The organism is Microbacterium jepli (genome assembly GCF_047237905.1).
Lineage (GTDB): Bacteria > Actinomycetota > Actinomycetes > Actinomycetales > Microbacteriaceae > Microbacterium.
The window spans coordinates 1-44,728 of the sequence record NZ_JBDFLW010000002.1 but is presented as its reverse complement, the minus strand read 5'-3'; the positions used below and the strand labels follow the sequence as shown (position 1 = coordinate 44,728).

The following is a 44,728-nucleotide window of genomic DNA, read 5'->3' as shown; positions in this document are numbered from 1 at the left end:
CACGTGAAGATGGCCGTTTCTATGTCAACTTGGCCCGCACTTGGCCATTCGGCCAAGTGCGGTGGATGGATTTGGCATCGACGTGATCGGGCGGCTCATCTCCGTCGACCCGGTCTGGCGTGGGGTCGCGGTCAGAGTGGGCTGTTCACATCCAACACGCGAGAATATTTCTGCACATGGATCGCGCGATTGTCGGAGGCGCTGACTAAGATGGGAGTCATGGCAGAGTTTGCTTCTGATCGCCGGACCGGCCGGGTGATGCTCGGCACGGTCCGAGTTGCGCGTGGGTGGACGCAGGGTGCGTTGTCCGAAGCCACGGGGATCTCGCAAGCGGTGCTGTCGAAGGCGGAATCCGGGCTGGTGGAGTTGGATCCCGACCGCCTGGAGAAGCTGAGCGGTGTGCTGCGTGTTCCACCGGTGCTGCTGACGGTCCCGGTGGATGAGGGAGCGGCGCCGTATGTGTTCCATCGCAAGCGCTCCACGTTGCCCCTGTCGGTGGCGAACCGGTTGCGGGCAGAACTGGAATTGCTGCACTTGCAAGTGACGGGGCTCGTCGCGGGAGACACGCCGGTGCGGCTTGTGCGGCACCCGCTTCCGCCCGATGGCTTCGATACTCCGGAGGAGATCGCGCAGGAGGTGCGTGCGTCGATCGGTATCGCGTCCGGTCCGCTGGAAGACCTCGTGCGCTCGCTGGAGGATGCCGGGGTTGTGGTGGTGAAGCGATCGTTGGGGTCGGAGCGGATCGATGCGATGGTGAGCTGGCCGGAAGGACAGCGACCAGTGGTGCTGCTGGGAGATCACATTCCGCCGGATCGGCAGCGGTTCTCGCTGGCGCATGAGCTTGCGCACGCGGTGATGCATCAGGTGCCGTCGGAGACGCAGGAGTCTGAGGCGGATCGGTTCGCGGCGGAGTTCTTGATGCCGGCGCAGGATGTGCGCATGGATCTGGCGGCGGCACCGGTGACGATCCCGGGCTTGGCACGGTTGAAGTCGAAGTGGCGGGTGTCGATCGCGGCGCTGCTGCGGCGTGCGGTGGATCTGGATGTGATCAGCGAGGGCCGTTACCGGCAGTTGAACATCGAGCTCTCCCGCGCCGGATATCGGAGCGTAGAGCCGGTAGCGATCGCCGAGGAACATCCTGGTCTGATCGACCGGGTGGTGCAGCAGCGGCTGAATGAGGGTGAGAGCGTCGCAGAGCTCGCGCGCGACGCGTTCCTGGTTCAGGACGAGTTCGAAGACCTTTACGTGAGGAGCGCAGCATGACCGATCGGGCCAACATCGAGGTGGTCGACAGCTCTCTGGTTTCGCGGACGACGCGTGAGTCGCTCGCCGGTGCCACGCTGGTCGAGCGCACTTTGGGCGGGCGAGTGTTCACGATGGCTGGCGGTGAGACGATGCAGACCGCCCCGCACGTGAACATGGAACACGGCGGCATGGTGTTGTCGGGGCCGACGGCTCTTCAGACCGCCTGGCGCCGGCGGGCGCGGCATCAGGATTTGGTTTTCCTTATCGAGCCGACTTCGGTGCTCGCTCCGGCGACGGCCGAGCGCCCGTTGATTATCGATGAACCGGTGGATGCGCTCATCGCGCCCACGGTGGAGGAGACTCTCCAGGCGCAGCGCGATGCAGGCGCGGCGGTCGCGGTGATCCCAGCGGGGTTTGTGGACGTCGCAGACCCGGGGGCGCTTAAGGCGGTCCTCGCGGCTGCGGACAATATCGACCGCGACGACGTGATCCTCCCGTTGGCCGTCCATCAGAAGTGGTCGACGCCGGATCACATCTCGCAGTTGATCGCGGTCGCCGCGCGGAGCCGTCATCCGGTGGCGTTGGCGCTGGGAGCGAAGGCGGGTGATCCTCTGAATCTCAAGGGGGCGCCGGAGTCGTATCGCCGGTTCTTCGGCGAGGTGAAGGGTGCGGTGCCGTGGCGGGCGGACTTCGCTGGCATCGATGCGTTCGCGTCCGGCGCTCGCGCGGCCGTGATCGGGCAGATCCCGAGCCTGCGGCGCCTGCCGGTGCCGGGCAGCCGACCGTACTCGAGTCGCCCTGGTGATCGCACGCCGCACGTGCTGATGCCGGAGCTGATGCGATTCGCCCGGTCCAGCGAGATGCACCTGAAGTGGTTCGCCAGTGCGACTCCGTGGCCGTGCCCGTGTCGCCACTGTGAGGGACGCGCGGTGGACTCGTTCACCGGCTCCGATGAGGATCGGCTCCGGGCTCACCTGCACAATCTGGCCGCGCTGGACGAGATCGCAGGTATCGTCACCTCGATGGGGACCTCTCAAGTGGCACGGTGGTGGAATCAGCGTCTGGCGGAGGCTGAAGCGGAGCATGTTCGGCTCGCCCAGCACACGGGTGTCATGATCTCGATGCCGCCGACACTTGCCCGGTGGCGGTCGCTGAGCTGAGCGCCTGGCCGTAGATGCGCTCAGCGAACAGCCAGGAGGCGCCAGTGAACCGGGCGGGCTGGAAGGGCGCCGACGCGGCGACGGTCCGCTCGCCGTTGGCGTCGGCCACCGTAACGCCGACACCGTAGAAGGTTGCTTCGAGCAACAATATCTCGTCGAGCCGTCCAGAGGGGACGACGAGTCGACGACGCCCGTAGGGGGCGAATGTCGTCGCCAACTGCAGGGTGCTGCGACGGAACGGGCCGAACACCGATATCAGCCGCACCGTCACGGGAGGCTCCGCTCTTCGGATGAGAGTGGACTGGCTGCGGGCGACGGCGCGCTCTTCGGCGAACCCGCAGCGGACGGCTCGCCGAGCCAGGCGCCGCTCGTACGCATCGAGGCCCGCGAGGGCGGTGGGCTGATCGACGGGGAGCGTCAGCAGGAACCGCAGAGTGTCCAGGTCTTGTACAGACCCCGCCGCGTTTGTGGCGCGGCGGCGCTGGATCTCCGGGAGGTGAAGCTCGAGGTCGACGTGGACGCGATGGGCACCGGTTTGCCAACTCACCCCGGACGTCCCGGCGACGGTCGTGGAGGGGCTAGCTGTCATAGGGGCCTCCGATGCCCAGGGTGTCAGTCACCTCGGACGTGAGTTGAGATGCCGCCTGCCATACGAGATGGTCGCGACGCTGGTAGGCGAGGGTGCGTTCTCCCTCGAGATGGCCCACGACCTCGATGAGGCCGGCGCGTTTGAGTCGTGCGAGCATGCCGTGCACGATGCTCCCGGCCAGGCCCGTGGCCCGTTCGATGGCGGGAGCGTTGAACGTTGCGTCCGGTGCCTGCGAGATCTGCCACATCACGGAAAGCATGTGCTCGCTGCCGAAGACCGCCTTCGACAGCTCGGCCGCGCGGGCAAGGGTTGGCACCTACCCAGTCTAGATCAAATTCAAGATTCATGAAACATGGAGAACGCACCAGTGTGTGCTCTGGACGCCGCACCTTGCGAATTCGGCAGCGGTGGCACGTGGTGGCGCGACGCACGTCGAACACGTCGCTCACCGGTCGGTCGCGACCGAGCTGTGGGTCGATCCGGGGCGCCGTGGGTTAGCTGGCGGCTCGATGCTGCGGGATCTCGGGCGCAGCTTCGGCGTACTCGCGGGCGGCGCGCATGTAGGGGTTGTCGCGGACCTGGTACAGCGTGGTCTTCTCCCCGGGCACACGGCCCAGGTACTCGATGAAATGCCTGGACTTCAGCCTCTTGATGAGCGGGTGGATGATCCCGCCGGGCAGTCCGGTGGCGTCGATGATCTGCTTCGGGGAGAACGGTTCATCGCCGTGCCGGGTGATCTCGACCAGCACGGTGTGCATGTAGCTGTTCCCGAAGAGCGCTTTGGAGTCTTCGGGGGCAATCGGGTGGATCGCCGTCATGCTCCGAGTGTCTCATATGCGTCGGACGCCGCCGACTGGTCGGCGGAGGTTTGTTGTGTATCTGACAGGCGCAACATCGCGCTTGGTAGTGAATGTGACATTTACTAGTGATTAGCTGTTTAGTGATTTAGTACAAAGCTGCTCACTTCTTTCTGTGGCGTCGGTGAGTTCCGCTGCGCGGTCGCGGGGCAACAGCATGTGTTCATGCGCACGCACCGCTGTCAGGTTCCGACCGGGGACACGGGCGATGGTGAGCTGCGGGCCGGGGAGCCGGGTCGGGGATGATCGCGGTGGCGTCGACGATCCGGATCCGTATGATGCAGGATCACGTCGACGTCGTTTCGCTGCCGGATGCCCGGTTGGGGGTGTTCGCGGCGGCGGTGCCGTGGCGTGAGTTCCGCTGGTACCGCAAGCAGCGTCACTTCTCCGGCTCGTACTGGTCCGCGACGATGCAGGCGCCCGTGGGGTACGAGTCGCGGCTGGAGTACGCGAACCTGCTGCTGTGCGACTTCGACCCGCGAGTGGACTGGATCCTGTCCCAGCCGTTCCTGATGGAGGGCGACGATCACGGCACGACCCGCAGGCACATCCCGGACTATCTGATCTCGCACACAGACCGGTTGGTGTGCGTTGTCGATGTGAAGCCGGCGGCGAAGCTGCAGGTCCCGGCGGTGCGGGACTCGCTGGACTGGACGCGGCGGGAGGTCGAGGCGCATGGCTGGGAGTACCGGGTGTGCTCCGAGCCCGATCCGGTGCTGCTGGCGAATGTGCAGTTCCTCGCCGGGTACCGGCGCAGCTTCCAGTTCGATCCCGGGCAGGTCGATGCCGCGGCGACCGTGCTGGGAGCCGCTGTGACGTTCGGGGAAGCGGTGCGTGCCGTGACTCCGATCGCGGGAGAGCAGCGGTTCGCCCGTTCCCTCGTGCTGCACCTGCTGTGGACACAGCGTTTGCGCACGGACCTGTCCCACCTGTTGAGCACGACGAGCGTATTGGAGCTGACATGAGCGCACGAGACGACCTTCGACCTGGCACTCCCTCCCTGCTCTTCGAGGAGGCTGGCCCGGAGCGGTCGACGAGATCGGAGCGCGACCGCGAGGCCGACACGGCGCGAGCATGCGAGGCGCTGGGCATCCCCGTGGCCCTGCCGGTGCCCCCGCAGTCACCGAGAGCGGACAAGGAAGCGGCAGCCCAGCTGCTGCGCGCCGTTGAGGAGTACCTGCGGCAAGTGCTCGGTACGCGCGTCGTGCAGCCACCGGCGCGGCATCTTCGCGTGACGGCGGAGAGCGGCTCATCCCTCCGTGACACGGCCTGAGTCCCGGCACCCGATCCCCGACTACTCACTTTGAGAGGAAGCATGATGATGGATAGCTGGATGCTGCGACCTGGGATGGACTTCGTCTACGACGGGGAGGCGTGCACGGTCGCGGAGATCGCTGACGGGGCGGTGATCATCCGCGACCGCACGGGCCGGCACCGCCGACTCCGGATGGTCGACGTGCTGCGCCCCGCCGCCGAGGGCGGCAAGGCCCACATCCCTGGCCACACGCGGGAAAGGGATGCTACTCCGCTGGGGGTGCTGTGGGCGGACGCTACCGACTCCGCGAAGGCACGCACCATGGAGCGCGCCGACCACGTCCGCGAGGTGCTCACCGGATACAAGTCCGGCACTCCGCAGATCCCGCGGGAGGGTGAGCCGCGCCTGGAATACCACCCGCAGCACAGTCTGCGACAGCGGACTGCGGCGAAGGCGACCGAACTCGGGAAGGGCGAACGGACCGTGCGCCGCTGGGTGGCGCAGTACCGGGAGTCCGGGGAGGCGGGCCTGATGGACTACCGGTCCTCCCAAGCCGGAAACGCGCTGACCGGGTTCGACCCGCGGTGGATCGCTACCGCGCAGACGGTCCTGGATGAGCAGACCCCCGAAGCGAAGGTCTCCAAGAAGATCATCATCGACCGGATCAATGCACGCACCGAGCGCGTCCACGGCCCGGGGACAGTGAAGCGCCCCTCGCGCGCGAGCGCGTACAACGCGCTGGCTGAGCTGGATCGAGGCCGGGCCACATTCACCGGCCCCACCAAACGCAAACGGTCGACCGCGAACCGACCCTCCGCACCCTACGGGCGGTTGTCGGCGGTCCGGCCGGGCGAGTACGTGCTGATGGACACCACGCCGCTGAACGTGTTCGCCGTCGCCCCGGTGACCGGGAAATGGGTGTCAGCGGATCTCACGATCGCGATGGACCTGTACTCGCGGTGCATCCTCGGACTGCGGCTCACGCCGGGTTCGACGAAATCGATCGACGTCGCCGGCGTGCTGATGGAGGCGCTGCAACCGTTTGATACGCCCACGGATTGGGGCACGTCCGCTCGCTGGCCGTACCACGGTCTGCCCGACACGCTGCTGGTAGACCCGACCCGTACGAAGGTGTCCCGGTTCACCCGCGCCGGCATCCTGCCGGAGACGCTGGTCGTCGACCACGGCGCCGCCTACCTGTCGGAGCATCTCACCAGCGGGTGCGCCCGGTTGGGGATCTCGATCCAACCCGCCCGGATCTACCAGCCCACCGACAAGAGCCCCGTGGAACGATTCTTCCGCACCCTCGACGACCTGCTGCAAGAGCTGCCCGGCTACAAGGGCGCGGACGTCGCCGGACGCGGCGAGGACCCCGAAGCAGAGGCCGTCTACACGGTGCCGCAGCTGGAGCAGATCATCCGGGAATGGGTAGCCACCGTCTACCACCTTCGTCCCCACAGTTCGTTGGAGGATCCAAACCTGCCCGGGGTAAAGCTCAGCCCCGCGCAACGATACGAACAGGGCCTGGCTGTCGCGGGACAGCTGCGTCTGCCCACCGACCGGAACGTGCTGCTGGAGCTGCTGCCGGTGGTGAAGCGGCAGTTCAACCACTACGGGGTGGAGATCCACAAACTCCGCTACACCGGCGAGTCGGTCGCGAAGTACCGCAACCGGGCCCGGTCGATCCACCGCGACAAGGGTACGGAGTGGCCATTCTTCGTCAACCCCGACGACCTCACCAGAATCTACTTCCACGACCCCGAGGACCACACCTGGCACACCCTCGAATGGGAGCACAAGGGCAGCTTCGACACCCCGTTCAGCCTGGACGCGTTGGAGTACGCGAAGAAGATCGCAATCCGGCAGGGTCGCCCCTCCCAGGTTGACGACGTCGCCGCGCAGCTGCTGGAGGACTGGGGCGCCGGCCGTGGTCTGACGCCATCGGAGCGGCGGATGAGCGCCCGGATGGCCGCACAGCTGAACGACAAGGAACCGGACCCGGACGGGGTGTGGTCGCTACGCACCGTGCAACGGATGCTCGACGCGGAACTGACCGCCTCGTCTGATCTCGGAACCGAGCTCACCGGCTCCGTCCGCGACCCGCGCCGACGCGTCGACACGCCCGAGACCGGTGATGATGACGACGAGGACGACATCGACGAGCCCACCATCCGCGGCGATTACCACTTCGAACCGATGGAGATGCTCCGATGACCAGCCCGACGAGCGCCCCGCAGCAGCCGCCCCGCCAACGGAGCCTCTCCACCTACGAGGGCTGGACAGACTTCGCCGAACGGCCTCCCCGCGCTCGCCCTGAGGAGCTCTCGCGCGCCCAGCTGGAGTCGTTGCCTGCTCGCGATCGCGTCGTCTACGACTTGGAGCGGCGGGTGTGGCACGCGAACATCCTGCTGCGCACACGGCAGGTAGAGGACATCGAACTGCAGCTGGCGGACATCCTCGACTCCAACCTGCAGGACTCCGACCGGGTGAAGTCAGCCGCAGCGATCGACGCCCCGCCGGCGCTCGGGAAGTCGACCGTGGTGAACAACTTCGGCCGCGTGTTCCACCAGCAGCGGATCGCGGAGGCCGGGGGATGGCTGGACGCGGACAGGGACGTGCGGCACCTGCCGGTGTGTCATGTGACGCTGACGGGGCGGCTGACGATCAAGGGCCTGCACATGATGATCCTCGGCTTCTACGCCCACCCCGCCACCGCCGGCATCCTGCACCGCTCCATGGCCGGCCGGGACCTGGCCCGGGCGGCGGCGGAGTGCATCGAACGGCATGACACCCGGCTGGTGATCGTTGACGACCTGCACTTCTTGAACATGCGCACCCGCGACGGGGTCGAAGTCGCCAACCAGCTGAAGTGGCTCGCAAACGAATACAACGCGACGTTCTTGTTCGCCGGCGTCGCCCTCCGCGCCCGCGGCCTGGTGGGTGAAGGGGAGACCGGCCGGGAGGCGGCGATGGCGCAGACCTTCCGCCGATGGACCGTCCTCGGGCTCAGCCCCTTCACGCTTACCCACAAGAGGGGCAGGGAGGAGTGGGACCGGCTGCTATTCGGCGTCGAACAAGCTCTCGTCCTCACCGGTGCTCGCCCCGGGATGCTGGTCGACCTGTCCCGGTACCTGTTCGCCCGCACCACCGGCAACATCGGATCCCTCATGGACCTGATCCGTCGCGGCGCGTCCCGCGCGATCCGCACAGGGCGGGAGGTCATCGATCGGGAACTGCTCGACGACATCCGCATCGATGAGGGCGCGGAGACGGAGCGCCGCGAGCTTGAGGCGAAGCTGGATCAGCAGCTGCGAAACCACCAGGCACGCCGCCGCAAGAACCAGGACGGCGAGGCGGCCGCCGCATGACCACGACGTCGACGATTTCCTATGAGGTGCGGGTGCTGCCGTTTCGGGTGCGGCCGCTGCCTGATGAGCCGTTCGACTCTTGGCTGGAGAAGATGGCGGCCACCTATGGGGCGACGATGAACGAGATGGCCTGCGCGCTCGGCCTCATCGAGCAGCAGGAGGGTGTGGCGGTGTCGGCGACCGCGTGGATGGCGGACAGTTGGGCCACCGCGCTGACTGATGAGCAGGCGTCGCGGCTCGAGGCGTCGACGGGCATTCCGGCGGATCAGTTCCAGGAGATGACGAGAATGCGGTTCGCGCACCATGCGATCCGGTACACCCGGCGGGGGCGGATCAGTTCGCAATGCCCGGCGGCGGGGACCGCGGGACGCTACTGCCCGGAGTGCCTGGTCGATTCGGGTGGCCGGTGGCGGATGTCGTGGCAGTTCCCGTTCGGGTTCGCCTGTTTTCGCCACCGCCGCCTGCTCGTGGACCGGTGCCCCGTGTGTGATCGTCCTGCCCGGTACCGTGCCCACCCGCTCGCGCTTGTTCCCGTTCCTGGCCGGTGCCACAATCCCGTCCAAGGGCCGGGACGGGGCCCGCAAGCGAACCGGTGTCGGGCCGACCTCACGGCCGACCCGACCCGCACTCCAGTGTCGCGGGCGGTCCTGGATGCGCAGCGGGCGTTGATGCGGATCGTTTCCACCGGCGGGGCAGGGTTCGGGATCTATGCGGAGGCGCCGCAGCCGGCGGTCGCGGTGCTGGAAGACACTCGGTTGCTGTCCCGTACCGCCCGGCACGCGATTGCCGCCGGCGATCGCCTCGACATCAGTCCGCTTGGTGAGGAGCTCGTGGCGCTGTTTAGGGCGAGCGAGGATTGGACGACGGCAGTACGGGCACGACCGGATTCTGCCGTCGGGGCCGCCGTCGGCACCACCCTCGCCGTCACCGCACTGGCGAAGCCGGGCAGTGTCGCCGCGCTGCTGCAGGGGCGGCTGGCTCAGAGTTCGTCGTACACGGCGCACACGCCGCAACTGCAGACCCTGATCGCGGCCGCGCTGGGGCGTCGTCGCCGGCCGACGGTGTTCCTGCAGTCCGCACCACCGTCAGGGGTCAGCCCGGTCGAACGAGCGCGAAAGGTACCGGCACAGTTGTGGGGCGAGTGGATCACCCGGTACGCGCCGCAACGGGTCGGCAGTGAGGTGGTGGCGTCGGCGTTGGCGGCGGCGGTGGTGTTCACGGGCACGAGGCTCACACACTCCGCCGCTCTTGCATTGCTCGATCCGCAGGCGCCGGCCCGCCAGGTGACCCATGTGATGCGTGACCTCGGTCGCAGCTCTCATGACGTGGGCACCCTGCACGCGATCCTCCGGCTGGCCGCGTTCCTCGATACGCATGACGTGCCCGTTGACTACGCCCGACGTCGCGCCCTCGACTACAGCGGGATCCTCCTCGAATCCCAGTGGCAGGAGGTGTGCCGGGTGGCGGGGGTATTGGCTGGGGGTGGACGACGATGGCGTTTGGCCCGGGCGCTCCTGCACCGGACACTGTCGGGGAATCCGATCCATTCGATCCCGCCGGAGTGGGATCAGGCAGGGGTGACCGCGCCGGCCGTCGCCCGCTTCGCCGATGGACTGCCGTCAGCGGTGCGGACGGGACTCGACCAGCTCGCCGCGGACTTCCTTCTCGTCAACGGCATCGATGAGCCCGTCACATGGACACCCGAGCCTTCGGACGGTGTCCCGGACGCGCCTGCGGCGTGGGCGCGGAGCCGCCCAGCACGATCAACGGCCGCGGACGTGATGCCTCCCGATGTGTTAGCGCGGGCGTATGCGGCGGGGGAGTCGACGTACGAGATCGCCGCGGACGTGAACGTGTCCCGGCAGACCGTGGGCCGCATCCTCGCCGACACGGGCACCAAGTCGCGTCGCGGACGACCCCCCACCTTCACCCTCGATTCCGATTGGCTACGCGACCACTATGAGACGCAAGGGAGGACTATGGCACAGATCGCGCACCTTGCCGGATGCAGCGAGATGACCATCAACCGGCACCTGCACGCCGCCGGCATCACCGTCCGCCCCCGCGGGAAAGCAGGGACGTCATGACAACTGAGAAGCGAACCTCCCGTCGGCTGCAGCAAGCCGCCAGGGAACGCATGAAGGCGACCGGAGAGAAGTACACCACGGCACTGCAAGCACTCATCGATGCGGCGCCGTTGCCGAGCACATCCTCGCCGACCGCCCCACGCGAGACACTGACATCCTCCCCTGGCGAGGATCATCCTTCTGACGACGCCCGCGCCCCTGGCTGGGCTCGGCGGCGGTATATCTGGGATGACCGCTGAGGGGAGCTGCAGGGTGGTGTCGAACGACGGTGAAGTGTACGAGAAGCCGTGGTCGGCACCGCACCTCGTGCCGCTGTTCACTGAACTCACCGCTGATGAGACAGCGCCGGTGTGGGCGCGCCGCGCCGTGAGGTTCATCCACCGCCACACCCGCGAGCGTGGTCAGCCGCCGACCTTCCGTGAGGTGTTCGCGGAGCTCGCCGCCCACGACCCCGACGCCGCGGAGCGTCAGGAGGCGTGGTCTTCGGCGTCGGTGCGGTACCTGACGATGGTGCACTGGCGGCGTCGCGGATGGATCCGCTTCCGACGGGAACCGCGTACCCTCCGATCAGGTCCCGCGGCAGGCGAACTGTTTACACTCGGGCCCACGCGGTATACGCCGACGCGGAAGTCCCGCGCCTAGACAGTCCCCGGGGGCGAGTCGGGGTGGGCGGAGTCGAACGCGCCGAGGAGTTCTTCCAGCGCGACCCGTAGCTCGTTGTAGCCCATCGTGTAGAACAGCGCGTCGGAGTTTGAGGTTTCGCTGCCGTCGAGGTCGGTAATGGTCTGGCGGGCCTCACGGATTGCGATGTCGAGCCATGGTTCGGCGTCTGGGAGGCCGCGGATCCACGCGTCGATTTCGGTGAAGGGGACGGGCGTGTAGCCGTGGGCGTCGACGCCGACGTGGAACTGGTGCCCGTTCGGTCCGTGGTCGCGGGCGTGGGTGTGGCCGTGTAGGAGTGGGATCCCGTCGTCCCAGCGCGGTCGATGGGTGGTGTGCCGATCCGACTCCTGCGAGTCGCCCTTGTATGGGTAGTGAGAAGCGAGGATCCGATACCCGCGTCGGGTGCCTTCGATGACCTCCGGCAGAATCGTCCAACCGGCCGCTTCGTAGAGCGCCGCGAACCGTTCGATCGCCTTCTTCGACTGCGTCGCCGGTGACACCCGGTCGTGGTTTCCGGGGACCAGGAATCGGCGGCCGTGCAGTTGCGCGGTGATACCGATCGATTCCTCGATCGGGCCGAGCGCGACATCTCCGAGGTGGAGCACCACCTCTGTCGGACTGACCGTTTCGTTCCAGCGGCGGATGAGTTCAGCGTTCATCTCGTCGACCGTTGCGAACGGGCGATCCGCGAGTTCGCTGATCCGCGCGTGGCTGAAGTGGGTGTCCGCGGTGACGAAGTCGACCTGGTCGAAGTCGAACCGCGGATACAGGTTCACGACGACGCCCCTCTCGCAGGTGATCGGTGTCTCGCATGATCTGGTGTCTCTAGCGTGCCAGTAGGCGACGACAGGTATCGCTAGAGCTCGTCGAGATCGATCCCGAACTTCCGAGCGACATCGGCGAGCGGGACGTCCGGGCTGTCGGCGGGACGTTCCCGGGCGATGCGGGCGATCTCCTCCGCCTCGGCCGCGTCCTCCACCGCGGCGATCGCCGCCAGCTGCTCGACCAGCACCTCGACGGGCGTATCGTCGGCGGTCGCGCGGCGTCGGATCTCGGCGGCGGCGTGGCCGAGGGTGTACATCCGCTCCCACGGGTGGTCGCCGTGCCGGTCGATGGCGACAGTGTCGCGAGTGTAGCTGCGCTCGTCGCCGGGGACGAGCCAACTTTCGGTGCCGTCCGAGGTGCGGAAGAAGTCGACGTAGCAGTTCCCGCACGGCATCCGGTACACGCCTGGCTCGGTAGGTGCGGATTCGCTGCTCCGCGCGATCATGTCGCGGATGATCTGTTCCCAGTCGGTGTGGTCGTCTGTGTGCGGCACGGTGGTTCCCCTTCCAGCAGAACAGAGCAGTCTGTCATGCCGATGACGCGGTGTCCACGGCATCGGGGATCAGAGCCCGTCCACGTCGGGGTGTCCTCGAGGTGGTCTGGGATGGTGCCACACGAGCGCTAATCGAGGACAGCGGCCTGGTCGATCGCCAGGTTGATGGTGGTTTGCGCTGTGTGCCATGGAATGCGTTCTTGTTCGAGGCGGAGCGGCGGCTGTCCAGCGTCGAGATATTCCAGCGCGGCACGTTCATCTTGCGTGAGGACTGGTTCGGGTGGGTCTACGCGACCGCTCGGGTCGGCGTTCGCGAGTGGTTCGAACTCCCGGAGAGTGTCGGCGTGCATGAGTAGGGAGGCGATCTCGGGCACCCTAGCCCGGGCACGCGACAGCAGTGTGATCCCGGCTCGATCGAGGTCTCCCCAGTACCAGGTGCGTGCGGACCGCAGCCATGGGAGCGCGTCGAGCACGTCGAGAAAGTTGCCAAGCGAATGAATCACTACAAGCCCTGCTCGGTCCTCTATTGGCGTCGCGGCCTCCTTGTTCTCGATGATCAGGACGTCATCGGGGGTGAGGGGGAGGCCGGCGACTTCTTCGACGGGTGCTCGGAGTTGGCGGATGCCGCCCACGAGTCGGCGGTCGGCGGGGTCGGCGAGGATGACGTCGACGTGGTTCGGCAGTCGCCGCAGTCCGAGTAGATCGAGGTCGTTGATGTCGAGTTCAGGGTCGACGGCTTCTGCGCCAAGATCAGCCACCCGGTTGGGGATGTCGGTTCGAAGCAGGCAGATGACGATCGCCTTGTGCCGTCCCAGCCACTTGGTGTGGAGACCTGTGACAGGGACTTGGCGGGCGGTGAGCCCGGATGCGGGGTTGTTGCGGAACCATTCCACGACGCGCAGGAGCAGTTCGAAGTCGTAATCGTCGAGGTCGACAATGCGGGGCAGGATCGGCCGCAGCTGGTCGGTGGAGACGTCGAGGTCTGCCAGTTGGGGGTAGCGGGAAATCGCGGTCTGCCAGTGGTTAGCGGTCGCGGGGTCGAGTCCAGCGAGCGCTGTTGGCCCAGGGATGTCGATGTGTGTGTAGACGACCTGAGCGCCAGCGGCCGTGCGGACGGTCGCGGTTCGCAGGCTGGTAGCGGGGTGCAGGTCGTGCCAGGCACGCCACGCATGTAGCCACGTCCGGACGGCCTCTTCTTGTGCGGGGATGGTTGACGCGGTGGGTGGCTGCAGGGGGAAGGTGATCTGTTCAGGGGAGGATTGTGTGAGCCAGGCGCGCCAGGACGACTTGTAGCGGGTGGTGATAAGACGTTCAACGTCTGCGGGGCTCCTCACGCGGCTTCCTCGATACTGAGCGCTTCGCTGATCGTCATCTCGAAGATGCGCACGCCCTGCGGGTTGGCTGGGTCGGAGTTGATGTATGCGACGGTTTCCACGTGGGACTCGAACGCCGTTGCCTTCTCACGCGGCGCGCCGATGATGAGCTGGAACCCGAGCGCGGACAAGGCGGCGAGGGCCCGTCCGGTGTAGTCGCTATCGGCTTTGACAAATCCTTCATCGAGCACGATCGACGCGTAGGTGGGAGGGGCGTCCGTTCCTTCGCCCAGCCGATATCTCAGGGCTGCGCCGAGGATGAATGCGATGAGTTCCTGCCCCTCCCCGCCGCTCATCCCGGAGACACCGTCGTGCACGATTTCGACGCCGTCGGCTCTCTTCTCGATTGCCTTGAACTCGACGTGTTCGCGCGCGTCGAATACGCGGCGACGCCAGCTCTCGCCGGTTCGGGTGAGGTCGTCGAGGAGGGCCAGTTTGCGGCGCAGCCGGTTGAAGTCGCGTTCGATCTTCTCCGCGTCGCGTTCGATGGATTGGTGGAGGGTGTTGCTGGTGTACTCCGAGATCGTGGAGCGGAACTCGTTGAGCTCACCGCTGGGTTTGTCGGAGACGTCGATCGTGAGGGTGGAGTCGACGCGGAACGCCACACGCTCGAGAACCCTATCGATGGGGGCGAGGCCTCGGACGATTGAGCGGCGATCGTCATCGATCTGGACGAGAAGTCCTCGCAGCTGTGTGTTCATGTCCTGGTCGACCTGCTCGAGCCAGCGTTGCTTGGTGCGGGGGAGGTCATCGGTGAGCAGCTGGTCGTGAATGGAGAGCAGCGCCGGCAGGCTGTCGATGCTCTCGTCGATTTCCCTCTGGTTTCGATCCTCCAGGCCGCGGAATGCACGGATGGTGGCGAGGACAGCGGTCTCGAGTGCTTCGCGTTCCTTCCTGAGTGAGACGAGCTGGTTCTGCAGATCCGTGGCCGCTTGCCCGTAGCTGGCTTCGATTGCCGCACGGAGCGCGCGACCCGTCGCCGTCGTGACATCGACGGGAGGTGCGAGGAATCCGAGTGTGCCGGTGGCCTCGCGTTCGTCGGCGTCCAACACGGCGGAGTCGTCGATGAGAAGAGATGACTCGTCTTCCAGGTCGACCAGCACTCCCCACGCTGCGTTCAGAGTCGTGAGCTTCGTCTCGATCTCGCGTGCGTGCAGCTCCGACTCGGTCATTTCTGTTCGCGCGTCGTCCAGTTGCTTCTGGAGTTCGGTGACTTCGGGGGTGTTGGCCTCGGCGATCTCCTCTTGGAGCTGTCGCACCTGGTCGGCTGCAGGTGCCGTATCGATGGATGACCAGTCGAGTTCTTCGAGGAGTGTCGTGAGGCGCTGTGCCCGATCGCGTGCGTCGTCGCGTGTGGCTTGAGCGGTGTTGGACGCGGCGTCAGCGGGTGCCAGTTCCGCGGTAAGCGACGCGAGGTTCTGCTCAAGGTCGCGGCGTAGATCGGCGGTGTCCCAGCCGATGAACGAGTACCTCTGTACCGAGTCGTCCTTCACGAACCGTCCGAATGCTGCGGTGCGCATCCCTGCGCGGGTGACGGCGCCGTTGAGGTGTGACGCACGTTTGGTGTCCAGATCCGAGTCGCGTTCCACGAGCTGGTAGGAGAATCGGTCGACGAGCTCGTTGAGTACCCACGGGGCGAACGGTGAGTCCGCCAGTTCGACAATCGCCGGTACGGTGCCGGGTACCGGCTCGCGCTGAGAGCCCTGTTCGCGAACGGGAACGAGCGACACGTGCATCCGGGTGTCATGCTCATTGATGAATCGCCGAACGGTGATGAAGTGTTCCTGATCGACGACGAGATCCTTGGCGACGCCGCGCAGAACACTGAAGACGGCAGCCTCCCATGATTGGTGCTCGGCCTTGATCTGGATGAGTTCACCGAAGAAATGCAGCCGGTCCAGCGGCACGTTGGTAGCTGCGGCGATGTCGGCGCGCAGCTGAGCCGCCTCGGGAGAGATGTTGGATCGTCGGGAGCTGAGTTGATGCAGCTCGTGTGCGACCGACTTCCGTTGTCCGGCGATCATGCCCGCGCGGAGCACCGCAGCCTTGGCCTCGGCGTCAAGAGCGATCTGTTGGGTCTCCAGTTGCGTGCGCATATCGCTGAGGTCGTCCTGCAGAAGCAACAGATCACCCTGCGAGGCGGGCAGGGTGCGGTCGAACTCAGATAGGCGACGGGAGACGGCTGCGCGGTGAATGCCGATCCGGTCCAGGTTGTGCTGGGCGGTGTCGAGTTGGACCTTGAGGAGGGGTGCTTTGTCTCCGCCGGCCGAGGTGAGGCTGAGCAGGAGGTTGTCGAACGTTGTCTTCGCGTGTGTCCTTCGCGTGTTCGCTGCCTGCAGATCTTCGTTGGTCTCTGCCGTCGTCAGGCGATTGTCATCGATCCGTGCGCGCAACCAGTCGAGGAGCTTGTGGGCGTGCCAGATCCGTAGGCGCGCGGGGGTCCCTTCGGCCCGCTCCAAGAGGAGTGAAGTCTTGCGTGTGTGGTCTTTGCCCGCGTGCTGGTACTTCTCGGCGAGCTGAGGGAGGCGGGTGAGGGTCTCCAGCTGGCGTCGGGTGGCTTCGTACTCGTCATACAGACGTGACGCCTCTCGGTACGCCTCGAGCGCGGTTCCCCACCGGTCGAGCGCGAGCGGCTCGGTGAGCACAAACTCCTTGAACAGCGCGTTGATGTTGAAAATGCCTTTGGAGGCCTGGGCGCGGCGCAGCAGGTGCATGGCAAGGCGCTGGGATTCGTCGGACTTGCCCATCTCCATCACGGAGCGCATCTTCGCGTGGATCTTGCTCTGTGAGGAATCGACGAGATCACCGCGGCCGGTGTCGATCAGGCCGCTGAGCGTCGTCTTGGTCAGGGGCGATGAGCCGGAGCGGACACCGGTGAGCCCGTTCAGGCGGTCCAGGTCGAAGTCGCCGGAGACGAACCCGTAGATCGTATTCGCGTTGATCGCGTCGGCGCCGGTGGTGTCGCTGGCAACCCATGCGAGTCGAAACACCGTGACCCGTCGGCCATCGTCATGAGCCCACGTGATCGCAGCGCCGCTGGCGAACCCGTTTGTGCCGGGTGGACGCACGTAGGTGGTTGTGCCGGAGCGTCGGTTCTCGTCACGCCGCCGGTCAGTGAGCCCACGCGCGTACGTGTATACGGTGCGCTCGCGCTTCTGGCCTTTGTCGTCGCGTGCGGCCTGGTTGAACTCTTGCGGGTTGGGAAGGATGACCGAGGCCATCGCATCGAGCAGGGTGGACTTGCCGCGTCCGGACGGTCCGAGGATCGCGGTGCCGGCACGTTCGACATGCATGACCTGTAGGTCGGAGTATCCGCCCCAGTTCAGGACCTGGACCTTCTCGATGCGGAACTGCCCATTGATTAGCATCAGGACTCCTCGTCAAGGAGCTGGGCTGAGTCTTCGGTGCCATTCCCGTCATTTGCGGTGGCGCCTGCCCCGAGCCGGTATGCCGCTTCCAGCCGCGTCAGTTCATCGACGCCGACAAGAGGTACCACGACTGGCGAGATCGTGTAGAGGTAGTCGGCGTCAGGGTCCTGGTTGAGCAGCCGCAGATCCTGCAGCTGCCGGATGGCGGCGGTGACGCGACGATCGAACTTCGCCTGGTCGCCGTCGTCATCCTGGCGGTAGGCGCTAAGGAACTCGTCGATCTGAGCCCGGGTGACCACGACGAGCTCGTCCTGGGGGTCGGCGTGGGCGCACTCCTGGCAGAGAAAGATGAGCAGGAACGAGGCGTCGCGACTGAGCGGGCGATCTTTGCGGAGGATGCGGGGAGTGTCCTCCTCCATGATCTGCCGTTTGAATGCGACGCCGTGGTCGTGGTCGATCTCCAGTGTCAGGTAGAGATCTGCGAGGCGGCCGCGGATCTCTTCTTCATACCCACGCAGGATGTCCCACACGGCGCGATTCCTCGTCCGGGTGATGAACCGGTTCGTGAGAAGCACGACGAGCGCGCGGCGGGCACCGTCAGGGAAATCCTCGGGGGCGTCAGGCGCTAGCTCTCCTGTATCGGTGGTGCCGTGTCCGTCGCTCATTCGTGCTCACCGATCATGATGGGTGTGTCGAAGCGTAGATGGGGGAGCGCGACGTGGAGTGCACGTTCCTGCGCGGGCTGGAGTGCGACGCGATCTCTGATGTGGTCTGATACCTGGCCGTAGGTAATGGCTAGATCAAGGAGGGAGACGAGTGCTCCCAGCCGTCGGAAGTCTGGCGGCGTCGCGTCGAAGACTTCGCTGCCGGTCACCGCACCGCGCTCACGGATCAGCCGGTTCACGGTCCGGGCGACGACTCTCGGGCTCGTCCCAGCCGCCAGCCGCAACGCCTCACGATCCGCAGTCGGGAGGTCTGCGTGCGGCGAGATCGCGCGGACCTGAACCTCTTGAGGTCCCCGGTCGATCCAAAACTGGGTCTGGGAGATGTCGGTGGTGTCGATCGTTCCGATGCCGAGCACGTCGCTGTCGATCACCGCGGGGCCGGGGTGCCGTTCGACCCATTCGGCGCCGGCGCTGAGCGCCCGGTCAGCGAGGGCGAGGAGGCGCCGGTGCTTCTCGTGTGTGCTCCTGGTGAGGAAGCGCCGCAGTGACGAGGTCCATTTGACGTAGCTCTGCTGTACGCGAAGTTGCGCGGCGAGCAGGGTCGAGAACATCGTCTCGAGCTGCGCCCGCTCGGTCACAGTCATGTGCTCGCGGGCGAACTCCTGGGAGAGGATCTGATCGATGTCGTCCGGGATGGATTGGGCCTGCTTGGACGTCAACAGCCTCGAAAACCCTTGGTAGGAGCGGCCCTCGGGGGTGTCGCCGAGGAGGTCGTGCTCGTGGAGGTAGTCCTCGACGAGCTCTGCTTTGGTAGGACCGTCGGCCATCGCTCGTCGGGCGACTCGCTGGTGACGGTCCTCGACAAGGGTGCGCAGTTGCCGGAAGTCCGCAGGCAGCGTGCGGGTCATCGCCAAGATCTCACGCAGCTGCTGTTGCTGCTCCTCCACGGTAGACAGCCGGGTCCGACCAGACTTGATGTCGTCCCGCTGCTTCTTGAGCCGGGAGATCTCCCGATCGATCCGACGAACCTGCACGCGCCGGTCGGGGTTGGTCATATCCGCGAGCGTGTGGACGGCATGCGCGATGCTCTCTAACCGAGCCGTGGTGACAGTGGTTTCACCGTCGACGATCTCACGGACGAACTGCAGGGCTCGCAGCGAGTAGGCGGAGAGCCGGTATCGCAGGCGGCCAGCGTCCATCTCCGTTTCCAGCCACCGGTCCTCGACCCACTTTTTACAGTGCTCGGCGGGAGTACGATCTCCCGTCATGCTCGGCAAGGCGTCGATGGTCTCAGCGACCCGCTCATGGAACCACTCCGCGGAGACGGAACCATCGATGGTCTCCAGGTGGGTGGCGAACAGCGGCAGGACCCAGTCGCGACTGTATGCGCCGAGAAGACGAAGAGTCGGGTTGGTGTCGACGGCTTCAGCCAACTGCTGTGGTTTTGCTGTCAACGGGTCCCCCCTGCCGGCCTCAGGTGTCGCCAGTATCTCCTATACCGACGACACGGTGCCGCTTTGGCGGGCGGACGGGGGCTCGAGGAGGGCGAGGATGCGTGCGCCTGGGCACCCTCATCCGCCAGATGCCCTCGGCGGTATGTGGTCGGGGTCGGCAGCCCGGGGTACGTAGCGTTCTTGTCGAGGCCGGGGTCTCCTCCCACCCGAACGACGGCCAATCACGCGCCGGCGCTGAGGTACGCGGCTCTGGCCTCGCTCAACTCTGCCCAGTGCGCCTCGAGGCCGGCCAGAGTGGGGCTGACGTTCAGGGTGGGGAGCGGCTGGGAGTGTCCGTCGATGTAGCGGCAGGCTTCTTCGAACACGCGGTTCACAGTCTCGATAGCGGCAGGCAGGGCGGCCGTCTTGATGTTCGGTAGCGCGGTCATCCGCACGTTGGGCTGGTAACGCTGCGTCACCCCCTGCAGCAGCTCAGTTTCGGTGAACACCTCGCACCAGGCCCGGATCCAGTCGTAGCCGGTGCGTACGAGCGCGGCGCGCGCATCACCCTGCTGGGACTTGGCGGCCTGGATGGTCTCGTTGATGTTCTTCTTCAGATTGCTGATGCTGTCCCAGCGGGGCCCGGTAGCTCGGGTGACCTGCCCCTTGCCGTCCTCGTCGGTGATGTGGAAGTACGAGCATCGTTTGGACGCTGCCATCAGGTTCAGCAGTGTGGTGGCGAAGAAGATGTCGTGGGTGAACACGATCACCTGGGTCGTGTCGGCGAGTGCCGCGACACGCTGCGCGACCTCGTTGATGCGGCGATGATCGAGACTGGAGACCGGGTCGTCGAAGATCACCGGTGCGGTGATGCCGGCGAGGCGTGCTTCGGCGAGAAAGTCCGCCATCGCGAGAACCTTCTGCTCGCCCTCGGAGAGGACCTTCGACGGCTTGTGCTTGCCGGTGAGGACCTTGCGGCGGTGCGCTCGTCCCTGACGGCCCACGAACTCGACTTGAAGTTCGGGTGCACGGAGCGCGGTGCGTTCTTCGGCGAACAGCGCGTCGAAGCTTTCGTTGATCATCTGGTCGCTCGCGGTTTTGGCAAGGCCAGTGACCGCGCGTAGTAGCGCAGGCATGGGCTTGGCGAGCAGTGCGAGGCGGTCGGCTTGTTTCGCGTCGCGCACCTGTTGTTCGATGATCGCCCAGGACCGGGCGAGTTCGGCGGCAGCTTCGAGTTCGACCAGTTCCTTCTTCTTCTCAGCGAGTGTTTCCGCGCGCCGCGCGGCTTGTCCTCGCAGTTCCACCAGGGCGCCGCTGGTGGTCTCGAGTGCTTCGGTGAGGCCATCTGCGTCGGCGGCCACGTGAGCCAGGAGGTCGGCTGTGACGGGGGTGTTGTCGCGGAGGTGGTCAAGGAGCGCGGTGGCAGTGCTGAGCGTGCGTTCCAGCAGTGGCAAGAACACGGGCTGCGGGTTGCTCGTGGCGTGGTCGCGCGCGTAGGCGTCGACATCGCTGGTCCGGATGCCGAACACGGGTGAGGTCAGGGCGCTGAGCCGCCCCTTGGCGGCTTCGATGTCGCCGGCGATCTTTTCCTCGAGGAACTCGGAATACTTTCCGATCAGCGCCCGTGCCGGGTCACTGAGCGGTTGGCGGCAGTAGAGGCACCGGTCTGCGTCGTGCGCGTCGTGTGCGCTCAGGTGTGCTTCGTACTCCTCACCGGCCTGGATGAACCGGGTCCAGGTGTCGTCGGGGGCGGCGGGCAGGTCCGCCGCTTCGAACAGCGCCGCGCGGAAGGCTCGATACTCCTCCTGCAGGTACGCCAGGGCGGTGAGCTCGCTGCTGTACGTGGCGGGGCTGAACCGACCGAGAATCTGTGCGGCCGTGCTCGCCTCGGCGAGGACACGCTCGGCGCGTTGTTGCAGGGTGATCTCGGCGCTGATCGTGTCGGCCTCCAGCGCGGCCACGGTGCGGCGCAGTGTCCCGATGCGGGTATCAGCGTCGGTGTGGTGGTCGGCCATCGCCCTGAGCTGGTCCAGGTCTGTCGCGGCGCCGAGCGTCTCGATCAGCGGGTACACCGACGCCGCTCGCGGGAATCGGCCCAGCAGTCCTGTGGGGCCGGATCGCAGGTCGCTGATTGCCGCATCAATGCGGGCCTGGACGGCCTTGATTCCGGCGATGACGTGGTTGAACAAGGCAAGCGCGGCGGGGACGTACACATACTCGAGGTCTTCGTCGACATGGAAGCTCACCGATGGGCTGTCGAAGATCGAGATGCGCGTGAACGGGGCAACCCCCCGTTGCCCTGTCCAGGCGTACGTCTTCGCTTCCGCTCCGAGTTGGTAGCCGATCGTCGCGGACGGGGATTGCGGCGCCGTCGCCTCGATATCCCCGAGGATGACGTCCGCGGTGCGGCTGGCAGCAAGCGCTTTGAAGATTCTCGAGTACCCGGTCTTGCCGGTGCCGTTCTCACCGAACAGGATGGTGAGGCCCTGATGCGGTTCGATGACCCCACCACCGATCAGAGCGTTCACCCCCGCAACCTCTGACAGTGAGGTCACGGTCAAAGGTTCGAGCGCCTCGTCCTCCCCGTCGATCATCGCGAGCTGATCCTCGGTCGACAGTTCCCGGGCGTCCAGCGCCTTCTCTTGCCGGAACAGCGTGTACGCGTGGTCCTCTTCGTCGGAGTTGAGAGGGCCAGCTCCGGTGAGTACGACGCGCACGATGTACCGCACCCATTCGTCGGAACTGTTCGCCCACGCGCCAAGAAGCTGACGGGGGTCCACCCGTGTGTCCGCTTGCACCGCGTCCGTCATCGACCGACCTCCGTCGCGACAGCGGTGTCCATGGAACGCGCTGCTCACCGCCGACTCTATCGTCGCCCTGACAGAACGCCGAGCTGTGCGTCGCGCGGGCCGCTGGAGTTGGTGCGGGAGATGGGGCACGCTGATCGGATGACTGAACGAAACACCTGGCCACGCAACCGGTCGACGCTTCCTGGCGGTGGCCTGTCGACGCTTCCTGGTGGCGGCTTGTCCACCCTGCCGGGTGACGGGGCCTCTACGCTTCCCGGCGGTGGTCTGTCGACACTCCCAGGTGGTGGCCTGTCGACCCTTCCTGGTGGCGGTTTATCCACGCTCCCTGGTGGCGGTATGTCGACGCTTCCTGGCGGTGGTCTGTCGACGCTTCCCGGGGGCGGCTTGTCTACGCTTCCTGGCGGAGGTCTCTCATCGCTGCCTGGGGGTGGGCTGTATGACGGTGCAGACCCGAACCCGTACCGCTCGAATCAGCCACCCATGACCCACTTCATCCCCTACCTCCGCCATCAGGGGCTGAACGATGTCGCCGATCTGCTGGCGCGTGCTCACGGGCTGAACCTGTAACGAATCACGAGCTCTGCTTCATCGGAGCGGCCCCACGTTCACCTTGACACTCCACCGGGTACCGTCGAGCTGTGTTCTTGCTGCTTGACGCCAACGTGATCGTCGGCAATCCGCTTCTGCGCGGGCGGCAGTGGGACGCCGTCGCGGATGCGGTCGCTTCCGAAGCGCTCGATCTTTATGTGCCCGAGCTTGCGGTCGATGAAGCCGTGGCACGGTACCGCGACAGTGCAGCATTGCGTGAACGCGAGGCGAAGAAGGCTCTCAAGACATGGCCGCCGAGGTCACGGGAACTCGTCCAGGAAGCCATCAACGCTTCAGAGTCCTTCGCCGCCGAGTACGAGAGTCTTCTGCGGGCGCGCCTCGAACAGATGGGTGCAGAGATCGTCGGCTACCCGGAGGTAGAGCATCGTGAGGTCGCGTTGCGGGCGATCTCACGGTCGGCACCGTTCGACAGGGAGGGCAACGGATACCGTGACGCGCTGCACTGGTACGTCTTTGTCGATCTGCTTCTCACGTGCGAACCCGAAGATCCGCACGCGTTTCTTCTGTCGGCTGACAAGCGTGCGTTCGGACCAGCGCGACGGCGGGAACTCTTGGCCGAGATCGAGAAACTCGATGTGGAGTGGGAGGTGAAGATCCTTGAAAGCATCTCCGATTTCAAGGTTCCCGGGCAGTTCCTCGATGACGAGGGCTCATTGGACTACGAGCAGGAGCGACAGCTTCACGACGCGGTACAGGATGCGGTGCTGGCAGGCGGAACACCCAAGGACTTCACTCACTCGCTGGCAGCGAAGACCGAGTTCGACGTTGCTGATGTGCTTGAAGTCTTGTTACTGGATGTGAACGTGGAAGGGGTGCAGATCGAGCGAAAGTCGCGCGATCTATGGATCAACTACACCGCCCAGGCAACGTGCCTCGTGAAGCTCGAGAGCGTCGAGATCCTCGACGAGGACGCCGGCGACTACGCCACCCATCGGGACACCGCCGTATGGGTCCTGGATCTCAGCGGCAATGCTTACTCGTCAGGGAACCGCATCGACGAGGTCGCCTCCCTGCGTCTCGACACCATCGAAGGAGACGCACCGGCATAGATCGAAGGAGACGCACCGGCATAGACAGTGGGCGGGTAGGAGCTACCTCGAGGGCCGCCGGCGCGGCCGCCGCTGTTCAGGTGGGGCGTGCATCTGATCGGCACTCGGCTGTCCTCGCTTTATGTCGGCGGCCTTCGCGGTTCGGCGGTGACGCTCGGCAAGTCATCATGGACTTCGTGTACCGACGCCGAGTGTTCGAGGTTGCAAATGAGCTCGGCGTTGACGTGCGCACCGTGCTCGACGCGCTGCGGAGCCTGGGTGAGGCGGAAGTGCGCCCTGAGGCGCAGCTGAGTGAGTCGCTCGCTCGCAAGGTGCGAGTGCATTTGAATGGTGGCGGGGCTGTGCCGGAGCGGCGGCGGGGTGTGGAGCCAGCGCGCCGCCGGTCGAGGTTTGCTCAAGGCATTCGGGAGCAGCATGACGACGCAATCCGTCGCGTCATCCCCACCATCGCGGCGGGCTTGACCGTTGCCGCTCGGCTGCCCGAGGGTAACGAAGTCATCGTCGCATTCCACAACCGTGACGCCGTCGCGCGGTACGGGTTCTGCACCCTGTCGGGCGGGCCGCTGCCACCCACTGTGCTCAACGCTTCGGATGCACGGAGGCTGTTGGCGCCGTTGCGGGACGTTGACCGCGACTATGTCGCTCGCGGGTGGACGCCACCCAATCTCTACATCGCCTTCGACCTCGCCCATCAACACGTCTGGCTAGGAAGGTCGCTGAAGACGATCGGGCATCCTGGTGAACGATTGGCTGCGGACTCGCTCGTGCGGGTGCCACCCCCTAGCGCCGGTGAACCGCCCCGCATCAACCCTCGCGCACAGCTCTTCACCGCCAACAAAGTGCCGTCCGTCGTCGCGGCGGTCGGCGAGGGGTCGGATCGTCCCGAAGAAGCGTTCCTCCTTCACGAAGAGCTTCTGCGTCTGGCTGTCGACAGCCTCGTCGACGCGGACGTTCTCGATCCGCTGCCCGTGCATATCAACGCGATCTGGTTCTTCGCGCGCCCGATCGTGATGCAGCGGGCGGGCGACAGCGACCGCCATGTCCGCGCGGTCTGGTACCGGCAGGGCGGCTCGATGTGGCGCATACGCACATACGTTGCTGGCGTTGCGGGATCCGGCGCGGTCAATGTCAAACAGGTCGGGCCGCAGCTGTCCGGCCGCGTGCCATTCGTCCCGGTCTGGGATGACACCCGACCGGAACAGAAACTGCTTGCCGCGGTGTGGGCGTTAATGGCCCAGGGCGGCATAACTGAGTCGGAACGCGTCACAGGCGTCGTCGTGCCCAGCGGCGAGCCGCAGGGCGAGCTGACGATCGTGCGCGTGCAAGCGGGCAGCGATCACGTATCCGTCTATCGAGAGGGGAGCGACGGCGAGCCGCCCGATCGTGCGGCCTGGTCGGTTCGCGGCCACTGGCGGCGACAGCCCTACCCCTCACTCGGGCTCGACGACGACGGCCACGTGCGCACCCGACTGATCTGGATCGCGTCGTATGTGAAGGGTTCCCACGGAGCACCAGTCGAACCCAAGGTAATCGTGGTCAGTTCAAGGCCGGGAGAGGCCTGAGGGCCGACACGACCGGCAGTTGAAGGTTCTCGATACGAGATGCCAATTCCACGAGGTCTTTCGAGCGAGTTGCGAATTGCAGTGTCGTGGGGACGTAATCGCCGCCGCCGCCGCTGCCCGCCGCCCGCCGCCGCTGGCGCGCCAGCCAAGGGGCCGCGTGTAGATCCGCTCGAAGTGGGCGTATTCTCCGACGAACGGGGCCGCGGTGCGGGAGTCTGGTCTAATCGGTGGATGGTCGCAGCTTCGTTGAAGCCGTTCCCAAAGTCCGTCCGGGTGATCATGTCGCCGTGATCTCGCCGGCATTCGCCGCCCCAGCGATTTCGCCCGTTCTCCACGAGCAAGCGATGCGGCGTCTGAAGGAGGCGACCGGGTTCATCCCGGTCGAGTACCCCACGACGCGGCAACTCGGCGCGAGCGCGGAAGCCCGTGCGGCAGACGTGAACGCGGTGTTCGCGGATCGGAGCATTCGCGCGGTGCTGGCCGCCATCGGTGGTGATGACCAGATCACTGTCATTCCGCACTTCGATGCCGCCGTGATCGCGGCGAACCCGAAGCCGTTCCTCGGGTACAGCGATAACACGAACCTGCACAACCTTCTTTGGAACCTCGGCGTGCGGAGCTTCTACGGTGGATCCGGTCGACCTCGTCTACCCGTTCACGGGGAGGTGGCTCGTGCAGAACAGTCCGGCGAACCACGACCGACTCTGACCAGTCGCTCGCCTGTGCGCATCACGGAAGCATGACGTCCCCGGTTCGGTTCACCGAGCTCGCTGGGTGGACGCCGCAGCCCTACCGCTCCGTGTTCGTCTGGGTCGCGTTCGAGGAGCGCCTCGTCGCGACCGGCGAGAGGTACGGTCCCGACGATCACGCGGGAGTCTGGACGGCGGACGGGTTCCTGTCGCGGTGGTCCAGTCGGCTCGTCGATCGGGGATGGGAATGGATGGCTCCGCTCATCCGCCGACTCGCGGACGGCGAGGACCCGGAGCACGTGCGCACGGACGCGCTCCATGAGTACGCCGCTCGCCACGACGGCGCGGAACCGAACGTGACCATCTGGAACCTGGGCGTCGACCGACTCCGGTGAGGGCGAGTCAGCCGCGTTGCCGCCCCGCTCGTGGAGCCACGGCATGCGACGTTGGTGCCGTACTTTCCCCGGCGTCGGCGCCTTCCTCGAGGAGGTCGAGAGGCGTAGTTCCGTTTCTGAGCGGGCCAGCGGGAGGCGACGATGCCGCCACCGGCGTGTGGGATCCGGTGCTGCTGGCGATGAGGCTCATTGCGATGTGGGTGGCCGGGCGTAGTCAGGTCTCCATGTTCACGCGTGTCGCGCGCGGTGCCGACGTACTGCAGCGCGGTTGGCGCAGCGGACGCTGCAGTACCGCTGGCGGCCGTTGCGCGTGACGTCTACCACGACGTTGCGGCACGGGTCACCGGCGTCTTTGCCGGCGTCACATCGGTGAAGGCGGTGCATTCCCCGCGTTGTCAGGTGGAGTGCGGTGCCAACGCTGATGACGGCCTCCAGCACATGCGGCAGGGCTTGGTCTTGGTCTCGATAGTGGAGGTGCCAGCCTTCATCATGGTGGTCGGTTAGGCGCGGGTAGGCGGCCGCCTCTGCGAGGTGTTGGTTGAGGAGGTCGGCGCGTCGTTGCGGCAAAGGTTCATCAACGACTTCGAGCCATCGGTCGATTACCCTGCGGACACCGGTGTAGTCGTCCGCTTGCGGATTCGCGAACGGCGTCTGCATCCCATAAGACTCCGCACGGTCGACAATGCCCGCTCGATCTTCGGGCCAGTCGTTTGCCAGTGACGCGGCGAGCAGGACCGCGTACTCGCCGTAAGGGTTGAGATGCATAAGGGCATTACATCACACTGGAACGTGAATCGTTGGAAGGAACTGACTATGACGGTGCTGGGTACTGGACTCCCGTGGGCCGCGGTCGGCGGGATGGGGCTGGCGGCGTTGGTGATGGTGCTCACGCCTGGGCCGAACATGATCTATCTCGTGTCGCGCAGTATCGCTCAGGGGCGAATCGCGGGCCTGGTCTCGCTGGCGGGGACGGGCGTGGGATTCCTCACCTACATGACGATGGCAAACCTCGGGCTCAGTATCGTGTTCGTTGTGGTTCCCTGGCTCTACATCGGCCTGAAGGCCGCAGGAGTGCTGTATCTCGCCTGGCTCGCGTTCAAGACGTTCCGCCCAGGAGGGACAGGACTGTTCGAACCCGGCCCGCTCACCCGCGATACGCATGGGAAGCTCTTCCAGATGGGGCTGTTCACCAACCTGCTGAATCCGAAGGCGGCGGTGATGTACCTGGCGATCATCCCGCAGTTCATCGACACATCGCACGGCAACCCGATTGCGCAGGGGTTCACGCTCGGCACGGTCCAGATCACTGTCAGCATGATCGTCAACGCAGCAATCGTGCTGGCCGCCGGCACGATCGCAGGATTCATCGGAACCCGCCCGTCCTGGCTCAAGTGGCAGCGCCGCATCACCGGCAGCCTTCTTGCCGCGGTCGCCGTCATGCTGGCCAGGGAAGTTCCCCAGGCTGCCCACGCGTAGACAACCTGCAGGTGGTCGCGCGGAGGCGGGTAGCGGGCACGCACCAGCCATCGCAGCGCCGTTGTAACCTGAAATGGACGAATCCGTCCAACCGATTCGTTGCGACATCGACTGATCGCTCTCGCGGCACACGTCGTGAGTGCCACGTGCGCACGAGCGCCGACGACGGCGACCCCGTACATCAGAGGCCGAGGGCGTGGACAGCTGAGCGCGTATGTCAACGGCCGCAGAATAGGAGCGAGATGAACCTGCGGGAAGAGCTTCTGCGTGTCTACGAGGACGCGCGGTCCAACCGGTCCTCCGAGGATAACGAGACGACGGATCGTGCGGCTGCGGAGCTCTTCAACGCCGGCACGGCAGACCGCGCGAAGGCCGTCGGAGATGTGGCGCCGGTGTTTTCTCTCCCCAGCGCCACTGGCGAAACGGTGACCTTGAGTGATCTGCTTGAGGATGGCCCCGTGGTGCTGAGCTTTTACCGAGGTAGCTGGTGCCCGTATTGCAACCTCGAGCTGCGGGCGCTTCAAGCGAACATCATGGAGTTCAAGGCGCGCAACGCGCGGCTCGTTGCGATCTCGCCGCAGGTGCCTGACGAGTCATTGTCGACCGCTGAGAAACACAGCCTCACTTTTGACGTTCTGAGCGACGTGGGTGCCATTGTCTCCCAAAGCTACGGCCTGTCATTCGTCATTCCTGCGGAGCTGGCTGCGCTCTACGAGCGACGAGGTCACGATCTCATCCGTCGAAACGGTGGCGATGGTCGAACGCTTGTGATCCCCGCGACCTATGTGATCAGGCAGAGCGGGTCTATATCGTGGTCGTTCGTGGACAGCGACCACACCAAACGCGCGGAACCGCGGGACCTCATCGCAGCGCTCGATGCGATCCGCTGACCGCTGCAGAGGCGACGGACGGAGGAGTCACGCGCCTCTCGTGCGACCGTGCACGTTACGACGCAACTCCCGGCTGATCGTGGACGGAGATCGGTCATGCAGCGCGGCGATCTCCGTTGGCCGGGCACCTCGGCTCGCGAGATCGGCGATCAGAATGCGCTCCTCTTCGAAAAGAAACCTCGAGGAGATTGGACGAAGCGAAAGCGGCCAGGGCTGTGGCACGACCTTCACCGCGCTATCCTTGCGCCGCACCGCGGTGCCATCGCGCCAGATGTACGCGGTCGTCCGCATCGCGCCGACCTCGCGGGCGGCGGCCGCCAGCGGCTGCCCCTGAGCGAGCAACTTCGTGAACCGTTTCCGCGTCAACGAGTTCGGCCTACGCCCGGGGCCCGGACGGGCAGATCGATCGTCGCGTGCCCGGGTGATCCCGGCGCTGACATCTGGCTCGACCGTTCCTGCCGACCGAGGGTGGTCAATGGCTTAAAACTATTGCCGTGACGGTGGTGATGCCGACGATGACGACGAACCCGCGGAACAGGCCTGCGGGGAGTCGTCTTGCGAACCTGCCGCCGACCAATCCTCCCAGGATCGAGCCGAGAGCAACGAGTGCGACGATGGGCCACGAGATCAGTTCTGGTGAGACGAAGATGAAGACCGTGGCGGCGATGATGTTGACCGCGGCGACGCTGGCGTTCTTCACGGCGTTGAGTTCTTGCATCAGCAACGTCGTCGTGATCCCGAGCAGGGCGACGAGGAGGATCCCCTGCGCTGCACTGAAGTAGCCACCATAAACTCCGAGCAGGAACGCGCCGACCACGGAGGCGACTTTCGAACCTCGGCGAGGGAATGGCGTCGCGTCGACGTCGTCGGTTGCCGCCACGCGGCCGATGCGGTTTTTGATGGCGGGTCCGCTGAGCACCAGAAGCGTACCGATACCAATCAGCCAAGGGATGACGGCAGCGAAGATGTCGACGGACAAGTGCAGGAGGAGGAGCGCGCCGGCGACGCCGCCGGCGCTGGATGAGGGAAGCAGTAGGCCAGTAACGCGGTAGTGTGCGCGCAGCTCGCGTCGGTAGACGAGTACCCCCGACAGGCTGCCGGGCACGATGCCGATCGTGTTCGCCATCGTCGCCGTCAACGGCGGAAACCCCAGCAGAACGAGGATGGGGAAGGACGCCAGTGTCCCCGCGCCTACGACGACGTTCAGACCTCCTGCAAGGAAGCCTGCGCCGACGACCGCCGCTCCTCGCAGAAGCGGCGCGATTTCTATCAGCACGTTGGCCTCCTCCTCGCCCGGGTCACTAGATGCCCCGGAGGCCTTCAAGGCTTCCAAAAGTGCGCTGGACGCAGGTTGATAGAATCGGAAGGGATGTACGCGAAATTCGAAGGCTAGTTCATGGCGCCCAGCCTGCGGGATCTGGAGCTGTTCGTCGCGATCATCGACGCCGGCTCGATCACGGCGGGCGCCCGCGCCGTAGGGCTCTCGCTGTCGTCGGCCAGCAGCCGGATCGCTCTACTGGAACGGCAAGAAGGAGTAGAGCTGTTGTCGCGTCGACGAGGTGGGATCGTGCCGACCGCGGCCGGTACGACCCTGGCGATACATGCCCGTGCCCTCCTCGAACGTGCGGATGAACTGCGGCAGGCGATGGACGGGCTGCGCGGGGACTCTGCCCGCGAGATCCGGCTGGCCAGCAACACATCAGCCGTCGATACCTTGACCGAATTCCTGGCCGCGACTCTCGCACGATTCCCTACAATGCGGATCGCGGTGGTCGAGACAAGCAGCGTCGAGGTCGCGTCTCGGGTCCGCGAGGGGGGTGCTGACCTCGGGATCGCTTCCCTCCCGCCGACGGGGGACGCCTTGATCGCTCGTGAGCTATGGGCGGATCCCCTTGTCGTCGTTCGTGGCTCGGTGTTCCGCGGAGACGACGTGGCTCCTTCCTTCGAGGAGGTGATGCGAGGGCCGCTGATCGGGTTGCCAGCGGCAAACCCGCTTCAGACACTCATCGACGAGCAGGCGCGCATCCTCGGCGTGTCACCTGCGTACCGCGTGCGGTTGCCAACCCTCAACGCGGTGTACGCCGTGGCCAGCACTGGGGCTGGCGCGGCGATCGTCCCGTATGGGACCGCCAGCCGCTCTCGCACACTGCCTGCTGCCATACATCCGGTGGCAGAGGAATGGGCCGACCGCCGCGCACTCCTCATCACTCGGTCTGCCTACGTTCCGTCCCCCGCGCAGCAGGAGTTCATCGACGCGCTTCTGCGCTACCGGGATGAAGTCGATGTCACCGAGCCGCTCGGAGTCGTCATCCCCGACTCACCCCCTGAGCGAGCCCGCCGCGGGTAGCGAACCCGATACGAGATCGACCCCGGTCGGTGCTAGAGCTGTACGCCAAGCTCGGAAAGGACCTCGGCATCGGTTAGTGAGCGCTCCCGGGCGTAACGACTCGCCTACTGCGTCCGCTCATCGTGGCCGGAGTCATATCCGGAGCCCGCGACGATGATCGTGAAGCAAATGGCCGACACCACGAGCGCCGCGATGACGGGCACGAGCGCCCTCAACTGTCGACAACAACTCGACGCGGAGCGAGGACGCCGGCGTTCACGTCCGAGGTCGTCAGAACTCGAGCACGTGCTTGACTCCGCGTGAGCGGCCGCTGGCGACCTGTTCCGCGATCGCAAGGGCACCGCCGACCGGCGTGGTCTCCACCTCGAGGCGCAGGTCACCGGCGGCGGCGAGCGCCGCCAGCTCTCCGAGCGCACGGCCGTCCGGTTGCACGTACAGGTCGGACGTGGCGATGCCGCGCACCGGAGCGGGGGCGTCGGAGGTGATGGAGGTGAGGCGTCCGCCGTCGACGAGCAGTTCCATCGCATCGGCTGCGGTCCCTGTCGCGGCGATGAGGACGGCGTCGAATCGGCGCCCGACCTTGTGCGCCCACCCGTTGACGTGAGTGTCGACGACGTCGGCGGCGCCGAGTGACCGAAGCCGGTCGGCGTGGGCCAGCCCCGCGCCGGCCACGACGTCGGCGCCCCGACTGTGAGCCAGTTGCACGGCCAGCGCCGCGGTGGGTCCGGAGGCTCCCACGACGAGCAGGCGGCTGCCCGCGACGACCTGCAGCTCGTCGAGCGCCTGCTGCGCCGTGAGCCCCGCGACGGGGAGGCCCGCGGCGACTGCCGGCGCCAAGCCGTCGGGCACGCGCGCGACGTGGGCACTGCTCACGAGAGCCTTCTCCGCCCAGGTGCCGCTGCCACCGGGCAGGGGCGCCTCGTGGACGATCACGAGATCGCCGGTGCGGAACTCCGTCTCGCCGGGACCGGTCGCGGCCACTCGACCGACGCCCTCGACGCCCAGGGCCGCGGGCGGGACGAGCCCGACATCCCATCCGCCGGTGTGGAGCAGAGCGTCCCACGGGCCGATGCCCGCCGCCACCACCTCCAAGACCAGCTCGCCCGCACCGGGTTCGCGCGGTTCGGGTAGGTCGAGGATTTCGAGGGCACCGCCCGGGGTGCGGACTCCGACTCCGATCATGGTTTCTCCTTGCTGTCTGATTCTGGTGGCGTGGTGGTTCGGGTGTCGGCCGCTACTCGGCTGCGGCCGTCGGTCGCGCGGACTTCGGGAGTTTCTCGACCACGAGCCCATACGAGTTGGTGACGAGCTCCGTCACCAGGGACGCGTCGATGCCCGGGCCGGCGCTCGCGGAGACCCAGTGCTTCTTGTCCGTGTGGTAGCCGGCGCTGATCTCTTCATACCGCTCGCGCAAGACCGTGGCTTCGGCCGGGTCGGCCTTCACGGTGACCACGGAATGCCCGGGCAGGTCGGTCATCATCATGAAGATCTTGCCTCCGACCTTGTACGTCTCCCAGTTCGGGTTCTCGCGATGCTCGAAGCTGACGCCGGGCAGTTCCGTGGCGACATCGTTCGCGATCTTCTGCAGCTGCTGCTCGTCCATGGGTGCGACTCAGGCGAAGGTGAAGAGCTGCTCGGACTCGAACCGCGAGATCGGCGTGTGGTACTGCTTCTCCACATCGGGGTAGCCCAGGGCCAGCAGCACGGTGGTCGTGTGCCCGGTCTCGCGGATGCCGAACGCCTTGTCGACGGTCACCGGATCGAACCCCTCCAGCGGCATCGCCTCGACGCCCAGTTCGGCGGCCGCCATCATGAGGAGGCCCATCACCATGTAGGTCTGCTTCTCCATCCAGTGATAGGTGTCCTTGTACGTGTAGTTGCGCAGGCTGACGAAGTCGCGGGTCATGTACTCCCACCGCTCCTGCTTCTCCGGCGTGGGGAATCTGCCGTCGGCGCGCTCCTTGCCGAACACGGCGTCCAGGTGCTGGGCGGGGATGTCTGCGCGCGTGGTCATGATGATCGTGTGCGAGGCGTTGAGGATCTTCTCGGCGTTGTCGGCGAACCGCTCGCCGAGGTTGGCGGCCAGCTTCTCCTTGCCCTCCCTGGTCGACAGCACGATGAAGTGGTTGGGCTGGATGTTCGTAGAGGTGGGAGCCGAACGGAGGAACTTCAGCAGCTGCTGAATCGTCTCCTCCGGGATCGTCTTGCTGCCGTCGAAGTAGCGGCTGAGGTGCTTGTTCATGATCTTGTCGAGATCCATGGTGTTGTGCCTTCCGTGAGATGTGGTCGTAGGTGGGAGTCGGATGCGTCAGGAGGCGCGGGTGAGCAGCTCGCCCACGCGGTCGAAGCCGATGCCGGCGGTCGCCGACGCGATGTCGCCGGCTCTGAGGGCGCGGGCGGCCTGCTCGAGGGCGGTCATGGCGTTGGTGTACAGCGCGGGTCCGAGACTGATGCGCTTGACCCCGGCCGCCTGCAGCTCCGCGACGGTCAGCACCTGATCCGCCGGCGAGATGAGCACGTTGACCGGAGTCGGCGCGACGGCCGCGACGATCGCCTCGAGGGAGGCGAGATCCGGTGGAAACGGGGCGTAGACCACGTCGGCACCGACCTCGGCGAACGCGGTGAGGCGTCGGATGGTGTCGTCGAGGTCAGGGCGGCCCTGGAGATAGTTGTCGGTGCGGGCGGTGACGACGATGCGTCGCTTCGCCGCATTCACAGCGCTGCGGACGCGCTCGACGGCCTGGTCGAAGTCACGGATCGGGGCATCCGGATTCCCCGTCGTGTCTTCGATGCCGATGCCGGCCAGACCGTACGCCACGGCTCGGTCGACGGTCGCGGCGACGTCTTCGGCGGTGAGGCCGTAGCCGTCCTCGAAATCGCCGTTGACCGGCAGCCCCGTCACCTGGCCGAGCAGGCGGGCATGGTCCAGGTGCTCGTCGCGCGAGACCGCGTGGCGACCGTCCTGCCGCCCGAGCGCGGCGGCCAGCGCCGCTGACGACGTGCCGATCGCCTCGAAGCCCGCGTCGGCCAGGATCAGTGCGGAGACGGCGTCCCACGCGTTCGGCAGGACGAGCCCGCCCTCGCGGATGTGCAACGCCATGAACTTCTCGTAGAGCTCAGAACCGGGCATGGGAGTTCCTTCCGAAGCGCTCGCGGGGTGCCGGCTGATCACGCCGCGGCTGCCGTCGAAGCAGCCGAGGGGATGTCGACGGTGGTCTGGTTGACGTTGTTGATGTAGTTCGTCATCAGCGCGCGCACTGCCAGCGTGACGATCCCGAGGATCTGCGGATCGGTGTAGCCGGCGCCGCGGACCGCGGCCAGGTCGGCGTCGCTCACGTGCCCTCGCGTCTCGATGATGCGGTGCGTGAAGCGTGCGACCGCCGCCCGCTTCGGGTCCACCGAGCTTCCGGCGCGCGCCAGCTCGATGTCCTCGATCGACATCCCGCCCTGAAGGGACCCGGCCGTGTGCAGTGCCAGGCAGTAGTCGCAGCCGTCGGCCTCCGATACGGCGAGCGCGATCGTGTGCCGGGTCTTCGCATCGAGCAGCCGGTTGGCCTTCGTCTGCAATGTCATGACGATGTCGAGCACAGCCGGGTTCGACGCCAGGGTGGCGAACATGTTCGGGACGAACCCGAACCGGCCGGCCACCTCATCGAGTGCGCGGTTCGTCTCTTCGGGAAGCTCGGCGGTGGGGGAAACGTTCAGACGCGACATGAGCGATCGACTCCAGTCCTGGGTGGTCGGTGTCCGACCTCGGTGATTTTTGGGCTGCTTAGCCCACTTGGTTGATGAAACACCAGAATGGAATGGGTTGTCAAGCCCATTTTTGATATGATCGGAATCATGAAGTCCACGACGGCAGCGCCGGAGCCTCAGCAGCTCACCGAGAAGGGTCAGGCGACTCGTGCGCGGATCCTCGAGCACACGGCCGAACTGATCTACCGCAACGGCGTCCATTCGACCAACAACGAACAGGTCCGGCGCGCCGCCGGCGTCAGCGGGTCGCAGCTCAACCACTACTTCCCCACCAAGGAGAGCCTCGTGCTCGCGGTGATCGCGTGGCAGGCCGACAACGTGCTCGCGCTGCACCGGAGCGGGGAGTTCGATCACTTCGAAGACCTCGAGGGATTCCGGAAGTGGGCCGCCTTCTATGTTGGATACGAACGCGCGTTCCACGAAGGATGCACCCTCGGCTCGCTCGCCAGCGAGATCATCAAGACCGACCTCGACGTCCATGACGAGCTCGCGCGCGCGTTCAGCCAGTGGAGGGAGATCTTCCAGGATGCGTTGGCGGATCTGCAGCGTCGCGGCCGACTGAGCGCCGAGGCCGATCCCCGGCAGCTTGCGAACCTGCTCTTGGCCGCCTTCCAGGGCGGGATGATCCTCGCCCAGATCGCTCAGGAGATCTCCCCGCTCGAAGACGCACTGCAGGCGGCGCTGGACCACGTGGAGTCCCTTTCGGTCTAGCGGACGCGCTTCAGGACGCGCCGCGCCGAGCGACGACACCGGGGCGCTTGGCATCGATGACGTCCGCATAGCCGGGGTTCTCGTCGACGAACGCGGCGTCGACCGGACACAAGTTCGTCACCGACCCGCGCTGGCGCGTCACATGACCCGGGAGTCGGAGCATGAAAGCTCGTAGTCCTGGTGTGGTCGGCAGCACCGGCAGCTCGCCAAAACCATCGATCTCGGATCTGATCGCTCGACCCCTGAAACTTGAAACGCGATCGAGTCGGGGAGAAACGCGCTAATGTCCGTTCTCTTTTGAGTCGGAATCTCGTGCCGCTGATTCACCGCGATCGAGGTTCCTCAGCTCCGCAAGGTCGTCGTGAGTGAGGTTGAAATCGAAGATCTGTGCGTTCTCCCGCAGCTGTCTGGGGTCGTCCGCGCGCGGAATCGGGACGATGTTGTGCTGCACATGCCACCGCAACAACACCTGCGCGGGGGTGCGACCGACCCGGTCTGCGATGTCTACCACGACGGGATCTGTGAGCAAGGGGCCTCCGCGCCCGAGCGGACTCCAGGCCTCGGTCACGATGCCCCACCGCTTGTGCAGATCACGGATATCGTCGCGCGCCAGGTCGGCACTCAGTTGGATCTGGTTGACGTCGGGCACGCGTCCGGTAGCGGCGACGATCCGTTCCAGAGGTGGTCGTTTGAAGTTTGAGACGCCGATTGCTCCGACCCGCCCCTGCTCGACGAGTCTTACAAGACCCCGCCACGCCGCAACATAGGTGTCGAGCCAAGGCACTGGCCAGTGAATGAGGAATAGATCGAGGTAGTCGAGCCCGGTCCGTCGGAGGCTCTCGTCATAGGCGCGCTGGACACCATCTACGCTGTGATCCTCCTTGTTGAACTTGCTGGTGACGAAGATCTCCTCGCGAGCGATCCCGCTCTCTCGGATCGCCGCGCCAACCGGTTCCTCGTTGAGGTACTTGTGAGACGTGTCGATCAGTCGATAGCCGATGTCGAGCGCCAGCGCGACCATCTCGTGCACCGCGTCGCCCTCGAGCGGCCACGTGCCGAGACCCAGACGCGGAATCGAGTGTCCGTGGAGGAGGGGGATCGGGGCGGGGTTCACCGGAGCACCCCCGTGATTAGCCCAACGCCTCGCTCAACCGCATCGAGGCGTCCTTGAGTGCTCGCCCGAAGGTCGCGACCTTCGAGACCGGAAGACGATGGACTGGGGCAGCGAGGTTGATGGCGAGATTGATGCCCGCTGAGTTCGCGACCGAGACTGCGACCGACGCCACACCGTCCTCGCTCTCCTCGCGGTTCGTCGAGTAGCCCTGGCGCCGAACGGCTTCGAGTTCCTTCTCGAGGTCCGCAAGGGACTGAACGGTATGCGAGGTCACCGCGGGGAGCGAGTCCGTTGGAAACAAGCGCCCGAGCTGTTCTGCCGGCAGGCTGGCAAGCATCGCCTTGCCGGTCGAGGTCGCGTACGCCGGGATCTCCCGTCCAAGGCGTGAGGCGACGCGGACTGCCGCCGCCGGCTCGGACGCCGCGATGAAGCGGACGTTCGCGCCTTCGAGGATGCCGAGATGGCTCGTCTCGCCCATCGAGGAACTGAGATCCTCGAGGATCGGCTGCGCCAGGCGCGGAAGATCCATGCGCCGGAAAATCGAGAAGGCCACGCTCGTGAGTGTCGGACCCGGACCGTAGGTCTTCGTGCGCGGATCCTGACGGGCAAATCCGCGCCAGATGAGCATTGCGAGGATGCGGTGCGCCGTCGAAGACGCCACCCCGAGTTCGGCGCTGACGTCGGTCAGCCTTACCTCCTCCGTACGCTCGCCAAGAAGGAGGAGCAACCGCAGTGCGTTGTCCACTGACTCGATCGGGTATTGGGGCGCTACACCGTCGCCGGGCGATTTCTGCACAACAGAAATCGTATCCTCTTGTGGTCACGGGGACCATCCTCAGACCGCGGGCGTGACCGACCGCGCGCCGTCGCCGCTCAGGCGCGCCGCGACCTCGGCTCGATCGGTTCTCGTAGCCACCGCTCGCCGCGTGTTAACGAGCGCCCGCGGCCAGTTGACGACGAGCGCGCCGGTCAGCGAGTCGCCACTCTCCGAGTAGAGCACGGCGAAGCGCTGGTCCTCCTCGGACCCGATGATGACGATGTCGTCGGCGCCGGTGCGCCCGACCACCTGGATCTTCCAGTCGTACTGGTCGCTCCAGACATACTCGGTCGTGTCGTAGTCCTCGCAATCATCAGGGTGGACGATGTTGTGTGCGACGACGCGAGCCTGATCAACGGCATTGGTCCAATGTTCGAGGCGCAGCGAGACGTTGCGCGACGCACTCGCCCAACGTGCGATATCGCCGACGGCAAAGATCTCAGGATGCCCGATGGCCCGCAGCCCAGAGTCGCAGATCACCCCGTTGTCGAGTTCGATGCCGGAACCCTCGAGCCACTCCGTGTTGACCACAGCTCCGATACCGACGAGAGCTGCATCGGCCTCGATGATCTCGCCGCCATCGAGCACCACGCGCACCCCGTCTGCCGTCTGTTCGACGCCTTCGACTGTCCTTCCGAAGTACTCCTCGACGCCCTCATGCGCATACTTGCGGCTGAAGATCTGGCCGACCTCGGCATTGAGCACCCGCGACATCGGCGCCGGGAACGGGTCAACCATGCTGACCCGCACGCCCGCCGTGATCGCGGTCGCGGCAGCCTCACCCCCGATGAAGCCTGCGCCGATGACCACAAGGTGCCTCGCTGTGGCCAGCTCATCCCGCAAGCGCTCGGCATCGCCGCTGGTACGCAGCAAGTGAATATGCTCACCTTCACCCCACGGAGAGCGACGGGCGCGTGACCCGGTGGCGATCACGAGTGTGTCGTATGAGACAGCTGCACCGTCCGCGAGCGTCACAACCTGGCCTTCGAGGTCGACGGATGCCGCGGGCGTGCCGAAGATCGAGATGGCTCCGATCCCCCGCGTCTCGTGCTCGGAAAGAAGTTCGATCTCGTGTCGCGCCGTCTCACCGGTGAGGTACTTCTTCGAGAGCGGAGGTTTGTCGTAGGTGGGATGGCGCTCCTGGTCAATCAGGACGATCTCGCCCTCGAACCCCTCGCTTCGAAGAGCTTGGGCGGTCTTGAGCCCACCAACAGAGGCGCCGACGATGACGACCCGCGACACGTCAGTCCTCCACAACCAAGGCGGAGACGGGGCAGCTGCGCGCCGCCTCCTCTACTCGCTTGCGCTCACTGTCGGGCAGGTCCTCGCGCAGAACGATCACCAGGGCGTCGTCATCGAGGTCGAAGTAGTCGCCCGCGGCGACAACGCAATTGGCGTAGCCCTGACAGGCGCTGCGGTCTGCGATGATCCGTGCCATCGGTCTCTCCTTTCTACTGCGGTCGCATTTCGGGGAACATCGGCTGGTCAGGCCGCGCGATCATCTCGGAGAACGTCTGCGTGGTCTGCCAGGTCAGGGCCTCGAGCTCCATGGGATCGATCGCGATCCACTGGCCAGTTTTCGGGGCGTCGATCAGAAGCCTCGTGCCGTTGTGAGTTTCCACACGGCGCACTTCGATCTCCGAAAACTCGTTGGCGATGACGAGCGGCTCCCCGACGGTGCGGGCGACAAGACGCTCGCGCTCCGCAGCCGCAGCCGCCGCGGCATCACGATCGACGTCGGCACCCTCCCAGTCGAGGCCGCTCACAGGAAGATCGCCAGGTTCTGGATGCGGAGCACCGACTCGTCCACCATGATCACCCGACGTGCCAGCTGCAGGTCGTCACCGACGCGACGCAATACATCCTCGCGGTGAGCGGAGATGATTGACGGCTCGTTGACGTCTCCCCGGCTGCGGAACAGCAGGACGGCGGAGTCGACGATGAGCTCGTCCTCGACCGAGGACAGGAACACGCGCACGTTCGTCACGTAATGACGCAGGCGTGAGGGAGGGTCCTCCGTCCAAGCGTGTTCAGTCAGGAATCGCGCGACCCGGCGGCTGAGCGAGTACTTATTCTCGTCCCAGTGCGACATCCCCCTCGCCGTCGTGAAGGAAGACCCGAGAGCCGTCGTCTGACGCACCGGCATGATGTAGTGAATATCCTCTGTAAGCGTCTCAAGCCAGTGCTCGTACCGTTGCTCGTCGAGGGTGTAAGCCTCTTCAATCAACCAACGATGCGCCTCGAGATGCAGTTCGTCGGAGAACAATAGGGACCGCCCGACTCGATCGGCGCGCGTGGCGTGGGCGCCGAGACGCGATTGCTCGGATATCTGGACACCGGTCTCGGTGTTCATCATGCGGGTGCCTCCCCGTTGTTGGTGATGCCTGTACCGATGCTCGCGACCTGCACCTCGACTTCGTCATCGGTGTCGAGGTAGTCGGCCCAGCGATCGAGCAGATGACGCTGGTTGTACTCGCCGTAACCAACGTGCGCGACGCCTGGACCGGCGAACTGTTCAGGAGTCAGCGCAGCGACGACCGGAGTGTCGTCTTTGAGAGTCCCCATCCGACTGTTGAGCAGGAGCCGTCGAGCCATCGAACCCTTGGCAGTCGTGGTCAGCGAGACCCAGTTCTCGACATCGTCCTGCTCGAACATTCCCGTGCTACCGAAGCACATCAGGTAGGCCTTGTACGAGAGATCCTTGAACTCCTCCGGCGCCTCGGCATCGACCGCGAACCAGGAGTAGACCTCCGTCTCGTTCTCGCTAATGGGCTGCCACGAACGGATCGAGATGAAGGGCAGCACGTCGTCCCCGTCCTCCACCTTCGGCCAGTTGTGCACGAAACTCATGTTCGGGAAGAGCGATGCCGCAGAGATCATGAACCCGTCACGGCCAATCACATCGAGCTGCTCAGGCGACCACTGCTCCTTCATCCGCTCGATCATCGCGTCGGGATATCCGACATAGCGCAGCCGCTCCTCGAGGCTGCCAGGCGGGAGCTTGTAGGTCGTGCCGCCGCCGTTGCCGGCCCAGTACGTGTTGCCGTCCTTGCGCTTCTCCGCCTTCGGCTCACGGAACAACCCGATCTCGACGACCGAGGTGTGGGTCTGGGGCGTGTGATACATGTCGCCGGCGAAGTTCTCGGCGCCGATCTTCCAGTTCGCCTTGACGCGCCACCGCTGCGGGCCACGCAGCTCGATGCCCTTGGCGCTCTGCCCCGTGTAGTAGTCGAGGTAGAACGCGAAGTCGCCGATGTATTCCCGCAGGGTCGGCGCGTTCGGGTCCATGCTGATGAAGATCAGACCGTTGTATGTGTCGAGGTTCGGCGCCGGGAGCAGTCGTGCACCCTTCTTGTTGAACCCTGCCTCACCCCCGTAGGCCTCCTCGTGGAACGGGAGGCCCATAATCCGGCCGTCGTTGCGGTATGACCACCCGTGGTAGGGGCAACGGAAGTGGGAGGCGTTGCCGACCTCGGCGCGGCACACCTGCATCCCGCGGTGCAGGCACATGTTGAAGTGCGCCCGAATCTCACCACTCTCATCGCGCACGACGATAAACGAGTCGTCGAGCACATGCCGCACCACGTAGTCACCGGGCTGAGGGATCTCGGATTCATGTCCGACGAAAATCCACGCGCGGCTGAAGAGCTTGCTCTTCTCCTGCTCGAAGATCTCCTCGTCGTTATAGATGTGCGCCGGGATCATGCCGCGCCGCACGTCCTCGAAGATCGTCGTCTTGCTCGCCATTGGGCCGCTGCTTCCTGATGTCAGAGTCCTATTCCGCGCCTTGAAGATGATGTCGGTCGAGACCGGTTTTCTTTAAGACAGAATCTGATTCTGCTAGATTTTCCAGGAATTCGCAATCGGAGATCACGCCTCGAAGGAGAAGTGGATGATGAACGACTACGTCGACGAACGCATGCTCGTCGCCAATGCTTGCCGCGTGCTCGCGGTCCGGGGGCTCGTGGACGACATCCTCGGGCACGTCAGCCTGCGGGTCGACGACGACACCGTCCTCATCCGAGCCCGCGGACCGCAGGAGCGAGGGCTGCGGTTCACCACCGCCGACGACATCCTCGCCGTGCCCCTTGAGGGATCGTTCGAGCTCGCCGGCGGGTACCGGGCGCCGAACGAGCTGTCTCTGCATCTTGAGCTGCTGCGCCGCAATCCTGCGGCTCGATCCGTCGTCCACGCGCATCCGCCGGCTGTCGTCGCGTTCTCGCTGACCGGACGGACGTTGCTACCGATTGTCGGTGCCTTCAACATCCCCGCTATGCGGATGGCGCGCGGCGGCATCCCCGCGCATTCCTCGTCTGCGCTGATCCGCAACCACGCACGCGCGACGGCCATGGCGGACGATTTCGGCACGCGGCCGGTCGGCATCCTGCGCGGTCACGGCCTCACCGCCGTCGGCGAGAGCGTCCCGCAGGCCGTCATCCGCGCGATCAATGTCGACAGCCTGGCTCGCGTGCACCTCGCCGTTCTGCAGGCAGGGGCCGAGCCTATGCCGATCGACGACGACGATCTCGCCGACCTGCCCGACCTGGGTGACGCATTCAACGACGGGCATCTCTGGCGATTCCTGCTGCAGGAACTTGCTGAGCAACGGCTCCTGCTGTACTCGGGCCATCAGAGATGACCGGCGCCCGGGTCGCGATCAGCTGCACCATCCTCACCGCCGCGGGCGTACATTTGGACCGAGCCACTCCGTTACAAGGTTGAGCACCGCATCGCTGTTCGACTCCTGCATCAGCATGTGGCCGTTGCCAGCCACGTTCGCTGCCGTCAACGCGACGAACCTGACATCGCCGCCTCGCTCGGCGAGCCAGTCAGCAGTCGCGCGGTCCGACTCGATCGGATGATCGGTGTCGTGGGTACCGACCATCACGAGGGTCGGTAGGCCGTCCAACTCCCTGTCGCCGATATGGACCTGCGCACCGCGAACGTTCTGCCGCTCGAGGAGGAGCCCGGCTGGGATTGGCACCAGCTGCGAACGGAGCTCGTCCAGGTGACCGGGTGGGAATTGCTCGCTTGCACCGACCAGCTTCGTCTCGATGAACTCTGATCCGGGATGCCACCAGCCGCGACGGGGAAGCCTCCAGGTGAGCGGGCGTCCCTGGACGACGATGTGATCGGCGTCCTCCTCCAGCACGGCGGGCTCGGGCTGGATGTCCCCGGGGGGAGCGGGTGCCAGCGCGACTAGGGCGATCAGTGAATCCCGATGGTGGAAAGCGACCCGATAACCGAAAGCGGCGGACATGGAGTGGACCACGAGGACGACCGGGCCGCCGAGCGCAGCGATTAGCTCCACGATCGCGCCGGCGACCGCCGCCCCATCCAGCCGCGTGTCGGGGTCCCATGCGCCGCCAGCCGACAACCCAGGCCACGTCATCACGACCGCGCGGTATCCGGCTTCGGCGAGACGGGGCGCCCACCCGGGTCGCCCGCCGATCGCTCGACTCCAGCCATCGGGGCCCACCCCCCCGCCGTGAACGAGCAGCACCGTCGCACGGGCGGGGCCGCCGGGCAGCCATTCGGCGTAAGCGACGGTCCCAGCGGAAGTCGCGAAAGAGCGAAACGTCGTCACGACATAACGGAGACGATGGCTGCTGCCAGCTCCACCGGGCGCGTCAACATGGCCATGTGGCTCCCCGGCGAGCTCGCGGTCGTCGGGTTCGTGAGCCGGTCTGCTGATGCGCGGTACAACTCCTGCGGCACAGCCCGATCCTCTTGCAGGAAGATGTAGCCGCTCGGCACGTCACCGGTGCCGGCCGACCGAAGACGGATCGGCTCGTCGAGCCAACCGCCAGGCGACGGCACCAGACGGGGCTCGACCTGCGCGTGAAGCTCCTCCGATCCGTCCTGCAAGAAAGCCGTCATGAATAGCTGCGGCGGGATCGGCACGCTCTGGTCGGGCGAGGATGCGGCTGTGCCACGGGCGAAATTCGCCAACTCGGCGGGGAGGATCGCATTGATCGACTCGCCGTCGGCGAGTACCCACGCGTCGATGAAGATCGCCTGCTCCACCTGCTCCGGCATCGCCTCAGCTACGAGCTGGATGATCGGGCCGCCGCCACTGTGGCCGACTACGACGAACCGGTCCCACCCCTTGTCGGCGATCCGGCCGATGAGATTGTCCGCCATGGTCGAGAGCGTGACACCTGCACGGTCGTCGTTGTCACCGAGACCCTGCAAGGTTGGGGCCCATACCTCGTGGCCTGCCTTCGTGAGCTCAGCGACAACGCCGTCCCACGCCCAACCACCCTGCCAACCTCCATGAACCAAGACGATGCGCATTCTGGAACTCCTTTGTTCACCGACGGCGGGTTCCGTCGGATGGACTCCCACTCTACCTAGCAGAATCTGTGCAGAACAACAGTCCTGCTCGATCCCTTCAGAAAGGGTCATTCGTACTCGTCGAGCTTCCGGAGGACGGTCTATCTGAGCGGCGTCTCACGGAGGTCCTGCAGCATGATCGCCCGGTTCAGGGGCGAGCTGCTTTGCGGGACCTCTCTGGCCAGCATGACCGCCACTGTGCTGAGCAGGGTGCCGGTGACCCAACGCTGCCATTTGATCCACGTGGGTCGCGTCGACACGAATCCGGAGATTGTGCCGGCGCCCAGCACGATGAGGGAGTTGACGATCATGCTGACGATGATCTGAACTTCGCCGAGAACGAATCCCTGAGCGGTCGTGTTTCCCTGCCCGTGATCTATGAACTGCGGGATGATCGCGAGGTACATGACGGCGGCCTTGGGGTTGAGCAGGTTGGTGACGAGCCCCATCCGGAACAGCTTCAACCGGGAGTCGCGCGCGAGAGATTGTGCCTCGAATAGCCCCTTGCCGTCGGGGCGCAGCGTTGCGGACGCCAGCCACGCGAAATAGAGCACTCCAGCGGCGTTCAGGTCGATGTAGAGCCAAGGCACGGCGACGAATACGATGCCGAGCCCCAGGTTGGCCATCGTTAACACACTCTAGGTCGATCTGCCTGCCGCAAGCGGGCATCTGAGTTGAGTCGGGCCAACTGTAGGAAAATGCCATTTCGCGTGGAATCCTGGCCCTGAAACCGTTGTCAACTACCGTGGAATCGCGAGGGTTTCATGTCATCTCAAGCGGGAACCT

Annotated in this window: 46 protein-coding genes; 17 read left to right on the top strand and 29 right to left on the bottom strand. The window is 65.7% G+C overall.

What is annotated here, in order from left to right; translation table 11 throughout:
* The first annotated feature begins 219 nt into the window (after nt 1-219).
* Nucleotides 220-1,263: a helix-turn-helix domain-containing protein gene (locus tag ABC304_RS00640; protein WP_171024262.1), complete on the top strand. Its 1,044-nt coding sequence runs from the start codon at nt 220-222 to the stop codon at nt 1,261-1,263.
* Nucleotides 1,260-2,405: a hypothetical protein gene (locus ABC304_RS00635; RefSeq protein ID WP_412928412.1), complete on the top strand. Its 1,146-nt coding sequence runs from the start codon at nt 1,260-1,262 to the stop codon at nt 2,403-2,405. The genes ABC304_RS00640 and ABC304_RS00635 overlap by 4 nt, the downstream gene beginning before the upstream one ends.
* Here the strand turns inward: ABC304_RS00635 and ABC304_RS00630 are convergent.
* From ABC304_RS00630 to ABC304_RS00620, 3 genes are all read right to left on the bottom strand, one after another.
* Nucleotides 2,356-2,952, bottom strand: coding sequence for a hypothetical protein (locus ABC304_RS00630; protein ID WP_138174614.1), 597 nt, complete (start codon nt 2,950-2,952; stop codon nt 2,356-2,358). The genes ABC304_RS00635 and ABC304_RS00630 overlap by 50 nt on opposite strands.
* Nucleotides 2,953-2,983: 31 nt before the next feature.
* Nucleotides 2,984-3,310, bottom strand: a complete 327-nt coding sequence (locus tag ABC304_RS00625; protein WP_138174612.1) for a MarR family transcriptional regulator — start codon at nt 3,308-3,310, stop codon at nt 2,984-2,986.
* A 178-nt stretch (nt 3,311-3,488) separates the two neighbouring features.
* Nucleotides 3,489-3,812 (bottom strand): hypothetical protein, encoded by a 324-nt coding sequence (locus ABC304_RS00620; RefSeq protein WP_138174610.1) that lies wholly within the window; start codon nt 3,810-3,812, stop codon nt 3,489-3,491.
* A 281-nt stretch (nt 3,813-4,093) separates the two neighbouring features.
* Between ABC304_RS00620 and ABC304_RS00615 the strand changes: the two genes are divergently transcribed.
* The 6 genes from ABC304_RS00615 to ABC304_RS00590 all read left to right on the top strand — a co-directional run bounded on the left by ABC304_RS00615 (nt 4,094) and on the right by ABC304_RS00590 (nt 11,203).
* The gene (locus tag ABC304_RS00615) at nt 4,094-4,816 is read left to right on the top strand and encodes a TnsA-like heteromeric transposase endonuclease subunit (RefSeq protein ID WP_363344458.1); all 723 of its coding nucleotides are present in this window, start codon (nt 4,094-4,096) and stop codon (nt 4,814-4,816) included.
* On the top strand, nt 4,813-5,124 hold the full coding sequence (locus ABC304_RS00610; protein ID WP_138174608.1) for a hypothetical protein: 312 nt from the start codon (nt 4,813-4,815) through the stop codon (nt 5,122-5,124). Before ABC304_RS00615 ends, ABC304_RS00610 begins: the two co-directional genes overlap by 4 nt.
* A gap of 60 nt (nt 5,125-5,184) precedes the next feature.
* Nucleotides 5,185-7,320, top strand: a complete 2,136-nt coding sequence (locus ABC304_RS00605) for a DDE-type integrase/transposase/recombinase (RefSeq protein ID WP_171024260.1) — start codon at nt 5,185-5,187, stop codon at nt 7,318-7,320.
* Nucleotides 7,317-8,474, top strand: coding sequence for an AAA family ATPase (locus tag ABC304_RS00600; protein WP_138174604.1), 1,158 nt, complete (start codon nt 7,317-7,319; stop codon nt 8,472-8,474). The genes ABC304_RS00605 and ABC304_RS00600 overlap by 4 nt, the downstream gene beginning before the upstream one ends.
* Nucleotides 8,471-10,561 (top strand): TniQ family protein, encoded by a 2,091-nt coding sequence (locus tag ABC304_RS00595; protein ID WP_412928411.1) that lies wholly within the window; start codon nt 8,471-8,473, stop codon nt 10,559-10,561. Before ABC304_RS00600 ends, ABC304_RS00595 begins: the two co-directional genes overlap by 4 nt.
* 252 nt (nt 10,562-10,813) lie before the next feature.
* Nucleotides 10,814-11,203: a hypothetical protein gene (locus tag ABC304_RS00590; protein WP_175987719.1), complete on the top strand. Its 390-nt coding sequence runs from the start codon at nt 10,814-10,816 to the stop codon at nt 11,201-11,203.
* Here ABC304_RS00590 and ABC304_RS00585 read toward each other — a convergent pair.
* The 7 genes from ABC304_RS00585 to ABC304_RS00555 form a co-directional block, all read right to left on the bottom strand.
* The gene (locus ABC304_RS00585) at nt 11,200-12,000 is read right to left on the bottom strand and encodes a metallophosphoesterase (RefSeq protein WP_274636627.1); all 801 of its coding nucleotides are present in this window, start codon (nt 11,998-12,000) and stop codon (nt 11,200-11,202) included. The two genes, ABC304_RS00590 and ABC304_RS00585, sit on opposite strands and share 4 nt — an antisense overlap.
* An 80-nt stretch (nt 12,001-12,080) precedes the next feature.
* On the bottom strand, nt 12,081-12,542 hold the full coding sequence (locus ABC304_RS00580; RefSeq protein WP_138174597.1) for a zinc ABC transporter ATPase: 462 nt from the start codon (nt 12,540-12,542) through the stop codon (nt 12,081-12,083).
* A 128-nt stretch (nt 12,543-12,670) separates the two neighbouring features.
* On the bottom strand, nt 12,671-13,876 hold the full coding sequence (locus ABC304_RS00575) for a Wadjet anti-phage system protein JetD domain-containing protein (protein ID WP_274636626.1): 1,206 nt from the start codon (nt 13,874-13,876) through the stop codon (nt 12,671-12,673).
* Entirely contained in the window at nt 13,873-17,283 is a 3,411-nt protein-coding gene (locus ABC304_RS00570; protein ID WP_412928410.1) for an ATP-binding protein, read from the bottom strand. The genes ABC304_RS00575 and ABC304_RS00570 overlap by 4 nt, the downstream gene beginning before the upstream one ends.
* Complete coding sequence (locus ABC304_RS00565; protein WP_412928409.1) at nt 17,283-17,948, bottom strand: DUF4194 domain-containing protein; 666 nt, start codon at nt 17,946-17,948, stop codon at nt 17,283-17,285. The genes ABC304_RS00570 and ABC304_RS00565 overlap by 1 nt, the downstream gene beginning before the upstream one ends.
* Nucleotides 17,945-19,381, bottom strand: coding sequence for a DUF3375 family protein (locus tag ABC304_RS00560; RefSeq protein WP_274636623.1), 1,437 nt, complete (start codon nt 19,379-19,381; stop codon nt 17,945-17,947). Before ABC304_RS00560 ends, ABC304_RS00565 begins: the two co-directional genes overlap by 4 nt.
* Before the next feature lie 242 nt (nt 19,382-19,623).
* Complete coding sequence (locus ABC304_RS00555; RefSeq protein ID WP_138174587.1) at nt 19,624-22,191, bottom strand: AAA family ATPase; 2,568 nt, start codon at nt 22,189-22,191, stop codon at nt 19,624-19,626.
* A gap of 638 nt (nt 22,192-22,829) precedes the next feature.
* On the opposite strand from ABC304_RS00555, the gene ABC304_RS00550 reads away from it, so the two are divergent.
* The 4 genes from ABC304_RS00550 (at nt 22,830) to ABC304_RS00535 (ending at nt 26,495) form a co-directional block, all read left to right on the top strand.
* Complete coding sequence (locus ABC304_RS00550; RefSeq protein WP_138174582.1) at nt 22,830-23,849, top strand: PIN domain-containing protein; 1,020 nt, start codon at nt 22,830-22,832, stop codon at nt 23,847-23,849.
* Between the two features lie 167 nt (nt 23,850-24,016).
* Entirely contained in the window at nt 24,017-25,411 is a 1,395-nt protein-coding gene (locus tag ABC304_RS00545) for a hypothetical protein (RefSeq protein ID WP_138174580.1), read from the top strand.
* A gap of 227 nt (nt 25,412-25,638) precedes the next feature.
* On the top strand, nt 25,639-26,154 hold the full coding sequence (locus tag ABC304_RS00540; RefSeq protein ID WP_412928408.1) for an LD-carboxypeptidase: 516 nt from the start codon (nt 25,639-25,641) through the stop codon (nt 26,152-26,154).
* Nucleotides 26,151-26,495 (top strand): hypothetical protein, encoded by a 345-nt coding sequence (locus ABC304_RS00535; RefSeq protein ID WP_319033428.1) that lies wholly within the window; start codon nt 26,151-26,153, stop codon nt 26,493-26,495. The genes ABC304_RS00540 and ABC304_RS00535 overlap by 4 nt, the downstream gene beginning before the upstream one ends.
* 228 nt (nt 26,496-26,723) lie before the next feature.
* Here the strand turns inward: ABC304_RS00535 and ABC304_RS00530 are convergent, their stop codons facing one another.
* Nucleotides 26,724-27,260, bottom strand: a complete 537-nt coding sequence (locus ABC304_RS00530) for a CGNR zinc finger domain-containing protein (RefSeq protein WP_412928407.1) — start codon at nt 27,258-27,260, stop codon at nt 26,724-26,726.
* A gap of 48 nt (nt 27,261-27,308) precedes the next feature.
* Here ABC304_RS00530 and ABC304_RS00525 point away from each other — a divergent pair, with 48 nt between their 5' ends.
* Together ABC304_RS00525 and ABC304_RS00520 are read left to right on the top strand one after the other, a co-directional pair.
* Nucleotides 27,309-27,971 carry a LysE family translocator gene (locus tag ABC304_RS00525; RefSeq protein ID WP_412928406.1) on the top strand — a complete coding sequence of 221 codons (663 nt, stop codon included), beginning with the start codon at nt 27,309-27,311 and terminating at the stop codon, nt 27,969-27,971.
* Between the two features lie 242 nt (nt 27,972-28,213).
* Complete coding sequence (locus tag ABC304_RS00520; RefSeq protein ID WP_412928405.1) at nt 28,214-28,861, top strand: peroxiredoxin-like family protein; 648 nt, start codon at nt 28,214-28,216, stop codon at nt 28,859-28,861.
* Between the two features lie 27 nt (nt 28,862-28,888).
* Here the strand turns inward: ABC304_RS00520 and ABC304_RS00515 are convergent, their stop codons facing one another.
* Together ABC304_RS00515 and ABC304_RS00510 are read right to left on the bottom strand one after the other, a co-directional pair.
* On the bottom strand, nt 28,889-29,227 hold the full coding sequence (locus ABC304_RS00515; protein ID WP_412928404.1) for a helix-turn-helix domain-containing protein: 339 nt from the start codon (nt 29,225-29,227) through the stop codon (nt 28,889-28,891).
* Between the two features lie 106 nt (nt 29,228-29,333).
* Nucleotides 29,334-30,137, bottom strand: coding sequence for a sulfite exporter TauE/SafE family protein (locus tag ABC304_RS00510; protein WP_412928403.1), 804 nt, complete (start codon nt 30,135-30,137; stop codon nt 29,334-29,336).
* Between the two features lie 120 nt (nt 30,138-30,257).
* Here ABC304_RS00510 and ABC304_RS00505 point away from each other — a divergent pair, with 120 nt between their 5' ends.
* Nucleotides 30,258-31,208: a LysR family transcriptional regulator gene (locus tag ABC304_RS00505; protein ID WP_412928402.1), complete on the top strand. Its 951-nt coding sequence runs from the start codon at nt 30,258-30,260 to the stop codon at nt 31,206-31,208.
* Nucleotides 31,209-31,478: 270 nt separating this feature from the next.
* On the opposite strand, the gene ABC304_RS00500 is transcribed toward ABC304_RS00505, so the two are convergent.
* The 5 genes from ABC304_RS00500 to ABC304_RS00480 are packed head-to-tail and all read right to left on the bottom strand — an operon-like array spanning nt 31,479 to nt 34,922.
* Entirely contained in the window at nt 31,479-32,390 is a 912-nt protein-coding gene (locus ABC304_RS00500) for an alcohol dehydrogenase catalytic domain-containing protein (protein ID WP_412928401.1), read from the bottom strand.
* 52 nt (nt 32,391-32,442) lie between these two features.
* The gene (locus tag ABC304_RS00495) at nt 32,443-32,811 is read right to left on the bottom strand and encodes an MmcQ/YjbR family DNA-binding protein (protein ID WP_412928400.1); all 369 of its coding nucleotides are present in this window, start codon (nt 32,809-32,811) and stop codon (nt 32,443-32,445) included.
* 9 nt (nt 32,812-32,820) lie between these two features.
* Nucleotides 32,821-33,468 (bottom strand): nitroreductase family protein, encoded by a 648-nt coding sequence (locus ABC304_RS00490; RefSeq protein ID WP_412928399.1) that lies wholly within the window; start codon nt 33,466-33,468, stop codon nt 32,821-32,823.
* 48 nt (nt 33,469-33,516) lie between these two features.
* Complete coding sequence (locus tag ABC304_RS00485; RefSeq protein ID WP_412928398.1) at nt 33,517-34,338, bottom strand: isocitrate lyase/PEP mutase family protein; 822 nt, start codon at nt 34,336-34,338, stop codon at nt 33,517-33,519.
* A 38-nt stretch (nt 34,339-34,376) separates the two neighbouring features.
* Entirely contained in the window at nt 34,377-34,922 is a 546-nt protein-coding gene (locus ABC304_RS00480; protein WP_412928397.1) for a carboxymuconolactone decarboxylase family protein, read from the bottom strand.
* Nucleotides 34,923-35,051: 129 nt separating this feature from the next.
* Here ABC304_RS00480 and ABC304_RS00475 point away from each other — a divergent pair, with 129 nt between their 5' ends.
* The gene (locus ABC304_RS00475; RefSeq protein WP_412928396.1) at nt 35,052-35,675 is read left to right on the top strand and encodes a TetR/AcrR family transcriptional regulator; all 624 of its coding nucleotides are present in this window, start codon (nt 35,052-35,054) and stop codon (nt 35,673-35,675) included.
* Between the two features lie 10 nt (nt 35,676-35,685).
* Here ABC304_RS00475 and ABC304_RS00470 read toward each other — a convergent pair whose 3' ends face one another.
* The 8 genes from ABC304_RS00470 to ABC304_RS00435 form a co-directional block, all read right to left on the bottom strand.
* A complete protein-coding gene (locus ABC304_RS00470; protein ID WP_412928395.1) occupies nt 35,686-35,838 on the bottom strand; it encodes a hypothetical protein in 153 nt (50 codons plus the stop codon).
* Between the two features lie 117 nt (nt 35,839-35,955).
* Nucleotides 35,956-36,789 carry an aldo/keto reductase gene (locus ABC304_RS00465; RefSeq protein ID WP_412928394.1) on the bottom strand — a complete coding sequence of 278 codons (834 nt, stop codon included), beginning with the start codon at nt 36,787-36,789 and terminating at the stop codon, nt 35,956-35,958.
* 16 nt (nt 36,790-36,805) lie between these two features.
* Nucleotides 36,806-37,585: an IclR family transcriptional regulator gene (locus ABC304_RS00460; RefSeq protein ID WP_412928393.1), complete on the bottom strand. Its 780-nt coding sequence runs from the start codon at nt 37,583-37,585 to the stop codon at nt 36,806-36,808.
* 39 nt (nt 37,586-37,624) lie between these two features.
* On the bottom strand, nt 37,625-38,848 hold the full coding sequence (locus ABC304_RS00455) for an NAD(P)/FAD-dependent oxidoreductase (protein WP_298745227.1): 1,224 nt from the start codon (nt 38,846-38,848) through the stop codon (nt 37,625-37,627).
* 1 nt (nt 38,849) lies between these two features.
* Nucleotides 38,850-39,044, bottom strand: a complete 195-nt coding sequence (locus ABC304_RS00450; RefSeq protein ID WP_194384099.1) for a ferredoxin — start codon at nt 39,042-39,044, stop codon at nt 38,850-38,852.
* Nucleotides 39,045-39,057: 13 nt separating this feature from the next.
* The gene (locus tag ABC304_RS00445) at nt 39,058-39,372 is read right to left on the bottom strand and encodes a hypothetical protein (RefSeq protein ID WP_138173433.1); all 315 of its coding nucleotides are present in this window, start codon (nt 39,370-39,372) and stop codon (nt 39,058-39,060) included.
* Nucleotides 39,369-39,962, bottom strand: a complete 594-nt coding sequence (locus tag ABC304_RS00440) for a 3-phenylpropionate/cinnamic acid dioxygenase subunit beta (RefSeq protein ID WP_412928392.1) — start codon at nt 39,960-39,962, stop codon at nt 39,369-39,371. The genes ABC304_RS00445 and ABC304_RS00440 overlap by 4 nt, the downstream gene beginning before the upstream one ends.
* On the bottom strand, nt 39,959-41,353 hold the full coding sequence (locus ABC304_RS00435; protein WP_194384097.1) for a Rieske 2Fe-2S domain-containing protein: 1,395 nt from the start codon (nt 41,351-41,353) through the stop codon (nt 39,959-39,961). The genes ABC304_RS00440 and ABC304_RS00435 overlap by 4 nt, the downstream gene beginning before the upstream one ends.
* Before the next feature lie 145 nt (nt 41,354-41,498).
* On the opposite strand from ABC304_RS00435, the gene phtC reads away from it, so the two are divergent.
* Nucleotides 41,499-42,245, top strand: coding sequence for a 3,4-dihydroxyphthalate decarboxylase (gene phtC, locus ABC304_RS00430; RefSeq protein WP_194384096.1), 747 nt, complete (start codon nt 41,499-41,501; stop codon nt 42,243-42,245).
* A 33-nt stretch (nt 42,246-42,278) separates the two neighbouring features.
* Here the strand turns inward: phtC and ABC304_RS00425 are convergent, their stop codons facing one another.
* The 3 genes from ABC304_RS00425 to ABC304_RS00415 all read right to left on the bottom strand — a co-directional run bounded on the left by ABC304_RS00425 (nt 42,279) and on the right by ABC304_RS00415 (nt 44,568).
* Nucleotides 42,279-43,109, bottom strand: a complete 831-nt coding sequence (locus ABC304_RS00425; RefSeq protein ID WP_412928413.1) for an alpha/beta fold hydrolase — start codon at nt 43,107-43,109, stop codon at nt 42,279-42,281.
* A gap of 80 nt (nt 43,110-43,189) precedes the next feature.
* Entirely contained in the window at nt 43,190-43,903 is a 714-nt protein-coding gene (locus ABC304_RS00420; protein WP_169080449.1) for an alpha/beta fold hydrolase, read from the bottom strand.
* Between the two features lie 140 nt (nt 43,904-44,043).
* Nucleotides 44,044-44,568 (bottom strand): LysE family translocator, encoded by a 525-nt coding sequence (locus tag ABC304_RS00415; RefSeq protein ID WP_169080451.1) that lies wholly within the window; start codon nt 44,566-44,568, stop codon nt 44,044-44,046.
* Nucleotides 44,569-44,728 lie beyond the last annotated feature (160 nt).

What these genes read in the sequence shown, in the direction of transcription:
- ABC304_RS00640 (WP_171024262.1), top strand. Translation starts at nt 220, where the DNA reads ATGGCAGAGTTTGCTTCTGATCGCCGGACCGGCCGGGTGATGCTCGGC.
- ABC304_RS00635 (WP_412928412.1), top strand. Translation starts at nt 1,260, where the DNA reads ATGACCGATCGGGCCAACATCGAGGTGGTCGACAGCTCTCTGGTTTCG.
- ABC304_RS00620 (WP_138174610.1), bottom strand. Translation starts at nt 3,812, where the DNA reads ATGACGGCGATCCACCCGATTGCCCCCGAAGACTCCAAAGCGCTCTTC.
- ABC304_RS00615 (WP_363344458.1), top strand. Translation starts at nt 4,094, where the DNA reads ATGATCGCGGTGGCGTCGACGATCCGGATCCGTATGATGCAGGATCAC.
- ABC304_RS00610 (WP_138174608.1), top strand. Translation starts at nt 4,813, where the DNA reads ATGAGCGCACGAGACGACCTTCGACCTGGCACTCCCTCCCTGCTCTTC.
- ABC304_RS00605 (WP_171024260.1), top strand. Translation starts at nt 5,185, where the DNA reads ATGCTGCGACCTGGGATGGACTTCGTCTACGACGGGGAGGCGTGCACG.
- ABC304_RS00600 (WP_138174604.1), top strand. Translation starts at nt 7,317, where the DNA reads ATGACCAGCCCGACGAGCGCCCCGCAGCAGCCGCCCCGCCAACGGAGC.
- ABC304_RS00595 (WP_412928411.1), top strand. Translation starts at nt 8,471, where the DNA reads ATGACCACGACGTCGACGATTTCCTATGAGGTGCGGGTGCTGCCGTTT.
- ABC304_RS00570 (WP_412928410.1), bottom strand. Translation starts at nt 17,283, where the DNA reads ATGCTAATCAATGGGCAGTTCCGCATCGAGAAGGTCCAGGTCCTGAAC.
- ABC304_RS00565 (WP_412928409.1), bottom strand. Translation starts at nt 17,948, where the DNA reads ATGAGCGACGGACACGGCACCACCGATACAGGAGAGCTAGCGCCTGAC.
- ABC304_RS00555 (WP_138174587.1), bottom strand. Translation starts at nt 22,191, where the DNA reads ATGACGGACGCGGTGCAAGCGGACACACGGGTGGACCCCCGTCAGCTT.
- ABC304_RS00545 (WP_138174580.1), top strand. Translation starts at nt 24,017, where the DNA reads ATGGACTTCGTGTACCGACGCCGAGTGTTCGAGGTTGCAAATGAGCTC.
- ABC304_RS00535 (WP_319033428.1), top strand. Translation starts at nt 26,151, where the DNA reads ATGACGTCCCCGGTTCGGTTCACCGAGCTCGCTGGGTGGACGCCGCAG.
- ABC304_RS00530 (WP_412928407.1), bottom strand. Translation starts at nt 27,260, where the DNA reads ATGCATCTCAACCCTTACGGCGAGTACGCGGTCCTGCTCGCCGCGTCA.
- ABC304_RS00525 (WP_412928406.1), top strand. Translation starts at nt 27,309, where the DNA reads ATGACGGTGCTGGGTACTGGACTCCCGTGGGCCGCGGTCGGCGGGATG.
- ABC304_RS00520 (WP_412928405.1), top strand. Translation starts at nt 28,214, where the DNA reads ATGAACCTGCGGGAAGAGCTTCTGCGTGTCTACGAGGACGCGCGGTCC.
- ABC304_RS00505 (WP_412928402.1), top strand. Translation starts at nt 30,258, where the DNA reads ATGGCGCCCAGCCTGCGGGATCTGGAGCTGTTCGTCGCGATCATCGAC.
- ABC304_RS00500 (WP_412928401.1), bottom strand. Translation starts at nt 32,390, where the DNA reads ATGATCGGAGTCGGAGTCCGCACCCCGGGCGGTGCCCTCGAAATCCTC.
- ABC304_RS00495 (WP_412928400.1), bottom strand. Translation starts at nt 32,811, where the DNA reads ATGGACGAGCAGCAGCTGCAGAAGATCGCGAACGATGTCGCCACGGAA.
- ABC304_RS00490 (WP_412928399.1), bottom strand. Translation starts at nt 33,468, where the DNA reads ATGGATCTCGACAAGATCATGAACAAGCACCTCAGCCGCTACTTCGAC.
- ABC304_RS00485 (WP_412928398.1), bottom strand. Translation starts at nt 34,338, where the DNA reads ATGCCCGGTTCTGAGCTCTACGAGAAGTTCATGGCGTTGCACATCCGC.
- ABC304_RS00480 (WP_412928397.1), bottom strand. Translation starts at nt 34,922, where the DNA reads ATGTCGCGTCTGAACGTTTCCCCCACCGCCGAGCTTCCCGAAGAGACG.
- ABC304_RS00475 (WP_412928396.1), top strand. Translation starts at nt 35,052, where the DNA reads ATGAAGTCCACGACGGCAGCGCCGGAGCCTCAGCAGCTCACCGAGAAG.
- ABC304_RS00470 (WP_412928395.1), bottom strand. Translation starts at nt 35,838, where the DNA reads ATGCTCCGACTCCCGGGTCATGTGACGCGCCAGCGCGGGTCGGTGACG.
- ABC304_RS00450 (WP_194384099.1), bottom strand. Translation starts at nt 39,044, where the DNA reads ATGGCACGGATCATCGCAGACCGCAGCGCCTGTCAGGGCTACGCCAAT.
- ABC304_RS00440 (WP_412928392.1), bottom strand. Translation starts at nt 39,962, where the DNA reads ATGATGAACACCGAGACCGGTGTCCAGATATCCGAGCAATCGCGTCTC.
- ABC304_RS00435 (WP_194384097.1), bottom strand. Translation starts at nt 41,353, where the DNA reads ATGGCGAGCAAGACGACGATCTTCGAGGACGTGCGGCGCGGCATGATC.
- phtC (WP_194384096.1), top strand. Translation starts at nt 41,499, where the DNA reads ATGATGAACGACTACGTCGACGAACGCATGCTCGTCGCCAATGCTTGC.
- ABC304_RS00420 (WP_169080449.1), bottom strand. Translation starts at nt 43,903, where the DNA reads ATGCGCATCGTCTTGGTTCATGGAGGTTGGCAGGGTGGTTGGGCGTGG.
- ABC304_RS00415 (WP_169080451.1), bottom strand. Translation starts at nt 44,568, where the DNA reads ATGGCCAACCTGGGGCTCGGCATCGTATTCGTCGCCGTGCCTTGGCTC.